This window comes from Curvibacter delicatus NBRC 14919, from assembly GCF_001592265.1.
Taxonomy (GTDB): domain Bacteria; phylum Pseudomonadota; class Gammaproteobacteria; order Burkholderiales; family Burkholderiaceae_C; genus Hylemonella; species Hylemonella delicata.
The window spans coordinates 168,234-225,025 of record NZ_BCWP01000001.1 but is presented as its reverse complement, the minus strand read 5'-3'; the positions used below and the strand labels follow the sequence as shown (position 1 = coordinate 225,025).

53 protein-coding genes (1 of these 53 only partly in view) are annotated in these 56,792 nt (G+C 64.5%); 23 read left to right on the top strand and 30 right to left on the bottom strand.

Annotated elements, in window-relative coordinates; translation table 11 throughout:
- On the bottom strand, positions 1-152 hold the start of the coding sequence (gene apbC, locus CDE01S_RS01105; protein ID WP_066702384.1) for an iron-sulfur cluster carrier protein ApbC. It extends 940 nt beyond the left edge of the window; only the first 152 of its 1,092 coding nucleotides appear in the window; it begins with the start codon at positions 150-152; its stop codon lies off the left edge, out of view.
- 157 nt (positions 153-309) lie between these two features.
- On the opposite strand from apbC, the gene CDE01S_RS01100 reads away from it, so the two are divergent.
- Positions 310-1,575 (top strand): patatin-like phospholipase family protein, encoded by a 1,266-nt coding sequence (locus CDE01S_RS01100; protein ID WP_066702382.1) that lies wholly within the window; start codon positions 310-312, stop codon positions 1,573-1,575.
- A 57-nt stretch (positions 1,576-1,632) separates the two neighbouring features.
- Positions 1,633-3,711, top strand: coding sequence for a methionine--tRNA ligase (gene metG / locus CDE01S_RS01095; RefSeq protein WP_066702380.1), 2,079 nt, complete (start codon positions 1,633-1,635; stop codon positions 3,709-3,711).
- Between the two features lie 45 nt (positions 3,712-3,756).
- Here metG and CDE01S_RS01090 read toward each other — a convergent pair whose 3' ends face one another.
- Positions 3,757-5,295 (bottom strand): GGDEF domain-containing protein, encoded by a 1,539-nt coding sequence (locus CDE01S_RS01090; RefSeq protein WP_169802224.1) that lies wholly within the window; start codon positions 5,293-5,295, stop codon positions 3,757-3,759.
- Positions 5,296-5,538: 243 nt separating this feature from the next.
- Here CDE01S_RS01090 and CDE01S_RS01085 point away from each other — a divergent pair, with 243 nt between their 5' ends.
- Positions 5,539-6,330: a YoaK family protein gene (locus CDE01S_RS01085; protein ID WP_066702374.1), complete on the top strand. Its 792-nt coding sequence runs from the start codon at positions 5,539-5,541 to the stop codon at positions 6,328-6,330.
- Here the strand turns inward: CDE01S_RS01085 and CDE01S_RS01080 are convergent.
- Positions 6,321-8,009 carry a SulP family inorganic anion transporter gene (locus CDE01S_RS01080; protein WP_066702372.1) on the bottom strand — a complete coding sequence of 563 codons (1,689 nt, stop codon included), beginning with the start codon at positions 8,007-8,009 and terminating at the stop codon, positions 6,321-6,323. The genes CDE01S_RS01085 and CDE01S_RS01080 overlap by 10 nt on opposite strands.
- A gap of 134 nt (positions 8,010-8,143) precedes the next feature.
- On the opposite strand from CDE01S_RS01080, the gene CDE01S_RS01075 reads away from it, so the two are divergent.
- The 8 genes from CDE01S_RS01075 (at position 8,144) to ald (ending at position 15,446) form a co-directional block, all read left to right on the top strand.
- Positions 8,144-8,350 (top strand): DUF3460 family protein, encoded by a 207-nt coding sequence (locus CDE01S_RS01075; RefSeq protein WP_066702369.1) that lies wholly within the window; start codon positions 8,144-8,146, stop codon positions 8,348-8,350.
- A gap of 66 nt (positions 8,351-8,416) precedes the next feature.
- Positions 8,417-9,274: a segregation and condensation protein A gene (locus CDE01S_RS01070; RefSeq protein ID WP_066702367.1), complete on the top strand. Its 858-nt coding sequence runs from the start codon at positions 8,417-8,419 to the stop codon at positions 9,272-9,274.
- 36 nt (positions 9,275-9,310) lie between these two features.
- Positions 9,311-10,900, top strand: coding sequence for an L-aspartate oxidase (nadB, locus tag CDE01S_RS01065; protein ID WP_439648657.1), 1,590 nt, complete (start codon positions 9,311-9,313; stop codon positions 10,898-10,900).
- A gap of 21 nt (positions 10,901-10,921) precedes the next feature.
- Positions 10,922-11,347: an aspartate 1-decarboxylase gene (gene panD / locus CDE01S_RS01060; protein WP_066702362.1), complete on the top strand. Its 426-nt coding sequence runs from the start codon at positions 10,922-10,924 to the stop codon at positions 11,345-11,347.
- A 34-nt stretch (positions 11,348-11,381) separates the two neighbouring features.
- On the top strand, positions 11,382-12,392 hold the full coding sequence (bioB, locus tag CDE01S_RS01055) for a biotin synthase BioB (RefSeq protein WP_066702359.1): 1,011 nt from the start codon (positions 11,382-11,384) through the stop codon (positions 12,390-12,392).
- A 42-nt stretch (positions 12,393-12,434) separates the two neighbouring features.
- Positions 12,435-13,322: a 3-methyl-2-oxobutanoate hydroxymethyltransferase gene (panB, locus tag CDE01S_RS01050; protein WP_066702357.1), complete on the top strand. Its 888-nt coding sequence runs from the start codon at positions 12,435-12,437 to the stop codon at positions 13,320-13,322.
- Between the two features lie 114 nt (positions 13,323-13,436).
- Entirely contained in the window at positions 13,437-14,273 is an 837-nt protein-coding gene (gene panC, locus CDE01S_RS01045) for a pantoate--beta-alanine ligase (protein ID WP_066702354.1), read from the top strand.
- 57 nt (positions 14,274-14,330) lie between these two features.
- Complete coding sequence (ald, locus tag CDE01S_RS01040; protein WP_066702352.1) at positions 14,331-15,446, top strand: alanine dehydrogenase; 1,116 nt, start codon at positions 14,331-14,333, stop codon at positions 15,444-15,446.
- A 136-nt stretch (positions 15,447-15,582) separates the two neighbouring features.
- On the opposite strand, the gene nadA is transcribed toward ald, so the two are convergent.
- The 4 genes from nadA to CDE01S_RS01020 are packed head-to-tail and all read right to left on the bottom strand — an operon-like array spanning position 15,583 to position 20,393.
- Complete coding sequence (nadA, locus tag CDE01S_RS01035; protein ID WP_066702345.1) at positions 15,583-16,689, bottom strand: quinolinate synthase NadA; 1,107 nt, start codon at positions 16,687-16,689, stop codon at positions 15,583-15,585.
- On the bottom strand, positions 16,689-17,561 hold the full coding sequence (gene nadC / locus CDE01S_RS01030) for a carboxylating nicotinate-nucleotide diphosphorylase (RefSeq protein ID WP_066702341.1): 873 nt from the start codon (positions 17,559-17,561) through the stop codon (positions 16,689-16,691). Before nadC ends, nadA begins: the two co-directional genes overlap by 1 nt.
- A 37-nt stretch (positions 17,562-17,598) precedes the next feature.
- A complete protein-coding gene (locus tag CDE01S_RS01025) occupies positions 17,599-18,093 on the bottom strand; it encodes a cyanophycin metabolism-associated DUF1854 family protein (protein ID WP_066702338.1) in 495 nt (164 codons plus the stop codon).
- Positions 18,090-20,393 carry a cyanophycin metabolism-associated ABC transporter gene (locus CDE01S_RS01020; RefSeq protein ID WP_084382617.1) on the bottom strand — a complete coding sequence of 768 codons (2,304 nt, stop codon included), beginning with the start codon at positions 20,391-20,393 and terminating at the stop codon, positions 18,090-18,092. Before CDE01S_RS01020 ends, CDE01S_RS01025 begins: the two co-directional genes overlap by 4 nt.
- 198 nt (positions 20,394-20,591) lie before the next feature.
- Between CDE01S_RS01020 and CDE01S_RS01015 the strand changes: the two genes are divergently transcribed.
- Complete coding sequence (locus CDE01S_RS01015; RefSeq protein WP_066702335.1) at positions 20,592-22,757, top strand: cyanophycin synthetase; 2,166 nt, start codon at positions 20,592-20,594, stop codon at positions 22,755-22,757.
- A 4-nt stretch (positions 22,758-22,761) separates the two neighbouring features.
- The gene (gene cphA / locus CDE01S_RS01010; RefSeq protein WP_066702333.1) at positions 22,762-25,338 is read left to right on the top strand and encodes a cyanophycin synthetase; all 2,577 of its coding nucleotides are present in this window, start codon (positions 22,762-22,764) and stop codon (positions 25,336-25,338) included.
- A gap of 46 nt (positions 25,339-25,384) precedes the next feature.
- Here the strand turns inward: cphA and CDE01S_RS01005 are convergent, their stop codons facing one another.
- The 4 genes from CDE01S_RS01005 to CDE01S_RS00990 form a co-directional block, all read right to left on the bottom strand.
- Positions 25,385-26,401 (bottom strand): NAD(P)H-dependent glycerol-3-phosphate dehydrogenase, encoded by a 1,017-nt coding sequence (locus CDE01S_RS01005; protein ID WP_066702331.1) that lies wholly within the window; start codon positions 26,399-26,401, stop codon positions 25,385-25,387.
- 41 nt (positions 26,402-26,442) lie between these two features.
- Positions 26,443-26,892 carry a protein-export chaperone SecB gene (gene secB / locus CDE01S_RS01000; RefSeq protein ID WP_066702330.1) on the bottom strand — a complete coding sequence of 150 codons (450 nt, stop codon included), beginning with the start codon at positions 26,890-26,892 and terminating at the stop codon, positions 26,443-26,445.
- Positions 26,893-27,067: 175 nt separating this feature from the next.
- The gene (gene grxC / locus CDE01S_RS00995) at positions 27,068-27,328 is read right to left on the bottom strand and encodes a glutaredoxin 3 (RefSeq protein WP_066702329.1); all 261 of its coding nucleotides are present in this window, start codon (positions 27,326-27,328) and stop codon (positions 27,068-27,070) included.
- A gap of 51 nt (positions 27,329-27,379) precedes the next feature.
- Positions 27,380-27,787 (bottom strand): rhodanese-like domain-containing protein, encoded by a 408-nt coding sequence (locus CDE01S_RS00990; RefSeq protein ID WP_066702521.1) that lies wholly within the window; start codon positions 27,785-27,787, stop codon positions 27,380-27,382.
- A gap of 123 nt (positions 27,788-27,910) precedes the next feature.
- Here CDE01S_RS00990 and gpmA point away from each other — a divergent pair, with 123 nt between their 5' ends.
- From gpmA to CDE01S_RS00975, 3 genes are all read left to right on the top strand, one after another.
- Positions 27,911-28,654: a 2,3-diphosphoglycerate-dependent phosphoglycerate mutase gene (gene gpmA / locus CDE01S_RS00985; protein WP_066702324.1), complete on the top strand. Its 744-nt coding sequence runs from the start codon at positions 27,911-27,913 to the stop codon at positions 28,652-28,654.
- 150 nt (positions 28,655-28,804) lie between these two features.
- Positions 28,805-30,241: a S41 family peptidase gene (locus tag CDE01S_RS00980; RefSeq protein ID WP_066702322.1), complete on the top strand. Its 1,437-nt coding sequence runs from the start codon at positions 28,805-28,807 to the stop codon at positions 30,239-30,241.
- A 127-nt stretch (positions 30,242-30,368) separates the two neighbouring features.
- A complete protein-coding gene (locus CDE01S_RS00975) occupies positions 30,369-31,124 on the top strand; it encodes a HesA/MoeB/ThiF family protein (protein WP_066702320.1) in 756 nt (251 codons plus the stop codon).
- Between the two features lie 14 nt (positions 31,125-31,138).
- Here CDE01S_RS00975 and CDE01S_RS00970 read toward each other — a convergent pair whose 3' ends face one another.
- Positions 31,139-31,642 carry a thermonuclease family protein gene (locus CDE01S_RS00970; protein WP_066702318.1) on the bottom strand — a complete coding sequence of 168 codons (504 nt, stop codon included), beginning with the start codon at positions 31,640-31,642 and terminating at the stop codon, positions 31,139-31,141.
- Positions 31,643-31,805: 163 nt separating this feature from the next.
- Here CDE01S_RS00970 and CDE01S_RS00965 point away from each other — a divergent pair, with 163 nt between their 5' ends.
- Together CDE01S_RS00965 and CDE01S_RS00960 are read left to right on the top strand one after the other, a co-directional pair.
- Positions 31,806-32,564, top strand: a complete 759-nt coding sequence (locus CDE01S_RS00965) for a GGDEF domain-containing protein (protein ID WP_439648658.1) — start codon at positions 31,806-31,808, stop codon at positions 32,562-32,564.
- Positions 32,561-33,397: a MinD/ParA family protein gene (locus CDE01S_RS00960; protein ID WP_084382616.1), complete on the top strand. Its 837-nt coding sequence runs from the start codon at positions 32,561-32,563 to the stop codon at positions 33,395-33,397. Before CDE01S_RS00965 ends, CDE01S_RS00960 begins: the two co-directional genes overlap by 4 nt.
- Before the next feature lie 16 nt (positions 33,398-33,413).
- On the opposite strand, the gene CDE01S_RS00955 is transcribed toward CDE01S_RS00960, so the two are convergent.
- From CDE01S_RS00955 to CDE01S_RS00875, 17 genes are all read right to left on the bottom strand, one after another.
- Positions 33,414-34,187 carry a DUF429 domain-containing protein gene (locus CDE01S_RS00955; RefSeq protein WP_066702516.1) on the bottom strand — a complete coding sequence of 258 codons (774 nt, stop codon included), beginning with the start codon at positions 34,185-34,187 and terminating at the stop codon, positions 33,414-33,416.
- Between the two features lie 79 nt (positions 34,188-34,266).
- Positions 34,267-34,689: a BLUF domain-containing protein gene (locus CDE01S_RS00950; protein WP_066702310.1), complete on the bottom strand. Its 423-nt coding sequence runs from the start codon at positions 34,687-34,689 to the stop codon at positions 34,267-34,269.
- A gap of 2 nt (positions 34,690-34,691) precedes the next feature.
- Positions 34,692-35,417 carry a GTP cyclohydrolase I gene (folE, locus tag CDE01S_RS00945; protein ID WP_066702307.1) on the bottom strand — a complete coding sequence of 242 codons (726 nt, stop codon included), beginning with the start codon at positions 35,415-35,417 and terminating at the stop codon, positions 34,692-34,694.
- Positions 35,418-35,495: 78 nt separating this feature from the next.
- Entirely contained in the window at positions 35,496-36,737 is a 1,242-nt protein-coding gene (gene clsB, locus CDE01S_RS00940; protein ID WP_066702304.1) for a cardiolipin synthase ClsB, read from the bottom strand.
- A complete protein-coding gene (locus CDE01S_RS00935) occupies positions 36,734-37,468 on the bottom strand; it encodes an endonuclease/exonuclease/phosphatase family protein (RefSeq protein WP_066702301.1) in 735 nt (244 codons plus the stop codon). Before CDE01S_RS00935 ends, clsB begins: the two co-directional genes overlap by 4 nt.
- Positions 37,465-37,920 carry a dihydroneopterin triphosphate diphosphatase gene (gene nudB, locus CDE01S_RS00930; RefSeq protein ID WP_066702298.1) on the bottom strand — a complete coding sequence of 152 codons (456 nt, stop codon included), beginning with the start codon at positions 37,918-37,920 and terminating at the stop codon, positions 37,465-37,467. The genes CDE01S_RS00935 and nudB overlap by 4 nt, the downstream gene beginning before the upstream one ends.
- A 52-nt stretch (positions 37,921-37,972) precedes the next feature.
- Entirely contained in the window at positions 37,973-39,787 is a 1,815-nt protein-coding gene (gene aspS, locus CDE01S_RS00925) for an aspartate--tRNA ligase (RefSeq protein ID WP_066702296.1), read from the bottom strand.
- Positions 39,788-39,800: 13 nt separating this feature from the next.
- Positions 39,801-40,451, bottom strand: coding sequence for a DUF502 domain-containing protein (locus tag CDE01S_RS00920; protein WP_066702293.1), 651 nt, complete (start codon positions 40,449-40,451; stop codon positions 39,801-39,803).
- Between the two features lie 11 nt (positions 40,452-40,462).
- Positions 40,463-40,732 carry an FmdB family zinc ribbon protein gene (locus CDE01S_RS00915; RefSeq protein WP_066702291.1) on the bottom strand — a complete coding sequence of 90 codons (270 nt, stop codon included), beginning with the start codon at positions 40,730-40,732 and terminating at the stop codon, positions 40,463-40,465.
- A 93-nt stretch (positions 40,733-40,825) separates the two neighbouring features.
- Complete coding sequence (locus CDE01S_RS00910; RefSeq protein ID WP_066702289.1) at positions 40,826-42,271, bottom strand: high affinity choline transporter 1; 1,446 nt, start codon at positions 42,269-42,271, stop codon at positions 40,826-40,828.
- Positions 42,272-42,307: 36 nt separating this feature from the next.
- Positions 42,308-43,873, bottom strand: coding sequence for a ubiquinone biosynthesis regulatory protein kinase UbiB (gene ubiB, locus CDE01S_RS00905; protein ID WP_066702287.1), 1,566 nt, complete (start codon positions 43,871-43,873; stop codon positions 42,308-42,310).
- Positions 43,870-44,412 (bottom strand): ubiquinone biosynthesis accessory factor UbiJ, encoded by a 543-nt coding sequence (locus CDE01S_RS00900; RefSeq protein ID WP_066702284.1) that lies wholly within the window; start codon positions 44,410-44,412, stop codon positions 43,870-43,872. Before CDE01S_RS00900 ends, ubiB begins: the two co-directional genes overlap by 4 nt.
- Before the next feature lie 126 nt (positions 44,413-44,538).
- A complete protein-coding gene (locus tag CDE01S_RS00895) occupies positions 44,539-45,510 on the bottom strand; it encodes a Tim44 domain-containing protein (RefSeq protein WP_066702281.1) in 972 nt (323 codons plus the stop codon).
- Positions 45,511-45,575: 65 nt separating this feature from the next.
- On the bottom strand, positions 45,576-46,307 hold the full coding sequence (ubiE, locus tag CDE01S_RS00890; RefSeq protein WP_066702279.1) for a bifunctional demethylmenaquinone methyltransferase/2-methoxy-6-polyprenyl-1,4-benzoquinol methylase UbiE: 732 nt from the start codon (positions 46,305-46,307) through the stop codon (positions 45,576-45,578).
- An 11-nt stretch (positions 46,308-46,318) separates the two neighbouring features.
- The gene (locus CDE01S_RS00885; protein WP_066702277.1) at positions 46,319-46,732 is read right to left on the bottom strand and encodes a gamma-butyrobetaine hydroxylase family protein; all 414 of its coding nucleotides are present in this window, start codon (positions 46,730-46,732) and stop codon (positions 46,319-46,321) included.
- A gap of 31 nt (positions 46,733-46,763) precedes the next feature.
- Entirely contained in the window at positions 46,764-47,207 is a 444-nt protein-coding gene (locus tag CDE01S_RS00880) for an HIT family protein (protein ID WP_066702276.1), read from the bottom strand.
- A gap of 4 nt (positions 47,208-47,211) precedes the next feature.
- Positions 47,212-51,207, bottom strand: a complete 3,996-nt coding sequence (locus CDE01S_RS00875) for a DUF3683 domain-containing protein (RefSeq protein WP_066702271.1) — start codon at positions 51,205-51,207, stop codon at positions 47,212-47,214.
- Between the two features lie 192 nt (positions 51,208-51,399).
- Between CDE01S_RS00875 and ugpB the strand changes: the two genes are divergently transcribed.
- From ugpB to ugpQ, 5 genes are all read left to right on the top strand, one after another.
- Positions 51,400-52,710, top strand: a complete 1,311-nt coding sequence (ugpB, locus tag CDE01S_RS00870) for a sn-glycerol-3-phosphate ABC transporter substrate-binding protein UgpB (RefSeq protein WP_066702268.1) — start codon at positions 51,400-51,402, stop codon at positions 52,708-52,710.
- A 90-nt stretch (positions 52,711-52,800) separates the two neighbouring features.
- On the top strand, positions 52,801-53,682 hold the full coding sequence (ugpA, locus tag CDE01S_RS00865) for a sn-glycerol-3-phosphate ABC transporter permease UgpA (protein WP_066702265.1): 882 nt from the start codon (positions 52,801-52,803) through the stop codon (positions 53,680-53,682).
- Positions 53,683-53,905: 223 nt separating this feature from the next.
- Positions 53,906-54,760 (top strand): sn-glycerol-3-phosphate ABC transporter permease UgpE, encoded by an 855-nt coding sequence (gene ugpE / locus CDE01S_RS00860; RefSeq protein WP_066702263.1) that lies wholly within the window; start codon positions 53,906-53,908, stop codon positions 54,758-54,760.
- Positions 54,760-55,779 (top strand): sn-glycerol-3-phosphate import ATP-binding protein UgpC, encoded by a 1,020-nt coding sequence (locus tag CDE01S_RS00855; protein ID WP_066702261.1) that lies wholly within the window; start codon positions 54,760-54,762, stop codon positions 55,777-55,779. The genes ugpE and CDE01S_RS00855 overlap by 1 nt, the downstream gene beginning before the upstream one ends.
- Entirely contained in the window at positions 55,776-56,531 is a 756-nt protein-coding gene (ugpQ, locus tag CDE01S_RS00850) for a glycerophosphodiester phosphodiesterase (RefSeq protein ID WP_245636067.1), read from the top strand. Before CDE01S_RS00855 ends, ugpQ begins: the two co-directional genes overlap by 4 nt.
- On the opposite strand, the gene CDE01S_RS00845 is transcribed toward ugpQ, so the two are convergent.
- Entirely contained in the window at positions 56,511-56,789 is a 279-nt protein-coding gene (locus CDE01S_RS00845; protein ID WP_066702259.1) for a hypothetical protein, read from the bottom strand. The genes ugpQ and CDE01S_RS00845 overlap by 21 nt on opposite strands.
- Between the last annotated feature and the right edge of the window lie 3 nt (positions 56,790-56,792).

The window sequence follows — 56,792 nt, the reverse complement described above, 5'->3', positions numbered from 1 at the left end:
TTGGCCGGATAACCCAGTTCGACATCGAACGAGACATCACCGTCCTGGATGCTGAGGTTCTTGATCGCTTTCGAAGAAACGAAGTCCCGCCCGGTATTGGGGTCGACCACCGCCTTGAGGGCGTCCATCAGCGCTTGTTCTGTCACCGTCATCAAATACTCCTGAAGAGTTGCGTAGTCTAGCGAAGCCCGTCTTAACCTTGCCGAACCGGGCAAATTGGTAGAAACCAGCACCCAACCCGGCAGAACAGGGTAAACACGGTGCTTTTCGGCGCATGGGCGCCCTGTGCAACCCACCCATAATCGACGCATGGATGTCTCGACCCGACCACCCACCACCGGCCTGCTGCTGACCGGCGGCGGTGCGCGCGCCGCCTACCAGGTCGGTGTGCTGGAAGCACTGGCCGACCTGCGGCTGGCCAGCGGCGTCCACCAGGAGCACAACCCCTTTGCCATCATCACCGGCACCTCGGCCGGCGCCATCAATGCCGCCGCCCTGGCCTGCGGTGCCGATGACTTCGACCTGGCAGTGCGGCGCATCGTGGGCGTCTGGCAGGACTTCGAGGCGCATCAGGTTTACCAGTCCGACGTGCTGAGCGTGATGCGCAGCGGCGCCAAATGGCTGAGCCTGCTGTCACTCGGCTGGCTGGTGGCCAAATGGCGCCGCCTCAAGCCGCGTTCGCTGCTGGACAACTCGCCGCTGGAAACCCTGCTGCGTACCATGGTGCCGCTGGAACGCCTGCCCGGCTTGGTGGCGCAAGGCCACCTGCACGCGCTGGCCGTCACCGCCTCCAGCTACAGCTCGGGCCACCATGTCACGTTCTTCGAAGGCGCCGAGCAGTTGCAACCCTGGGTGCGTTCCCAGCGTCTGTCGGTACGCCACCGCATCACCCACGAGCACCTGCTGGCCTCGTCGGCGATTCCCTTCATGTTCCCGGCCATGCCGCTGGACATCCACGGCCGCACCGAATTCTTTGGCGACGGCTCGATGCGCCAGACCGCACCGGTGGCACCGGCCATTCACCTCGGTGCCGAGCGCATCCTGGTGGTCGGTGCCGGCCGCATGCACGAGCCGCGCAACGCGCCGGAGCCCGGCACCCAGCACAGCTACCCCTCGCTGGCGCAGATCGCCGGCCATGCCATGTCCAGCATCTTCCTCGACGCCCTGTCGGTGGACATCGAGCGCATGCGGCGTATCAACCAGACCATTTCGCTGGTGCCGCCCGAAGCGCGGCAGGCCAGTGCGTTGCGTCCGATCGAGCTGCTGGTGATCTCGCCCTCCGAGCGGCTGGACCAACTGGCGGCCCGGCACATCGATGCCCTGCCCGCGGCGGTGCGCACCCTGCTCGGCGGCATCGGCGTGTCGTCGAGTGCCGCCGACGTCAAGGGCGGCGCGCTGGCCAGCTACCTGCTGTTCGAATCGGTCTACACGCGCGAGCTCATGAAGCTGGGTTATGCCGATGCGCTGCAGCAGCAGGAGGCCATCCGGCAGTTTTTCGGCTGGCCCGCCCCGGCCACCGGGCCTGAGGCCGCACCGGGCCGGATCGAACGCCGCCGCGACCCCTTGCGCCTGTGAACCGCGCCTTTCGGCCGGGGCCGACTAAAATCATGGGTTCCCTTTCGGAAGAACCCCATGTCACGCAAGCTCTTCGTCACCACCGCCCTGCCCTACGCCAACGGCAACTTCCATATCGGCCACATCATGGAGTACATCCAGGCCGATATCTGGGTGCGCTTGCAACGCATGCTCGGTCATGAGGTGAACTTCGTCGGCGCCGACGACACCCACGGCGCGCCCATCATGATTGCAGCCGAGAAAGCCGGCAAGACGCCGCAGCAGTTCGTGGCCGACATTGCCGCTGGCCGCAAGCCCTACCTGGACGGTTTCCACATCGCGTTCGACAACTGGAGTTCGACCGACAGCCCGGAAAACCACCAGCTCGCCAAGGCGATCTACCTCGACCTGAAGGCCGCCGGCCTGATCTCCAGCAAGGTGATCGAGCAGTTCTTCGATCCCGAGAAGGCCATGTTCCTGCCGGACCGCTTCATCAAGGGCGAGTGCCCGAAGTGCGGCACGAAAGACCAGTACGGCGACAACTGCGAGTCGTGCGGCGCCGTCTACGCGCCCACCGACCTGCGCAACCCCTACTCCACCCTGTCGGGCGCCAAGCCGGTGCTCAAGAGCTCCGAGCACTTCTTCTTCAAGCTGTCCGACCCGCGTTGCGTGGCCTTCCTCGAGGAATGGACGCAGGACGGCCGCCTGCAGCCCGAAGTGGCCAACAAGGTGAAGGAATGGTTCACCGTGCGCACCAACCCGGACGGCAGCACCAGCGAAGGCCTGGGCGACTGGGACATCTCGCGCGATGCGCCCTACTTCGGCATCGAGATTCCCGATGCACCCGGCAAGTACTTCTATGTCTGGCTGGACGCCCCGGTCGGCTACCTCGCCTCGCTGAAGAACCTGCTGGACCAACGCGGCCAGGACTTTGACGCCTACATGACCGACCCGCAGCTGGAGCAGTACCACTTCATCGGCAAGGACATCGTGACCTTCCACACGCTGTTCTGGCCCGCCATGCTGAAGTTCAGCGGCCGCAAGACACCGGACAAGATCTTCGTGCACGGCTTCCTGACCGTGAACAACGGCGAGAAGATGAGCAAGAGCCGCGGCACCGGCCTGGACCCGCTGAAGTACCTGGGCCTGGGCATGAATCCCGAGTGGCTGCGCTACTACCTGGCGGCCAAACTCAGCGGCCGCAACGAGGACATCGACTTCAACGCCGACGACTTCATGGCCCGCGTCAACAGCGACCTGGTCGGCAAGTACGTCAACATCGCCTCGCGCGCCGCCGGTTTCTTGGCCAAGCGCTTCGGCGGCAAGCTGGGCGACATCTCGGGTGACGGCGATGCCCTGCTGGAACACCTGCGCGACGCCTCCGTCAACTTGGCCGAACTGCTGGCCGAACGCGAGTACGGCAAGGCCCTGCGCGAGATCATGCTGCTGGCCGACCGTGTCAACGAGTACGTAGACCAGAACAAACCCTGGGAGCTGGCCAAGCAGGAAGGCATGGACAGCCACCTGCACGATGTCTGCACCGTCTGCATCGAAGCCTTCCGCCTGCTGACCATCTATCTGAAGCCGGTGCTGCCGGCGCTGGCAGCGCAGGTCGAAGCCTTCCTGCAAGTCGGCCCGCTGCAATGGTCTGACGCGGCCAAGGCCCTGGGCGCCGGCCACACCATCGGTGCCTACCAGCACCTGATGCAGCGCGTTGATGTCAAGCAGCTTGAGGCATTGTTTGAGCCTCCAGCCCCCGTGGGATCTGCGCCAACCGCTACAGAATCAGTAGCACCCGGCGGCGAGGAACTGGCCCCGACCATCGGCATCGACGACTTCGCCAAGATCGACCTGCGCATCGCCCAGATCGTCAACTGCGAAGCGGTCGAAGGCTCGACCAAGCTGTTGCGCCTGACACTGGACGTGGGTGAAGGCAAGACGCGCAATGTTTTCAGCGGCATTGCCAGCGCCTACCAGCCGGAAGATCTGGTGGGCAAGCTCACCGTGATGGTGGCCAACCTGGCACCGCGCAAGATGAAATTCGGCGTTTCGGAAGGCATGGTGCTGGCGGCCAGCCACGGTGACGAAAAGGTTCAGCCCGGTATCTATGTGCTCAACCCTTGGCCCGGCGCCCAGCCGGGCATGCGGGTGCGTTAAACCAGCGCCTTCAAGCCGATCCAGGCCGGTGCGCCGGCCTGGACATCAGGTCGAAACCACCTCAAAGCGGGCCCGGCCCGAGCCCTTGGTGCGGTACAGCGCTGCATCGGCGCATGCCACCAGACTCTCCGGCAACAGGTTCTGATCGGCCACCGCAGTGGCCACCCCGATGCTGATGGTGAGCCAGGGCGCCACCGGCGAGTTGGCGTGCGGGATGGCGGCCTTGCTCAATTCGTCCATGCAACGCTGGGCCACCACCCTCGCCGCTTCAACGTCGGCACCCGGCAAGAGCATGGCGAACTCCTCGCCGCCGTAGCGGGCCACCACCTCGCCCGAGCGCTGGGCGCAGTCGAACAGGATGCCGGCGATCTGGCGCAGGCAGGCATCTCCGGTCAGGTGGCCGTAGTGGTCGTTGTAGCGCTTGAAGAAGTCGACGTCGATCATCAGCAGCGAGATCGGCTGCTGGTTGCGCGCGCTGCGTAGCCATTCGGTCTGCAGGCTCTGGTCGAACTGGCGCCGGTTAGCCAGTCCGGTCAGGCTGTCGGTGGTGGACAGGCGCGACAGCAGCTCGTTGGCACGCTCCAGCTCCAGGCTCTTCTCCACCAGGTCCGTCACATCCAGCCGCACCATGATCAGGTTGCCCGAGGGCGCGCGGGTCTCGTAGTAGTGCATCCAGCGGCCATCTTTGGAGCGGCGCAGCACCGGCACCTTGAGCAGGCCGCGCGCGGCCAGCCGCTGGCGCAGCCACTCGTCCTCGCGCCCCAACGCCTCGGCGATGTCGCCTTGGGCCAGGCTGCGGCGCAGCAAGGCTTCGTAGGTTTGGCCGATCAACTCCCCGCCCACGCCATAGGGCGGCATGTCCACTGCCTCGCGGTTGTACATCACCAGCCGGTCGGCTTCGTCATAGATCGCCACGCCGGCCGGCATGGCATCAATGGCTTCCCGCAAACGCACATGCGCCGAATGCGCTTCGGCCCGCGCGGCACTCAGCACCTGGCGCTGGTGTACCGATTCGGTCACGTCCACCCGCACGGCCACAATGCAGCCGGATGTCGTGCGCGCCTCATAAAGATGGGCCCAGCCGCCACCAGGCAGACGGCGCAACTGGGGTGCGTTGCTGCGGCCCCGGCCCGCCAGGCGCAGTGCGATCCATTCTTCTTCCTGGCCCACCGGCGCATCAATCAGCATGCCTTGCTGCTGGGCCCGGCGCAGCAGTTCTTCATAGCGCAAACCGACGCCTGCGGTACGGGCACTGTCCGGGTACAACTGCTCCATGCGCTGGTTGCAGATGACCAGCCGGTCCTGCGCGTCGTACAGCTCGATCGCTGCCGGCATTTCATCAATGGCTTCGCGCAGGCAGGCATAGGCAGCCTGCGCCCGTTGGTGCTCAGCTTCCAGCCTCGATGTCCGACGCCAGAGGACGAAACCCAGCGCCAACACCAGAACAAGCCCGACTAGCCCGAGAGCAAGCGACGCCATGGCAGGTCGATCGGCTTGCAGGGCAAAGACGACCTGAGCCAGCTGGGCCAGCAGCACCAGCCCAAAAACAAGAAGCCACCCAGAGGCAGCGCGGAGGTATTTCACGGACGATTTCCCGATGACGGCGACATTCGCGGAATCCCAACACCCTGCAAGGCGCCTCAGCCTGTGGCCGGCTGATGGTGCCTTTTGTCTCCGATGGCATGTGACAGCATGTGAACACATTAATGTAAGCTTGGCACCCGTTCTGGGGATATCCCCCATTTGGGGGATGCGGCCCTGCGGAGTAAACTTTCCGTTTTTCGCCCTCACCGGCGGCTTCTGCACTGCAGGCCCACACCCCAACCCATGTCCGGATCCAAACCGCCGACGCATCCGCTTTCGCACCTGCATTGGTGGACCGACATCCACCGCTCGACGGCGGCCAACCTCCGGCTGGGTATTTCTCTGTGCTTCATCGCCGGGGCCACCAATGCCGGCGGCTTCCTGGCCGTGGGCCAATACACGTCGCACATGACCGGGCTGCTGTCCTCGATCGCCGACAACCTCGTGCTGGGTCAATTCGGACTGATCATGGCCAGCCTGTCCGCCATTGCAGCTTTTCTGGGCGGCGCCATGACAACGGCCTGGATGGTGAACTGGAGCATGCGCCGGCGTTTGCGCAGTGCCTTTGCCCGCCCGCTGGTGGTCGAGGCCGGGCTGCTGCTGGTGTTCGGCATGTTCGGTGCCGCCATCAACCTGTTCGCTGATTTTTTTGCGCCGCTGACCGTGCTGATCCTGTGCTTCATCATGGGTCTGCAGAACGCCGTCATCACCAAGATCTCGAATGCCGAGATCCGCACCACCCACGTCACCGGCCTGATCACCGATATCGGCATTGAGCTTGGCAAGCTGCTGTATTTCCACCGCTCCGAGTCGCCGATCAAGGTCGTGGCCAACCGCCGCAAGCTGAGAATCCACCTGTCGCTGACAGCGGCTTTCCTGCTGGGCGGCCTGGCAGGCGCCTTCGGCTTCAAGTTCTGGGGCTACATCACCAGCGTGCCGCTGGCCTTGCTGCTGGTCCTGCTGGTCTGGGGCCCGATCTCGCACGACCTTCGCAGCGGCATGATCGCGCCTGAGCCGCCCAAGACTCAGGGCTGAGCGGGCTGCTCTGCACCGCCGGCCATGGTTTGCGTGGCCGCTGGCTTGACGGCCTTGGCCAGTGGCTCCGACAGCCGCTCGGCGTAGTCTCCCGCCAACAAACGGTCCAGCACACCGTATTTCCAGAGTTTGGCCCGCACCCGTTCGTTGGCCTCGCACAGCATGACGCGAACACCGCGTTTTTGCAGCGTCTGGACCACGACGTCCATCGCCTGCAGGCCGGTCGAATCAATGAAGGGGACACGGTGCAAACGCACGATCAGGACCCGCGGGTCTGAATGCGTCTGTTTGAGGGCGCTCTCGAAATTCTCGACCGCCCCGAAAAAGAAAGGGCCATCGATTTCATAGACCAGCACATCGCGCGGCAAGCGGGTCAGCCCCAGATCCTTCAGGTCATGCTTCAAATCCTCGGCATCCAGGGCTTGCACGTCCACCGTATCCGCCATGCGGCGCAAGAACTGCATGAAAGCCAGGATCACACCGATGCTGACCGCCGCGACCAGGTCCACCAGCACCGTGAGGGCAAAGGTCACCAGCAGGATGGCCACATCCGCCCGCGGCGCACGCGCCACGATGTGGAAGAAATGCTTGAGTTCACTCATGTTGTAGGCCACCACGAACAGGATGGCCGCCAGGCTGGCCAGCGGGATGTTGGAGGCCAGCGGCGCAAGAAACAGCAATACCGCCACCAGGGTCAACGTGTGCGTGACACCCGCCAGCGGGCTGGTGCCGCCATTGCGGATGTTGGTGGCCGTGCGTGCAATGGCCCCGGTGGCGGCAAACCCGCCGAACAAGGGCGTGGCGATATTGGCCAAACCCTGGCCCACCAGCTCCTGGTTGGGGTCGTGTTTGGTGCCGGCCATGCCGTCGGCCACCGTCGCCGACAGCAAGGACTCGATCGCCCCCAGCATGGCAATCGTGAACGCCGGGCCCATGAGCTGCACGATCTGCGTCAGGGTGAAGGTCGGCATGGTGAACGCCGGCAGGCCTTGCGGAATGCCGCCAAACGCGCTGCCAATGGTCGCCACGCCTTCGAACTGGAAGCTGGCCTGCAAAGCGGTCACGACCACCATCGCCGTCAGCGGCCCCGGCACACGGCCCAGGCCCCGGATCCGGGAGGAGAACAGCACCAGCAGCAGGCTCAACACCGCCAGCGCCGTGGTGGTCGGATGGAGTTGCGGCAAGGCCTCGATCAGCTGCAGCAGCTTCTCGTGGAAATGCTCACCACCAACGGCCGGCAGACCGAGGAAGTCCTTCCATTGGCCGACAAAGATGATGACGGCAATGCCGGTCGTGAACCCCACCACCACCGGGGCCGGAATGAACTTGATCACCGCCCCCATCTTGGCCAGCCCCATGGCGGCCAGCATCAGGCCGGCCATCAGGGTGGCCAGCTGCAGACCCGCAATGCCGTACTTGGCCGTCACCCCGGAGAGGATGGCGATGAAGGCGCCCGTCGGTCCGGCAATCTGCACCCGGCTGCCACCCAGCACCGACACCATGAAGCCGCCGATGATGGCCGTGTACAGCCCCTGCTCCGGCTTGGCCCCGGAGGCAATGGCAAAGGCCATCGCCAGCGGCAGGGCAACGACGCCGACGATCACGCCGGCGATGATGTTGGGAATCAGCTTGCCTTTGCCGAACAGGCCGGCCCGCTTGGCTTCCAGAATCGTGATCATCGAAACGCCCTCCCCTCCTGCGCAGATGCCAGGCACCCAGTATCCACCCATTCCGCACGGACCGGACCCGGGGTGGCCGGCACCGGTAAAATGGCTGATGCCTGTCCCGTACAGGCCCCTCAAGAGGTCTGCCCATGCATATTTTCCGCCGCCCCGATTACCAATCCGACGCCACCCAGTTCATTGAGCAACTCAAGGCCCGTCAGCCGCAGCTCGAAGCCCAGCAACGCCAGGGCCGTGATCTGCTGTGGGACAAGTCGGTCGACCGCGACGCCTGGGCCGGCTATGCGCAAGCCCGTGTGGCGCAAAAGCCCTACGTCTACCAGACCGAAGGCAAATAAACACTCAAATCATGCCTCCGACCTTGATAAAAGGGCGCCGGAAGCTATAGATTTGATAGCAAATCCATGAACACCCCACACGACACCAGCGGCCTGGAAACCGCCGAGGCAACGCTCAGCCCGGACATGCCGGAAGTCGTCGACCACGTGGCCGTGGCGCGGCTCTATGGCGAGCCGCTGTTTGCGATGCCGCAGGATCTGTACATCCCGCCGGAAGCGCTGGAGGTGTTCCTGGAGGCCTTCGAAGGTCCCCTTGACCTGCTGCTCTACCTGATCCGCAAGCAGAACTTCAACATCCTCGACATCCCGATGGCAGCGGTCACGCGCCAGTACCTGGTCTATGTCGACGACATCCGCAACCGCAATCTGGAGCTGGCCGCCGAGTACCTGCTGATGGCGGCCATGCTGATCGAGATCAAGTCGCGCATGCTGCTGCCGCCCAAGAAGACGGCCGAGGGCGAAGAAGCCGAGGATCCGCGCGCCGAGCTGGTACGCCGCCTGCTGGAATACGAGCAGATCAAACTGGCTGCCGTGCAACTGGGCAATCTGCCGCAATATGGACGCGACTTCCTCAAGGCGCAGGTCTACATCGAACAGGCCCTGCAGCCGCGTTTTCCAGACGTGCACGTCGTCGAGCTGCAGGAAGCCTGGGCCGACATCCTCAAGCGTGCCAAGCTGGTGCAGCACCACAAGATCACGCGTGAGGAACTCTCGGTGCGCGAACACATGAGCATCGTGCTGCGCCAGCTGCAAGGCCAGAAATTCGTCGAGTTCGAGCACCTGTTCGCCCCCGAACAGGGCACACCGGTGCTGGTGGTGACCTTCATCGCCCTGCTGGAGCTGGCCAAGGAATGCCTGATTGAAATCACCCAGGCCGAGGCCTTTGCCCCGATCTATGTCCGGCTGGCGTACTCTCCCGTCTGAGCCGGCCTGCCTGACCCCTGTTCTGAGACCCTGTCCGTGACCACTTCCCATCATTTCGACGTCCTCATCGTCGGCAGCGGCCTGGCAGGCCTGAGCGCAGCACTGCATCTGGCCCCCACCCATCGCGTGGCGATCCTGACCAAGCGCGAGCTCAACGACGGCTCCAGCCGCTGGGCCCAGGGCGGCATTGCCGCCGTCATGGGCGAAGGCGACACGCTCGAAGCCCATGTGCAGGACACCCTGGTGGCGGGCGCCGGTCTGTGTGACCTGGCCGCAACGCGCTTCGTGGTCGAGCATGCGCCGGAAAACATCCGCTGGCTGCAGCAGCTCGGCGTACCGTTCTCGCAGGAAGAGGGGCATCTGCACCTGACACGCGAAGGCGGCCACAGCGAACGGCGCGTGGTGCACGTGACCGATGCCACCGGCGCAGCGGTGCAGGACACGCTGATGGCGCGCGTGCGCGCCACGCCCAACATCACGCTGTTCGAGCACCACATGCTGGTGGACCTGATCACCGGCCACAAGCTCGGCCTGCCCGACCAGCGTTGCTACGGCCTGTATGCGCTGGACGAGATCTCCGACCAGGTGCTCACCTTCCACGCACCGCACACCATCCTGGCCACCGGCGGCGCCGGCAAGGTCTACCTCTACACCACCAACCCCGACACCGCCACCGGCGACGGCATTGCCGCGGCCTGGCGCGCCGGTTGCCGGGTCGGCAACATGGAGTTCATCCAGTTCCACCCGACCTGCCTGTACCACCCGCACGCCAAGTCCTTCCTCATCAGCGAAGCGGTGCGCGGCGAAGGCGGGCGGCTGATCCTGCCTGAATCGGCGGGGGGCACGCGCTTCATGCTGCAGCACGACCCGCGCGCCGAACTGGCGCCGCGTGACGTGGTGGCGCGTGCCATCGACTTCGAAATGAAGAAGCATGGCCTGGACTGCGTCTACCTGGACATCTCGCACCAGCCCAAGGCCTTCCTGCTGGAGCACTTCCCCAACATCTATGCGCGCTGCCTGGAGCTCGGCATCGACATCGCCAAGCAGCCCATCCCCGTGGTGCCGGCCGCGCATTACACCTGCGGCGGCGTCGTTACCGACCTGACTGGCCGCAGCGACCTGCCCGGCCTCTATGCGATTGGCGAAACCTCCTGCACCGGCCTGCATGGTGCCAACCGGCTGGCCAGCAACTCACTGGTGGAATGCATGGTGTTCGCGCGTGCCGCCACCCAGGCCATTGCACAGGAAAGCGCGCCGCCTTGCCCGCCACTGCCGGCCTGGGACGACAGCCGTGTGACCGACGCCGACGAGGAGGTCGTCATTTCGCACAACTGGGACGAACTGCGCCGTTTCATGTGGGATTACGTCGGCATTGTGCGCACCAACAAGCGCCTGGAACGCGCGGCCCACCGCATTGCACTGCTGCAGGATGAAATCCAGGAGTTCTACGCCCAGTTCCACGTGACGCGCGACCTGCTGGAGCTGCGCAACCTGGTGCAGGTGGCCGACCTCATCGTGCGCAGCGCGCAGGGCCGGCATGAAAGCCGTGGCCTGCATTTCAGCCGCGATTACCCTCAAACCGATGCGGTGGCCAAGCCCACCCTGCTGACCCCGACAACCCACTGAAACTCCCGCAAGGAGCCGACCATGCAACGTACCCTGCTCAAGTCCAAGATCCACCGCGCCACCGTCACCGACTGCGAACTGCACTACGAAGGTTCGTGCGCCATCGACGAAGATCTGCTCGATGCCGCCAACATGATGGAGAACGAACAGGTTCACATCTGGAACATCAACAACGGCGAGCGCTTTGTCACCTACGCCATCCGCGGCGAGCGCGGCACCGGCATCATCTCGGTCAACGGCTCGGCCGCGCGCCGTGCCGCTGTGGGCGACCTGATCATCATTGCCGCCTTCGCCCAGGTGCCGGAAGCCCAATGCAAGGGTTTTGAGCCCAAGCTGGTCTTTGTCGACGACAACAACCGCATCAAGGAACAGCGCAGCCATATCCCGGTGCAGGAAGCCTCCCATGTGCCGGCACATGGGGAACACCACGGCGGCGACAGCGCCTGAATCCCCTGACCCAATTGACCACAGGACATTTCATATGAGTACCGTCCAGGAAAAAACCGTCACCTTGCACCGCCCGCACGCCCATGCGGCCACGCCGAAGGCCGAGCGCTGGAGCGTCGAAGCCATCGAGGCACTGTTCAAGCTGCCGTTCCCCGAACTGCTGTTCCGTGCGCAGACAGTGCACCGCGAACACTTCGACCCGACGCAGGTCGAGTTCGCCACCCTGCTGTCGGTCAAGACCGGCGGCTGCTCGGAGGATTGCGGCTATTGCCCGCAATCGGCCTCGTTCGACACCGGCGTGAAGGCCTCCAAGCTGATGGAGCTGGAAGAAGTGCTGTTCGCTGCCAACCGCGCCAAGGACGCCGGCGCCACACGCTTTTGCATGGGCGCCGCCTGGCGCGAACCGAAAGACCGTGACATCGAGAAGGTGGCCGAACTGGTCAGCGCCGTCAAGGGATTGGGGCTGGAGACCTGTGCCACCCTCGGCATGCTCAAGGAAGGCCATGCCGAACAGCTGCGCGACGCCGGCCTGGACTACTACAACCACAACCTCGACACCTCGCCCGACTTTTATGGCGACATCATCAGCACCCGTGTCTACCAGGACCGCCTGGACACGCTGGCGCGCGTGCGCGGCGCCGGCGTCAAGGTGTGCAGCGGCGGCATCGTCGGCATGGGCGAAAGCCACCGCCAGCGTGCCGGCCTGATCGCCGAACTGGCCAACCTCGACCCCTATCCGGAGTCGGTGCCAATCAACAACCTGGTGCGCGTCGAAGGCACGCCATTGGCCGACCAGGCGCCGCTCGATCCCTTCGAGTTCGTGCGCACCATCGCCGTGGCCCGCATCACCATGCCGAAGGCGCGCGTTCGCCTGTCGGCCGGCCGCCAGCAGATGGGCGATGCAGTGCAGGCCCTGTGTTTCCTGGCGGGCGCGAACTCCATCTTCTATGGCGACAAGCTGCTGACCACTGGCAACCCCGACACGGATGCCGACATCGACCTGCTCAACCGGCTGGGCATGCAACGCGGCACGCCTGAAGCCTGAGCAGCCAGCCGAATACACTCGCGCAAACTTCTGGAGCTCGCCGTGACCTCGACCTCAGCCCCGCAAAACAGCGCTTCTCCTTATGGCACGTTGCCGCCGGCCTCCGCGCCGGCCACGCGCAAACCGATCAGCCTGCCGCGTCTGCTGGAAATGCATGCGCGCGGCGAGAAGATCACCATGCTCACTGCCTACGACGCCACCTTCGCCGCCGTGGCCGATGCCGCCGGGGTGGAGACCATCCTGGTCGGCGACTCACTGGGCATGGTGTGCCAAGGCCTCTCCAGCACCGTTGGCGTGACACTGGAGACCATGCGCTACCACGTGGAAAGCGTGACACGCGGCGTGCGCCGCGTGCAGGGCACGGCCTGGATCATCGGTGACCTGCCTTACGGCAGCTACCATGAGTCGAAGGAACAGGCCCTGCGCAGCGCCGCCGTGCTGATGCAGGCCGGCGCCCACATGGTCAAGCTCGAAGGCGGCGGCTGGACCGCCGACACGGTGCGCTTCCTGGTCGAACGCGGCATTCCGGTCTGCGCCCACCTCGGCCTGACGCCACAGACCGTGCATGCCCTGGGCGGCTACCGCGTGCAGGGCAAGACCGAGGAATCCGCCGCCACGCTCAAACGCCATGCGCTCGAATTGCAGGATGCCGGTGCCACCCTGCTGGTGCTGGAAATGGTGCCAGCGGCCTTGTCGGCCGAGCTCACCCGAGCGCTGCCGCACTGCGCCACCATCGGCATCGGCGCCGGCGTGGACTGCGCCGGCCAGGTGTTGGTGCTGCACGACATGCTGGGCATGAACCTGGGCAAAATGCCGAAGTTCGTGCACAACTTCATGGCCGACGCCGGCAGCGTGCGCGGCGCCATGGAGGCCTATGTCAAGGCCGTCAAGGAAAGCCGCTTTCCGGTGAATGCCCAACACGCTTGGTAGATAAGATTCCCCCCTGAGCCGCCTGCGGCGTCATCCCCCACAGGGGGATGACGCCAGTGGCCCGGCGGAGCCGGTTCCGCGGCGCCCCGCGATCTGATACTTTCACTCTCTCTCATGAAGCTGATCCACACCATTGCTGAACTCCGCGCGGAACTGGCGAAATACGAACGTCCGGCGCTCGTGCCCACCATGGGTAATCTGCACGAGGGCCACTTGGCGCTGGTGAAGCAGGCCAAGCCGCTGGGCGATGTGACGGTGGCGAGTATCTTCGTCAACCGGCTGCAGTTCCTGCCGCACGAGGACTTCGGCACCTACCCGCGCACGCTGGAGGCGGACTGCGCCAAGCTGCAGGCTGCCGGCTGCGACGTCGTCTTCGCGCCGAGCGAACAGGAGCTCTACCCCGAGCCGCAGGGCTACAAGTTGCAACCGCCGACCGAGTTGGCCGACATTCTGGAAGGCCACTTCCGCCCTGGTTTTTTCACTGGTGTCTGTACGGTGGTGCTCAAGCTCTTCAACATCGTACAGCCCGCTGCTGCCGTCTTCGGCGCCAAGGACTACCAGCAACAGATGGTGATCCGCCGCATGGTGGCACAGCTGGCGCTGCCGATTGACATCCACACCGGCGCCACCTTGCGCGCCGCGGACGGTCTGGCCCTGTCGTCGCGCAATGGCTACCTGAGCGCTGCCGAGCGTGCCGAGGCGGTGCAGCTCTCGCTGACGCTCAAGGGCATGATCGCCGCGCTGCAGCAGGGTGAGCGCGACATTGGCAGGATCGAGGCACAAGCCGTGCAGGCCCTGACTGCCCGCGGCTGGCAGCCTGACTACCTGACCGTGCGCCGTCGCCACGACCTGCAGCCACCGCAAGCAGACGACTTCGGTCCGGACTCGCTGGTGGTGCTGGGTGCAGCCCGCCTGGGAACGACGCGGCTGATCGACAATCTCGAGGCCTGAATCTCTGTCGCCATTTGGGGTAACCTTGACGCCGATTCCCGCGCAAGGAGCACCCCTATGCAGATCGGCGTCCCCCAGGAAATCAAGAACCACGAGTACCGCGTTGGCCTGACACCGGCCAGCGTACGTGAGCTGTGCGCGCACGGCCACTCGGTACGGGTGCAAAGCGGTGCCGGCGCCGCCATCGGGCTGAGCGACGAGGACTACCGCGCTGCCGGTGCCACGCTGGTCCCGGATGCCGCCAGCGTGTTTGCACAGGCCGAGATGATCATCAAGGTCAAGGAACCGCAAGCGCAGGAATTGACCATGCTGCGCCCGGGCCAGATCCTCTACACCTACTTGCACCTGGCACCTGATGCCGCACTCACGGCAGCGCTGGTGAAGTCCGGCGCGGTGTGCATTGCCTACGAAACCATTACCGGCCCCAACCGCACGCTGCCGCTGCTGGCGCCCATGAGCGAAGTGGCCGGGCGCATGGCGGTGCAGGCAGGCGCCACGCATCTGGAGAAGTCACGTGGCGGCATGGGCGTGCTGCTGGGCGGCGTGCCCGGTGTGCCGGCCGCGCACGTGGTGATCCTGGGTGCCGGCACGGTCGGCGCCAACGCGGTCCAGATGGCCGTGGGCATGGGGGCTCGCGTCACCGTACTCAACCGCAGCATGGAGAAGCTGCGCACGCTCGACGCGCTCTACGGCAACCGCATCCACACCCTGCTGGCCAGCGCACACAACATCGAGCAGTCCGTGCTGGACGCCGAGCTCGTCATCGGCAGCGCACTGGTCACTGGCGCCACAGCGCCGAAGCTGGTCTCGCGCGCACTGGTTTCGCGCATGAAGCAGGGCGCCGTCATGGTGGACGTGGCCATTGACCAAGGCGGCTGCTTCGAGACCTCGCATCCCACCACACATGCCGATCCGACCTTTGTGGTGGATGGCGTGGTGCACTACTGCGTGGCCAACATGCCGGGCAATGTGGCCCGCACCTCCACCTTCGCCCTCAACAACGCCACCCTGCCGCACGCACTGGCGCTGGCCGGCAAAGGCTGGCAACAGGCCATGCGTGAGGACCCGCACCTGCGCCACGGCCTGAACATCGCCCAGGGTCATGTCACGCACGAAGCGGTGGCGCAGCAACTCGGTTACGCGTACGTACCGGCAGAGCAGTTGCTCGATTAAAACGAAGCCCGCATCGCGGGCAGTGGCTTCAACCGGGAGATGCCGTGGACCGGCTCCGCCGGGCCACTGGCATCGCCCCCTGCAAGGGGGGTGGCGAAGCGACACGCAGTGCGCGCAGCCTGGGGGTGTGCCAGCGCTACGCCGCCCCGATGTTCGGCACCAGCCCACCGGTCGGCTGGCCGGCCTTGAGGGCGGCGGTGAACGCCAGCATGCGGTCGATCGGCACACGGGCACGTGGGATCAGCGCCGGATCGACATGAATTTCATTGCCGCCGCTCTCCAGTACCTGCGCCACGCCGGCCAGACTGTTCATGGCCATCCAGGGGCAGTGCGCACAGCTCTTGCAGGTGGCGCTGTTGCCGGCAGTGGGTGCTTCGATGAAGGTCTTGCCCGGGTTGAGCGTGCGCAGCTTGTGCATCATGCCCTTGTCGGTGGCGACGATGAACTCGGGCGCATCCATGTCGTGCGCCGCCTTGAGGATGCCGGAGGTGGAACCCACGGCATCGGCCAACGCGATGACTTCGGCCGGCGACTCCGGATGCACCAGCACCTTGGCCTTCGGATGCTCCTTCATCAGCTCTTCCAGCTCGAAGGCCTTGAATTCGTCATGCACGATGCACGAGCCGTTCCACATCACCATGTCGGCGCCGGTCTCACGCTGGATGTAACCGCCCAGGTGCTTGTCGGGCGCCCACAGGATTTTCTGCCCCTTCTCCTTGAGTGCGCGCACGATGTCGAGCGCGCAGCTGGAAGTCACCAGCCAGTCGGAACGCGCCTTCACGGCGGCGCTGGTGTTGGCATAGACCACCACGGTACGGTCAGGGTGCGCGTCGCAGAAGGCCGAGAACTCGTCGATCGGACAGCCGAGATCGAGCGAGCAGGTGGCATCCAGATCGGGCATGAGGATACGTTTTTCCGGCGACAGGATCTTGGCCGTCTCGCCCATGAAGCGCACGCCCGACACCACCAGCGTCTGCGCGGCATGGTCGCGGCCGAAACGTGCCATCTCGAGGGAGTCGCTGACGATGCCGCCGGTTTCCTCGGCCAGGTCCTGCAGGTCGGGGTGCACATAGTAGTGCGACACCATGACAGCGTTTTTCTCTTTCAGCAGGCGACGGATCTTGTCTTTCAGCGCGGCGCGCTCGGCCGGCGCCGGCTCCACCGGCACACGCGCCCAGGCGTGGCGCGTGGCACAGGCCGGTTGCTCGTATTCGACATCGATCACCTTGGCAGGGGCAGTCATCACAATTCCTCGAAGCGCATGGAAAAATCAATCGCCTTGACGTCCTTGGTCAGGGCGCCAATGGAGATGCGGTCCACTCCGGTGGCGGCAATGTCGCGCACCGTGCTCAAATTCACGCCCCCCGACACCTCCAGAATCGCGCGACCGGCGTTGAGACGCACAGCCTCGCGCAACGTATCCAGGCTCATGTTGTCGAGCAACACCATGGTGGCGCCGGCAACCAGGGCTTCCTCCAGCTGCGCCAAAGTCTCGACCTCGATCTCGACGAACTTGGCACTGGGCGCCACCGCTGCGGCACGCTGCAATACGGCGGTCACGCCGCCGGCCGCGGCAATGTGGTTTTCCTTGATCAGCACCGCGTCATACAGACCGATGCGGTGGTTGGTGCCGCCACCGGTGCACACGGCGTACTTCTGCGCCAGGCGCAGCCCTGGCAGTGTCTTGCGCGTGTCAACAATCTGCGCCCGGTTGCCAGGCACGCTTTGCACGGCCTGCACATAGGTGGCCGTGTAGGTAGCAACGGCGCTGAGCAGTTGCAAAAAGTTGAGCAAGGTGCGTTCGGCCGTGAGCAGACCACGGGCCGGGCCAGCGATTTCCAGCACTACCTGATCCGGTGCGCAGCGCTGGCCGTCGCGCACATGCCAGGTGAGTTTGGCCTCGGGAACCATCTCCCGCAGTGTGGCCTCGACCCAGGGTACGCCGCAGATCACGGCGGATTCACGTGCCAGCACGCGGGCACGCGCCTGGCGCGTGGGATCAATCAGGCCGGCGGTCAGGTCGCCCTGGCCCACATCTTCCTGCAAGGCGCGGGTCACATCAGCCTGCGCCAACTCACGCAGCATGGACTCGGAATAGTCAAGAACGGGATTCATACAACAGGATCCAAAGGCAGGACAGGGGAAAGGCGGCTTACATGAAGCGGTCGAGAATCCGGCGGCTGTCACGGCTCAAGGCCGTCAGGTCACGAATCAGGAAATAGATGCCATGCGAGTCGGTCACCAGCAAGGTGTTGCCGGCCAGTCGGCGGATGTCCTCGTCACCGCGCAGCACGAAATTCGTTTCACCGCGGTCGGTCAGCACCTGCCAGGTGCAGGGGGTCGCAAAGCTGGTCACGCTCAGAATGGCCTGAATTTCAGGCATGAACTCGCGCCCGCCGAGGGCTTCGCGAATCAGCCCCTGCGCCGGCTGCGGCACATCGGCCAGGGCATCCACCCAGGCCACTTCATGCCCTTCGCTGTTGAGCAGGGAAATGCCACGGTCAGGCGACTGGATCGGAAAGGCGCGCACCGGCACCACGTCTTCATGTGTCTGGCCGTCGGGGGTGGTCAGCACCAGCTTGCCGAAGCTGTTGCGGCTGAGTTCGAAAGCGTTGGGCACCAGTTGAGGGTTAGAGCTGGTGTTCATTTGGCATCGTCCTTCTTGTCGCCGACGGCTGATTCCACCGCATCGTCTATGTCCACGTCCATGTTGCGTGCCTGCGCCTGGTACAGGCCGTAGTAGGCCCCCTCTTGCGCCATCAGTTCGTCGTGCGTGCCCTCTTCCACCACTTGGCCGCGGTCCAGCACCACCAGCCGGTCGGCACGCTGCAGGGTGGAGAGGCGGTGCGCAATGGCAATGGTGGTGCGGCCCTGCACCAGGTTTTCCAGCGCCTTCTGGATTTCTTTTTCGGTCTCGGAGTCGACCGAGGCGGTGGCCTCGTCCAGGATCAGGATGCGCGGGTCGATCAGCAGGGCGCGCGCGATCGAGATGCGCTGGCGCTCGCCGCCGGACAAGCCTTGGCCGCGCTCACCCACCATGGAGTCGTAGCCCTGCGCCAAACGCAGGATGAACTCGTGCGCGTGGGCGGCACGCGCGGCAGCAATGATTTCCTCGCGTGTGGCGTCAGGACGGCCGTAGGCAATGTTGTCGGCAATGGTGCCGAAGAAGAGGAAGGGCTCCTGCAGCACCAGGCCGATGTTGCGCCGGTATTCGGCCACCGGCAACGCACGAATATCGACGCCGTCGACGCGGATGCTGCCCTCGGACACATCGTAGAAGCGGCAGATCAGGTTGACCAGCGTGCTCTTGCCGGAGCCGCTGTGGCCGACCAGGCCGACCATCTGGCCAGGTTCGATGGTCAGGTTGATGCCCCGGTTGACCTCGCGGTTGCCGTAGCGGAAGCCGACGTCGCGCACCTCGATGCGACCCTTCACGTGGTCCAGATGCACCGGCTGCGTCGGCTCCGGCACGCTGGAGACGTGGTCGAGGATGTCGAAGATGCGCTTGGCCGCCGAGGCGGATTTCTCGGTCCACGACACGATGCGGCTCATGGAGTCGAGCCGGCCGTAGAAGCGGCTGATGTAGGCGATGAAGGCGGTCAGCACACCCACGGTGATCTGCTCGTGTGCCACCAGCCAGACGCCGAAGGCCCAGACCACCAGCAGGCCGACCTCGGTCAGGAAGGACACGCTGGGCGTGAACAGCGACCAGGTGCGGTTGAGCTTGTCGTTGACCGCCAGGTTGTGGCGGTTGGCATCATGGAAGCGCTTGGACTCGCGCTTTTCCTGGGCGAAGGCCTTGACCACGCGGATGCCGGGAATGGTGTCGGCCAACACGCTGGTGACCTCGGACCAGACGCGGTCGATCTTCTCGAACCCGGTCTTGAGGCGATCACGCACGGCATGGATCATCCAGATGATGATGGGCAAGGGCAGCAGCGTCACCAGGGCCAGCCAGGGGTTGATGGAAAACAGGATGGCGGCCGTCATGGCCAGCATCAGCACGTCGGTGGCGAAGTCCAGCAGGTGCAGCGAGAGGAAGACGCAAATGCGGTCGGTCTCGCTGCCGATGCGGGCCATCAGGTCGCCGGTGCGTTTGCCACCGAAATATTCAAGCGAAAGGTTCAGCAGGTGATCGTAGGTGGTGGTGCGCAGGTCGGCACCGATGCGCTCCGACACCAGCGCCAGGATGTAGGTACGCGCCCAGGTCAGCACCCAGGCCAGCAAGGCCGAGCCGAGCAGGCCGCCCAGGTAGAGCGCCACCAGCATCGGGTCGATCTTCTGCCCGTTCTGGAACGGAATCAGCACCTCGTCCATCAACGGCATGGTGAGGTAAGGCGGCACCAGGCTGGCCGCCGTTCCCAAGAGGGTCAACACAAAACCCCAGAACAGCTGGACCCGGTAGGGCCGGGCAAAGCGCCAGAGCCGGAACAGGGTCCAGGTGGACGGCGGGGTATGGATGACCTTGGTGCAGATCGGGCATTCGTCCTGATCCGGCGCCAACGGGGCCTTGCAACTGGGGCAGACATGTGCGGGAGGCTGCACCACAGGCCTGCCACTGAGATGGCCTTCCAGCTGCAGGCGGAACTGGTCATACAGCCGGATGGCCTGCAGGTTCTGGCCCAGGGTGAAGCGCCAACTGGCCAACAGGCCGGAGGCATCCGTCAGGTCCAGGTGCCCCACACCCGCATGGTCGTGGTGATTCAGGGCCAAACCGGGCCGATAATCCCATGTCTGCCAGCCGGCGTCCCCCGGGGAGCGGCTGAACAGGCGCCGGTCGGTCACCGCCACCAGTCCGCGGACGAAACGAAGTTGGGTGTCGAGGTCAACCTCCAGCACGGCCAGAACGTTTTCTCCAGGTTGGAGAAGTGACCGCGCCTCCTGACGCCAATCAGCCGGGATCTCGTTGATTGATAATTCGATGGCGGCTGAATTGGGGTGTGTCATGGAGTCCAGAGTGGTTTGTGCAGGTGGGTGGTTTGCTGCCGTGCCTGTGTCTTTTGCGATGTGCAACTGACTTGACGATATACGATGGGCGCCGTTTTTTGAAGTGATTGTTGGAATACGACTGTGCCAAGACCAGGGTCAGCTCATGCAAACCAGAATGCCGCGCGTGGCGCTTGATTGCCAGACCTGCTTAGATTCATGACAACGAAAAATATTCAATTCCTGCGAATCACCCATTTGCGTGGCCCCAACATCTGGACCTACCGTCCGGTGATCGAGGCCTGGGTCGACATCGGCGAGCTGGAACACTACCCATCCAACACCATCCCTGGATTCTACGAGCGTTTGACGGCCATGCTGCCCACCCTGGCGGAACACCGCTGTGGCGTGGGGGAACCCGGCGGCTTCCTGATGCGCCTGCGTGAAGGCACCTGGGCCGCGCACATCCTCGAACACGTGGTACTGGAATTGCAGAACCTGGCCGGCATGCAGACCGGCTTCGGCAAGGCCCGCATGACCTCGGCCCACGGCATCTACAAGCTGGCTTTCCGTACCCGACAGGAAGACGTGGGGCGGGCCGCACTGGAGGCCGGCCGCGATCTGGTGATGGCGGCAATCGAAGACCGGCCTTATGACGTGGCAGGCGCCGTGAACCAGTTGCGCGAACTGTGCGACAAGGTCTGCCTGGGGCCGAGCACGGCCCATATCGTCGATGCGGCCAGCGAGCGCCGCATTCCGCACATCCGGCTGACTGGCGGCAACCTGGTCCAGTTGGGCTACGGCACACGCCAGCACCGCATCTGGACCGCCGAGACCGACCAGACCAGCGCCATTGCCGAGAGCATCGCCAGCGACAAGCACATGACCAAAGGCCTGCTGCAGTCCTGCGGCGTGCCGGTGCCCGAGGGCCAGGAGGTCGACAGCGCCGAGGCCGCCTGGGAGGCTGCACAGGACATCGGCTTGCCGGTGGTCGTCAAACCGACCGACGCCAACCATGGCCGCGGCGTGTTCACCGACCTCAATACCCGTGCCGAAATTGAAAAGGCCTACGTGGCCGCCGACGCCGAAGGCAGCGGCGTGCTGGTGGAAAAATTCATCCGGGGTGATGCCCACCGCCTGCTGGTGGTCGGCAAGCGTGTCGTCGCCGCCACCCGCGGCAAGATGCAGACCGTCACCGGCGACGGCCGCTCCACGGTGCGCCAGTTGATCGAGAGCCAGATCAACAGCGACCCGCGCTGCGGTGTCGAGGAAGAGTTTCCGCTGGAGCCGCTGGTTCTGGACAAGGAGCCGATTGCGCAGCTCGAACTGGAGCGCCAGGGTCTGACCGGCGAATCGGTACCCGAAGCCGGCCGAACCATCCTGGTCAAACGCCAGGGCGATCTGGCCTACGACGTCACAGACCAGGTGCACCCCCAGGTGGCGTCGGCTGCCGCACTGGCCGCCCGCGTGGTCGGGCTGGACATCGCGGGCATCGACTTGGTGGCTGAAGATATCGGCCGCCCGCTCAAGGAACAGGGCGGCGCCATCATTGAAGTCAATGCCGGCCCGGGCCTGCTGATGCACATCAAGCCGGCTGAAGGCCAGCCGCGTCCGGTGGGCCAGGCCATCGTCGACCACCTGTTCCCCGGTGACGATCAGGGCCGCATCCCGGTCGTCGGCATCACCGGCAGCCAGCACACCACGCGCATCGCGCGCCTGGTCGCCTGGCTGCTGCACATCAACGGCACCCAGGTAGGCCTGGCCTGCCAGGACGGTTTCTTCCTCGGCGCGCGCCAGGTCGACAGTGCCGACAGCATCCACTGGGAAGCCGGCCAGCGTCTGTTGATCAACCGCTCCGTGGAAGCCGCCGTGCTGGAGCACAGCAACCGCGCCATCCTGTCCGAAGGACTGGCCTATGACCGCTGCACGGTTGGTGTCGTCACCGACCTCGGCAATCTGGACGAGCTGTCTGACTTCTACATCGACGACGCCGACCGTCTTTACAACGTGGTGCGTACGCAAGTCGATGTCGTGCTGCCCAGCGGCACGGCCGTACTCAATGCCGCCAACCCGCAGGTGGTGGAAATGGCGGAACTGTGCGACGGCAAGGTCATCTTCTATGGCCTCGATTCGGAACTCGCAGCCATCGCCACACACCGCGCCAGCGGTGAACGTGCCGTCTTCCTGCGCGAACGGCAGATCATCTTGGCCCAGGGCATGGACGAGGTGAGCCATGTCCCGCTGGACTCGCTGGCCCCGGCCAAAGCCGAGAAACCCGAAATGGTGATGGCCGCCGTGGCCGCCGCCTGGGCCCTGGGCATCACGCCCGAACTGATCGGCGCCGGCCTGCGCACCTTCAACCCGACTCCCAAGAAAAACTTCTGAGCATATGGACGTCACACGCATCCGCGCCCTGCGCGGGCCCAATCTGTGGAGTCATCACACGGCTATTGAAGCGGTCGTGACCTGCACACCCGCCGAATGTGCCGTCAGCACACGCAACGGCTTCGAGGCCCGGCTGCGTGCCCGCTTCCCCCAGATCCGCGCCTTGCGCCCCAGTGGCCACGACGAAACCGTGCCCATGGCCCATGTGCTGGAGCTGGTGGCACTTGACCTGCAGGCCCAGGCCGGCTGTCCGGTCACCTTCAGCCGCACCACCCCGACCCCCGAGGCCGGCGTCTATCAGGTGGTAGTCGAGTACTCCGAAGAGGAGGTCGGCCGCTTGGCGCTGGAGCTGGCCCAAGCCCTTTGCCAGTCGGCCCAGCAGGACACCCCCTTCGACCTGGAACAGGCCCTCGACCAGCTGCGCGAACTCGATGAAGACGTGCGTCTGGGGCCGAGTACCGGCTCCATCGCCGTCGCTGCCGCCGCACGCCAGATCCCCTACCGCCGCATGACGCAAGGCAGCATGATCCAGTTCGGCTGGGGCAGCAAGCAGCGCCGTATCCAGGCGGCCGAAATGGATGTCACCAGCGCGATTGCCGAAGCCATCGCGCAGGACAAGCAGCTCACCAAAAAGCTGCTGGCCACCGCCGGTGTGCCCGTGCCGTTGGGTTTCGAGGTTGCCTCCCCCGAAGAAGCCTGGAAAGCCGCACGCAAGATTGGTCTGCCAGTGGTGATCAAGCCCAAGAACGGCAACCAGGGCAAAGGCGTGACGGTCAACATCACGACGCATGAACAGCTGATGGCGGCCTATGCTGCTGCTGCCGAGTTCGATGATGAAATCCTGGTCGAGCGTTTCATGCCCGGCAACGACTTCCGTCTGCTGGTGGTGGGCAACAAGCTGGTGGCCGCAGCACGACGTGACCCGCCCAGCGTGGTGGGCGACGGCCTGCACAGCGTGCGCGAGCTGGTGGAAGAGGTCAACAAGGACCCGCGTCGCGGCACCGGCCATGCCACCTCCCTGACCAAGATCCGCTTTGACGACATTGCCCTCTCCTGCCTGACGACCCAGGGGCTGAACGCCGATTCCGTGCCGCCCAAAGGCAAGCGCGTCTCGCTGCGTCACAACGCCAACCTCTCCACCGGCGGCTCCGCCACCGACGTCACCGACGACGTGCATCCCGAAGTGGCGCAACGCGCCGTGGCGGCGGCCCAGATGGTGGGGCTGGAGATCTGCGGCGTGGACGTGGTGTGCGACAGCGTCCATCTGCCGCTCGAAGAACAGGGCGGCGGCGTGGTCGAGGTCAATGCGGCGCCCGGCCTGCGCATGCACTTGTCGCCCTCCTTCGGCAAGGGCCGTCCGGTGGGCGAGGCCATCATCTCGACCATGTTCCCCGAAGGCGAAAACGGCCGCATCCCGCTGGTGGCAGTGACCGGCACCAATGGCAAGACCACCACCGTGCGCCTGATCGCCCACCTGCTGGCCCAGAAGGGTCTGTGCGTCGGCATGACCAGCACCGACGGTGTCTACATTGATGGCGAGCGGATCGACACCGGCGATTGCAGCGGTCCCAGGAGCGCACGCAACGTGCTGCAGCACCCCGACGTCGATGCCGCCGTGCTGGAGACGGCGCGTGGCGGCATGCTGCGCGAAGGCCTGGCCTTCGACCGCTGCGATGTGGCCGTCGTCACCAATGTCGGCAGCGGCGACCACCTCGGCCTGAACTACATCACCACGGTCGAAGACCTGGCGGTTCTCAAGCGCGTGATCGTGCAGAACATCGCCGACAAGGGCATGGCCGTGCTCAACGCCACCGACCCGATTGTTGCTGGCATGGCGGCCCATTGCCGCGGTGCCGTCACCTTCTTCGGCATGGACCGTAACCATGCCGTGATGGCCACGCACCTGGCCCAGGGACGCCGTGCCATCTATGTCGACAACGGCCAACTGGTCGCCGCCGAAGGCACGACACAGCACAGGATCGCGCTGGCCGATGTGCCGCTCACGCTGCAAGGCACCATCGGCTTCCAGGTCGAGAACGTGATGGCTGCCGTCGGCGCGGCCTGGGGGCTGGGCCTGGATTGGGCTTTGGTGCGCCAGGGCTTGGCCAGCTTCGTCAACGACAGTGACAACGCGCAGGGACGCTTCAACCTGTTCCACTACCGCGGCGCCACGGTGATTGCCGATTACGGCCACAACCCGGACGCCATGCTGGCCCTGGTACGCGCGGTGGAGGCCATGCCGGCCAAGCGCCGCTCCGTTGTCATCAGCGGTGCCGGCGACCGGCGCGACGAAGACATCCGCGAACAGACCCGCATCCTGGGTGATGCCTTTGACGAAGTGGTGCTGTACCAGGACGCCTGCCAGCGTGGTCGCGCCGACGGCGAAGTGCTGGCCCTGCTGCGTGAGGGCCTGGAAGGCGCCAAACGTACGCGCGAGATGCAGGAGATCCATGGCGAGTTTCTGGCCATCGACCTGGCCATGGACAAGCTGTGTGAGGGGGATCTGTGTCTGATCCTGGTCGATCAGGTGGAAGAGGCGCTGGCCCACATTGCCGCGCGCATTGAGCGCGACAAGGCCTGATCATCCAATCCCTCCTGGCTGTTGCGACGGCCAGGATTTCAATGGCTCAGGCCAGTTCGTTGGTAGGGTCTCGCCCCATCAAAGCAGCTACCGCCTGCGCCGGCTGCATCTGGCCGTCCAGCAAAGCCACCACGGCTTGCGCAATCGGCATGTTCACGCCCAGGCTCTGCGCCCGCTGCACCACGGTACGGGCGCAGTAGACGCCTTCGGCCACATGGCCAAGCGAGGCCACCGCCTCCTGCAATGTCTGGCCCTGTGCCAGCAGCAAGCCGACTTTGCGGTTGCGACTGAGGTCACCGGTGGCGGTCAGCACCAGATCGCCCAGACCGGACAGGCCCATGAAGGTTTCGGCGCGCGCCCCCAGCGCCAGCCCCAGACGCGTCATTTCAGCCAGACCGCGCGTGATGAGCGCGGCGCGGGCATTGAGCCCCAGGTCCAAGCCATCGCACAGCCCCGTGGCGATCGCCAGCACGTTCTTGACCGCACCACCGACCTCGACACCGACGATGTCCTCGTTGGCATAGACCCGCAGCGTCGGGCTGTGAAAGGCCTGCACCAGCAGCTCACGCACACCGGCATGGCGGCTGGCCGCCACCAGGGCCGTCGGCTGGCCGCGGGCCACCTCCTGCGCAAAACTCGGGCCACTGAGCACCCCGGCCATCAAACCGGGGGCCACCTGCGCTTGGACTTCATGCGCCAGCAACCCCGATGGGCCCGCCGCGACGGACTCGAAACCCTTGCACAGCCAGGCCACCGGCTGCCTGCAGCCCTGGATGTGCTGCAGCACCCCGCGCAGGCCGGCCATGGGCGTTGCCACGATGACGAGGTCCTGCCCTGCCACCACCGCCGCCAGATCATGGGCCGGACCGTTGATCACACGCAAGAGTTCGGGCAAGGGCAGCCCCGGCAGGTAGCGCGCATTGACCCGCTCGGCCTGCATGGCGGCCGCCTGCACCGGATCGCGCGCCCACAGCGTCACCGCATGTTGCGCCAACGGGTTCTGGCTGGCGCTCATGGCCAGTGCGGAGCCCCAGGCGCCGGCACCGATTACTACGATTTTCATAGCGCCTTGCGCTTATTCAACAAGGGTTCAAGCCCTGTTTCTTATTGAACCTGGATTTCGCTGGCTTGCGCCTGCTGTTGCTGCTCGTACATCGACTGGAAGTTGATTTCCGCCAGATGCACCGGCGGGAAGCCGGCACGCTGCACCAGGTCGGCCACATTGCCGCGCAGGTAGGGGTAGACGATCTGCGGGCAAGCTATGCCCATGATCGGGCCCATCTGGTCGTCCGGCAGGTTGCGGATCTCGAAAATGCCGGCCTGCTTGGCTTCGACCAGGAACACCGTCTTGTCCAGCACCTTGGTGTGCACGGTCGCCGTCACCACCACCTCGTATACGCCATCGGCCACGAGGGCGGTTTCGACGCCGAGCTGGATGTCGACGGCCGGCTGTTCCTGCTGCAACAGGATGGCGGGGGAATTGGGCTGCTCCAGCGATGCTTCCTTGAGGTAAACGCGCTGGATCTGGAAAACGGGTTCTTGCATGTCAGCCATGGCTTGCTTTCAGAGGTCGAAAATCGGATCAAAACGACAAAGCCCGCCCGGTATCACACCGAAACGGGCTCACGGGCGGGATGGCAGGATTATGTCAGGCGCCGGGCATGCAGCCGCGCTGCCCCGGGAGCCCCCGGTCGCCTGGAGATGGGGCCCGACGGCCACTCATCCCGCATCAAGCGGCGTTGAGCAGCGGCACCAGACCACCCTGGGCATCGAGCGCCACCAGATCGTCACAGCCGCCCACGTGCGTGCTGCCTATGAAAATCTGCGGCACAGTGCGCCGACCGGTGATTTCCATCATGCTGTTGCGGGCATCCGGATCGGTATCGATGCGGACTTCCTCAATCTGCTCGACGCCTTTGGACTTGAGGATCTGCTTGGCGCGGATGCAATAGGGGCAGACCGCGGTGGTGTACATCTTCACTGCTTGCATGACTTGTTCCCATCAACCATTTGAATTACCTGGGGGCAGAGATGCCCCAAATCAAGCCTTTTCCACCGGCAGGTTGGCAGCGCGCCAGCTGGACAGACCGCCGGCCAGCGACTGCGCCTTCTGGTAACCCAGGCCCTTGGCAATGCGCGCCGCACTGTTGGAGCGCATCCCGCTCTGGCAGACGAAAATCACCGGCAGTTCCTTGTTTTTCACCACACCGGGCAACTGGTTCGCCAACTGGCCCAGCGGAATGTGCTTGGCACCGGTGACGTGGCCGGCGGCGAACTCAGCTGCCTCACAAACATCGATTACCACTGCCTTTTCCTGGTTGATGAGTTGCACGGCACCCGTGGCGGTCAGAGAGCCGCCGGCGGCACCGCGCACGGCCGGCCACAGCAGCAGGGCACCCGAGCTCAGCGCCACGGCAATCAGCATCCAGTTGTCGAGAATGAATTTCACGTTGTTCCTTGTTTTGGCATCGTCTGAAGCCATGATTTTAGAATGGAGGGTTATTTGCTGCAGGACAGGGCGTTTTAACCCCGGCCTGCGCCCTGCCAACCGCCCCTGGAATCTGCCCACACCATGTACAAACTCGTGCTCATCCGCCACGGCGAATCGACCTGGAACCTGGAAAACCGCTTCACCGGCTGGACCGATGTCGACCTCACGCCCACCGGCGTCACCCAGGCCATGTCGGCCGGCAAGCTGCTCAAGGCCGAAGGCTATGAATTCGACCTGGCCTACACCAGCGTGCTCAAGCGCGCCATCCATACCCTCTGGTACTGCCTGGACGAGATGGACCGCACCTGGCTGCCGGTGGTCAAGAGCTGGCGTCTCAACGAGCGCCACTACGGCGCCCTGCAGGGTCTGAACAAGGCCGACATGGCCAAGCAGTATGGCGACGAGCAGGTGCTGGTCTGGCGCCGCAGCTACGACACCCCGCCGCCGGCGCTGGAGCCGACCGACCCGCGCAGCGAGCGCAGCGACCCGCGCTACGCCGGCCTGCCGGCGTCGGACGTGCCACTGACCGAGTGCCTGAAGGACACGGTGGCGCGCGTGCTGCCATTCTGGAACGAGACCATGGCACCGGCCATCAAGTCGGGCAAGCGCATCGTGGTGGCTGCGCACGGCAACTCGATCCGCGCCCTGGTCAAGTACCTCGACGGCATCTCCGACCAGGACATCGTCGGCCTGAACATTCCCAACGGCATTCCGCTGGTCTACGAGCTCGACGCCAACCTCAAGCCGATCCGCCACTACTACCTGGGTGACGCCGAAGCCGCCGCCCGGGCCGCCGCCGCTGTGGCGTCCCAAGGCAAGGCCTGACCAGCTCCACCTTTTTGCCGGCGCTTGATCCGGGACAAAGCGGTCCCAAATAAAGCGCTGGTAAAAGCAAGGTTTTTGCGCCCTGGCCGCCGGGAACCCCGGCGGCCAAGTCGCGTCCAACCGTGTATATTGGCCGGTGAAGGAATATTTATGGGTCAGAAACTCAAAATCGCAGGTTGGATTTCGCTCGGCGTGGTCGCCGGCGCCTTGACCACCGTCTCACTGCAGACCGTGGCACGCAGTGCCTTGACGCCGCTGCCGCTGGAAGAGTTGCAGCAACTGGCCGCCGTCTTCGGCATGGTCAAGACCGACTACGTCGAGCCGGTGGACGAAAAGAAGCTCATCACCGATGCCATTTCCGGCATGGTGTCCAGCTTGGACCCGCATTCCCAGTATTTCGACAAGAAGTCCTTCAAGGAATTCCGCGAAGGCACCACCGGCCGTTTCGTCGGTGTCGGCATCGAGATCACGCAGGAAGACGGCCTGGTCAAGGTGGTATCGCCGATCGAAGGCTCGCCCGCCTACCGTGCTGGCCTCAAGACCAATGACCTGATCACCAAGGTCGACGACACTGCCGTCAAGGGCCTGTCGCTGAACGAAGCCGTCAAGCGCATGCGCGGCGAACCCAATACCAAGGTCATCCTCACCGTCTTCCGCAAAGACGAGAACCGCACTTTTGCCGTCACCATCGTCCGCGAAGAAATCAAGACGCAATCGGTCAAGGCCAAGCTGATCGAGCCAGGTTATGCCTGGATCCGCCTGAGCCAGTTCCAGGAGCGCACGGTGGACGACTTCGTGCGCAAGGTTGACGAGTTGTACAAGCAGGACCCCGGCCTCAAAGGCCTGGTGCTCGACCTTCGCAACGACCCCGGCGGCCTGCTGGATGCCGCGGTGGCCATCTCCGCTGCCTTCCTGCCGGAAAACGTGACCGTGGTCTCGACCAATGGCCAGCTGGCCGAAAGCAAGTTCACCTACCGGGCCGCACCCGAGTTCTACCAGCGCCGCAGCAACAACGACCCACTCAAGCGTCTGCCCGCCGCACTCAAGAACGTGCCCCTGGTGGTGCTGGTCAACGAGGGCTCGGCTTCGGCCAGCGAGATCGTGGCCGGTGCGCTGCAGGACCACAAGCGCGCCGTTGTCATGGGCAGCCAGACCTTTGGCAAGGGCTCGGTGCAGACCGTACGCCCGCTCGGCCCCGACACCGCACTCAAGATCACCACTGCGCGCTACTACACCCCCAGCGGCAAGTCGATCCAGGCACGCGGCATCGTGCCCGACGTCATGATTGATGAAACCGCAGAGGGCAATGTGTTTTCCGCCCTGCGCACACGGGAAGCCGATCTGGAAAAACACCTGTCGAACGGCCAGAGCGCGGAGCAGAAAGATCCGGCGCGCGAGAAAGCACGCGATGAGGCCATGAAGAAACTGGAAGAGGAAGCGAAAAAGCCGCCGCAGGACCGCAAGCTGCCCGAATTCGGCAGCGACAAGGACTTCCAGCTGACCCAGGCCCTGAACAAGCTCAAGGGCTTGCCGGTGCTCGTCAGCAAGACCCAGACCGAGCGCAAGGAAGAGAGCAAGGAGAACTGAGCGCGAGCCAGCGACCCATGACTCCACCAAGGTCCCGGGCGCGGGCTCCCGTGGAACCGGCTTGGCCGGGCCACTGGGGGCGCCCCCTCAAGGGGAAGGCGTGCAGCGCCTCAGGGGTGCACCCTCTATGACGGACGATCAACTCTTACGCTATTCGCGCCACATCCTGCTCGAAGAAATCGGCATCGAAGGCCAGCAGCGCATTCTGGATGGCCATGCCTTGGTCATCGGGGCCGGCGGCCTCGGTTCGCCGGTGGCGCTCTACCTCGGCTCAGCCGGTGTCGGCCGCCTCACCGTGGTCGACCACGACACGGTTGACGTCACCAACCTGCAGCGCCAGGTCGCGCACACCCTGGACCGTGTCGGCCTGCCCAAGGTCGACTCCATCGTGCAGGCGGTGGCCGCCATCAACCCCGAAGTGCAGGTCACACCAGTGATGGCGCGCGCCGATGCTGCGCTGCTCGACACGCTGGTGGCACAGGCCGATGTGGTGCTGGACTGTTGTGACAACTTCGCCACCCGCCACCTCATCAACGCGGCGTGCGTCAAGCATCGCAAGCCGCTGGTGTCGGGCGCTGCCATTCGTTTTGATGGCCAGATCACGGTTTATGACCCGCGCGCGGCCACCTCACCCTGTTATGCCTGCGTCTTTCCGCCGGACGACACTTTCGAGGAAACCCGCTGCGCCACCATGGGCGTGTTCGCCCCCCTGGTGGGCATCGTCGGCGCCGTGCAGGCGGCTGAAGCGCTCAAACTGCTCAGCCAGACCGGCAGTTCGCTGGCGGGCCGCCTGTTGATGCTGGACGGCCGCCACATGGAGTGGACCGAGATGCAACTGCCACGTGCCCCGGCATGCCCGGTGTGCGGCAACGCACCAGCCTGAGCATCCGGTCGCACTCAATGACAGCGGCCATGCCGCTGACGAAACTGGCGCGGCATCTCGGCCGCCGATTGCCACAACCCCAGGTGCTGTGCCCTTGCCCGGGCTTCCAACGAAGCATAGGGTCCCGGCTGGCCGCGGTAGCGATGCGACCAGGCATGTCCATGCCGCACCATCCAGCGGCCCATATCCTGCCCCTGTACTGAAACGCGCGCCAGAAGGCGACCGTAGTCATCATGTCGACGCGGCAAGACCTGCACCATCCGTCCCGACACCTGCTGTGCCAGCCGGTCACGCGCCATCACCCCGTAAGGCTGGCAGATTTCAGGCGCATCCACACCGTCGAGGCGGATCTTGCGCGGCCTGCCACCACGCGAAGGTTGCACCCAAAGGGTATCGCCATCCGACACATGGGTCACCCGGGCAGCCCATGGCTGCGGCCGCTCAGCGGCTTGGCCGGGACCACCCATGCAGCAGCAGGCCAGCGCCATCCAGACCAGCCATGTTTTCCATCCGCGCATCCACCCTCCTCCGGCACAATCCCGCGCTTCGATCACTCTGTTAAAACCACGCAAAGACGGGCGATTCGGCTGATTTTCCTGCTTTTTCCCAAGGTAAACCTGTTAGACTTTTCAGAGTTCATTACCGTCGCCGCTCTTCGTGACATCACCCAGCCTCAACCCGATTGACCTGCGCGACCTGCGCTTGGACGACGCACGCGCGTTGCTGGAACATGGGGGTGGCATGGTTCTGCCCGCGCCGGAAGCGGCACCCGCGGCTTTTCTCCAGGGCGTCATTGACGGACTGTGCGAGCTGTCGCTGCGCGATCCGTTGACCGGCTTGGCCAACCGCCGGCATTTCCGGGCGGTCCTGGCGCGCGAAATCGATGTGGTCGTGCGCTCGGGCAATCCGGCATTGCTGCTGATGCTCGACATCGACCACTTCAAATCGATCAACGATGCCCATGGTCATCTCGCAGGTGATCGGGTGCTGCAGGCCGTGGCGCGCTGTCTTGCAGGCTGCGTCCGTCCGCAGGACACGGTGGCCCGTTACGGCGGCGAGGAATTTGCCATCGTGCTGCCGGACTGCCAGCTCAACTACGGCGAGGCCGTCGCCGAGCGCATCCGCCAGACCGTGGCCAACCTCTCGATTGCCGTGTCCCCCGAGCTCACCCTGCAAGTCACCCTCAGCGTCGGTGGCGCCTTCGCGCCGACGCAGGCCCGCTGCACGCCGGACTTGTGGGTCGAACGGGCCGACAACCAGCTCTATCAAGCCAAGGCGCAGGGGCGCAACCGCGTGTACATCGATCACCAACAAGTCATCTCCGTCAGTCCAGAAGAAAAAAGTCTCCTGTTCGGCGCGCTTTCCACAGGCGAGCCAGCATGGAGTGAGAATATTCCCGGCACAGAGGAAAACAGTGCCATGCAGAAGGTCAACCCATGAGTGACGTGCTGAATCCACCGCAGGACAAACCCACCTCCCCGCAGCAGCCCACCAAGCCGCAGGGCAAGGTGCTGGCCGTGACCAGCGGCAAGGGTGGCGTCGGCAAGACCTTTGTCTCGGCCAACCTGGCAGCCGCACTGGCCAAGCGTGGCCACCGCGTGCTGGTGATCGACGCCGACCTCGGCCTGGCCAATCTCGACGTCGTGCTGAACCTCTATTCCAAGGTCACACTGCACGATGTGTTCACCGGCAAGGCCAAACTGGAAGAGGCAATCATCAAGGCGCCGGGTGGTTTTTCCGTGCTGCTGGCCGGCTCCGGCATGGTCGAGTACTCGCGCCTGACCGCCGAAGTGCGTGACGATTTCCTGCATGTGATCGAGACGCTGGCCTCCAAATTCGACGTGCTGCTGCTCGACACCGGCGCCGGCATTTCCGATGTGGTGCTGTTCGCCGTCTCCCAGGCCACTGAAGTGCTGCTGGTGGCCACCCCTGAGCCGACCTCGCTGACCGATGCCTACGCCACCATCAAGGTGCTGGTGGGCCAGCAAAAGCGCCAGAACATCCGCATGATCATCAACCAGACGGCCCGTCTGGGCGATGGCCGCGCCATCACGGTGCAGCTGCAGCAGGTGCTGGACCGTTTTGTCACCGCCGAGCCAGGTCGTCCGGTGCGCCTGATCCACATGGGCGACATCCCGGAAGATCCCACGGTGCGCCAGGCCATCATGCGGCGCCAGTTGCTGATGCAGAACACCCCCGGCTGTCCGGCAGGCATGGCGATCTCCCAGCTGGCCCTGAAGATCGAAGAAACGATCCTGAACAAAGACGCCTGAACGGCGCCGTCGCGGCTCAGGCCGTGACGATCCAGCCTTCGAGCGGATCCACCGTCGCCGGCAACCCGTAATGCGGCGCGCCCCGCTGCCAGGCCCAGGCCGCCTGCATCAAGCACAACACGGCATCGAGCGCATCCCCCCGGCCATCATCCACCAGCGCGTCGCGTTGCGCATGCGTGAGCTTCAGGCGCAGGCCCAGACGGGTCTGGCCATGCTCCAGCGCAGTGAGCAGGTCCTTGCGGGCAATCAGGCGCTCCGGCGTCTGGCGTGCCCGTTCATCGCTCTTGTAGCTGCGCACGCCCAGCACTTCACGCGCCAGCAGGCCGGGGTAGCCTTCCAGCGCCACGCGCTTGAGGTCACCCGCATGCAGGCCCGGCATATGCACACCTGCCGCCAGCAGGCGGGGGACGCCAGCATGCAGCATGAACGCTACCGGCGGATTCACCCACTTCATGGAGGGGCTGGAGCCGGCCGGAACATCGGTGGCACGGTGGGCGAACTTGCTGCCCACCGGCCGGGCGGCACAGAAGGCGGCAAAACGAGCCCGGATGTCATCCCGGCTCAAGCTGGCGTAGTGGCGCATGCACGCCTCCCAGTCCAAGGGCCAGCTCAAGGCGTGCACCAGTTCGCGCGGCAGCCCCAAAGGGAAATCGAAAGCGCCCAGCCACTCGCCCGGCTGCTTGAGCCAGTCGGCAAAAGCATCGAGAGAAGTCAGACGCTCCAGTTTTGATAGCTGGACACGCCCGTTCTGCAAGGACCCAAGGGCTAAAACAATCGGTTTTTGCCGCATCGGGCTGCTTGAGAAGTCGCAGCCCAGCAGCAGAGGCAAACCACCAGCTGCCGGTGCAGTCACGGCGCAGGCAGCCGTTTCAGGCGCGGCCGATGATGGAGGCGGTGGCCATCAGCTCCTCCAGCAGCGCCAGCGAGACACGACCCGAGACCGCATAGGGGTCGAGTTCGGGTTTCTCGGAGTACTTGAGCAGGATGGAAGTGTTGATGCGCGAGAGGTTGACCTGCCCCATGGTCCAGCCGCCGAAACGGCGCTCGCTGATTTCCTCGTAGTGCAGCAGCACCACGTCCTTGTGGCGGGCATCGCGCTGGATGTGGCCGTAGAGTTCGCTCACGGCGTTGCGCCCGCCCTCGATGGCCTGCAGGAAGATGCCGCCGCCGTAGCACAGGATGCCGGTGATGCCGCAGGTCGGGTTGAACTGGCGCGACTGGGCTAGGATGTTGTCGATGGCCTCAGCACCCGAATCGACGGCGCGGCTGGCATAGAGCAAACGGACTAGCATGATCAGTTCCTCTGGGGAATGAGCGACAGGAATTCGCGGCGCAGGGTCGGGTCTTTCAGGAACACACCGCGCATGACCGAGTTGATCATCTTGCTATCCATGTCCTTCACACCGCGCCAGGCCATGCAGTAGTGGCTGGCTTCCATGACGATGGCCAAGCCATCGGGCTGTGTCTTCTCCTGGATCAGGTCGGCCAGCTGCACCACCGCCTCTTCCTGGATCTGCGGCCGACCCATGATCCATTCCGCCAGTCGTGCGTACTTGGACAGGCCGATCACGTTGGTGTGCTCGTTGGGCATGACGCCGATCCAGATCTTGCCGATCACCGGGCAGAAGTGGTGCGAGCAGGCGCTGCGCACGGTGATGGGGCCGACGATCATCAGCTCATTCAGGTGCTCGGCATTGGGGAATTCGGTGATGGTGGGGCCCGGGACGTAGCGGCCACGAAACACCTCGTTGACATACATCTTGGCCACGCGGCGGGCCGTCTTGTCGGTGTTGTGGTCGCGGTCGGTGTCGATCACCAGGCTGTCAAGCACCGCCTGCATCTTGATCTCGACCTCGTCGAGCAGCTGCTCCAGCTCGCCGGGCTCGATGAACTCGGCAATGTTGTCGTTGGCGTTGAAGCGCTTGCGCGCAGCCTGCAGGCGCTCGCGGATCTTCACGGAGACGGGCGTTCCCTCTTCGGTGTCGCTGGGGTTCATGACGCTCTGGCTTTTCTTCAACATGCTGCAATGGTACCAGCGATTGATGTTTGTGGTTATTGGCCACCAGACCTTGCTAAATATGCGCCACCAGCTATCAATTCAATAGCGCTTGCCATTCAGGAAGATCATGGCACGCGCCAGGCCGAAGGCCACGCGATCGCGCAGACGCTGCCGCCACGGCCGGTGGGCATAGCTGGCCGGGTCCACACGCCGGCCATCATGCTCCATGGCCTGCACCAGCCGCGCACGCAACGCCTGGGCAAACCGCTCATCCACCACCACCACATTGGCCTCGCGCGCCAGCAGCAGGCTCAAGGGGTCGAGGTTGGAGGAACCGACCGTTGCCCAGCGCCGGTCGATCACCGCCACCTTGGCATGCAGGAAGCTCGGCTCGTACTCATGAATCTCCACCCCTGCCTTGAGCAACACGCCGTAGACCACCCGCACGGCGTGGTACTGCAGAAAATACTCGTAACGCCCCTGCAGCAGCAGGCGCACCCGCACCCCGCGCTGCGCGGCGTGGATGAGTGCCTGGCGCAGCTTGCGGCCAGGCAGGAAGTAGGCGTTGGCGATGATGATTTCCTCGTGCGCTTCGCCAATGGCCTTGCGGTAGGCGCGCTCGATGCGGCTGCGGTGCCGCAGGTTGTCGCGCAGCAGCAAGGTGGCACGGGAACCGCCATTGGCCGCCTGTGTATCGGTCGCACCGCCACTGCTGCCGTCCTCACGCGCCTGCAGCGCCAGTCGCACGGCCTGCTCAAGGTCGTGCCAGCTGGCGGCCAGATCGATGTGCTTCACATCCCGGACCGCCTGCAAACGCCACCAGAACTGCGCGGTGACCTCATGCACCGAACGCACCAGCGGGCCGGTCACACGCACCGCGAAATCAAATCGAGGTGCAGGCAGGCGGGCATCGTGATGGTCGAACTCGTCATCCAGCACATTGATGCCGCCACAGAACGCCACCTGGCCGTCGATCACGCACAGCTTGCGGTGCAGGCGGCGCCAGCGGCTCGGGATGAACAAACCCAAGCGTCCCAGGGGCTGAAAAATCTGCCACTGCACGCCGGCTTCGTCAAAGCGCGTCGCCCAAGCCGCCGGCACCGAGGGCGTGCCGACCCCATCCATCACCAGGTAGACGGCCACGCCGCGTTGCGCAGCCTGCACCAGCGCCTCGGCCACCCGCTCACCGGAGGGATCGAAATGGAAAATATAGGTTTCCAGCCGGACTTCGTGCACGCTGTGCCCGATGTCGTGGACCAGTTGGGGAAAGAAGGCCACCCCGCCCTGCAGCAATTGCACCTGGTGCGCAGCGCGAAGCGGTGGCAGTTGCTTGTCCTTCATGCCGGCATGCCGAATTCCGCGATCAGCGGCAGGTGATCGGACATGCGCCACCAGGCTTTTCCACGCGGTACGTGAACATGCAGCGGCTGCAGCCCCCGGGTGTAGACATAGTCAAGCTGCACCAGCGGCAGGCGTGCCGGGAAGGTCGGGTTCGCCCCGGGATCGAAGGTCTTCAGCCCCATGCTTGCGAAATGGCGATGCACGCGCTCCCCCCAGTCATTGAAATCCCCCGCCACGATCAGGGGCACTCCGGCCGGTACCTCGCGTTCGATGAAGCGCTCCAACTGCGCGGCCTGGCGCACGCGACTGGCGCGGATCAGGCCCAGATGCACCACCAGCACATGGATGGACTGCCCATTGACCATGACCTCGCTGTGCAGCAGGCCACGCTGCTCAAAACGATGGTCCGACATGTCTTCATGCTGATGCCCCAGCACCGGCCAGCGCGTCAGCATGGCATTGCCATGTTCGCCATGGCGTGTGTAGGCGTTGGTCCGGTAAACCGCCTCGTAACCTTCGGGCGCCAGGAAATCAGCCTGCGGCTGTTCGGGCCAGCGCGCGAAATACTGCGCCTCGCGCCGGTTCATCTTGCGCACTTCCTGCAGGCAGACGATGTCGGCATCGAGCTGCTCCACCGCCAAGCCCAGGTTGTGGATCTCCAGCCGGCGCTGCGGCCCCAGGCCCTGCACGCCCTTGTGGATGTTGTAGGTGGCAACGCGCAAGGTCTTCATGGGGTGAATTTTGGCAGCATCAGGCAGGCTTCGGCATTGCTGGGCGAGTAGCAGGCTTCGGCCGCCTCGCGCCAGGGCAGCCAGCGCCAGTCCGTGTGCTCACGCGGATCGAGCCGAACCACTGTGCCAGCGGGCACCTGCAGGCCGAACAGATGCTCGGTGTTGCGCGTCACGCCCGGCGCATAACGATGGCGCCAGCGTGGGTAGATGTCGTAGACGTTTTCCAGTCCCCAGTCGCGCAGCTGGTGACCGGGAGCCAGGGCGTTGATGCCGGTCTCCTCGGCCACCTCGCGCACGACGGTGTCGGCGTAACTCTCGTCCACATGGTCCTTGGAACCCGTGACCGACTGCCAGAACTCCTCGGCATCGGCGCGCTTGATCAGCAACACCTCCAGTGCTGGGGTGTGGATCACCACCAGCACGGATTGGGGAATCTTGTACGGCTTGCTCATGAAAAAGGGCGCTGTAACAGCGCCCTTTGATTCTGCCTCAAGCCTCGGGAGCTCAGGCCGCCTTCACGGCGTCCGGGTTGCGCAGGCGGATGTGCAGCTCGCGCAGCTGCTTCTCGTCCACCGGGCTCGGGGCCTGCGTCAACAGACACTGGGCACGCTGGGTCTTGGGGAAGGCGATCACGTCGCGGATCGACTCGGCGCCGGTCATGAGCGTGACGATACGGTCCAGGCCAAAGGCCAGGCCGCCGTGCGGCGGGGCACCGTACTGCAGCGCGTCGAGCAGGAAGCCGAACTTGAGTTGGGCTTCTTCCGGCGTAATCTTGAGGGCGTCGAACACCTTCTGCTGCACGTCGGCGCGGTGGATACGGACCGAGCCGCCACCCATTTCCCAGCCGTTGAGCACCATGTCGTAGCCCTGCGAGATGCACTTCTCGGGCGCGGTCACCATCCAGTCCTCATGGCCTTCCTTGGGCGCAGTGAAGGGGTGGTGCACGGCGGTGTAGCGCTGGCTTTCCTCGTCGAACTCGAACATCGGGAAGTCCACCACCCACATCGGGGCCCAGCGGTCTTCAAACAGGCCGTTCTTCTTGCCGAACTCGCTGTGGCCGATCTTGATGCGCAATGCACCAATGGCATCGTTGACAACCTTGGCCTTGTCGGCCCCGAAGAAGATCAGGTCGCCGTCCTGCGCGCCGGTGCGCTTCAGGACTTCGTTCAGGGCGGCATCGTGGATGTTCTTCACGATCGGGCTTTGCAGGCCGTCGCGGCCCTTGGCCAGCTCATTGACCTTGATGTAGGCCAAGCCCTTGGCGCCGTAGATCTTGACGAACTCGGTGTAGCCGTCGATCTCGCCGCGGCTCAGGCCGCCCTCTTCACGCGCGCCGCCGGGCACGCGCAGGGCCACCACACGGCCGCCAGTCATGTTGGCGGCGCCGGAGAAGACCTTGAAGTCCACGTCCTTCATCAGCTCGGTGACTTCGGTGAACTGCAGCTTCACGCGCAGGTCCGGCTTGTCGGAGCCGTAGAGGAACATGGCGTCCTGGTAGGTCATGACCGGGAACTCACCCAGATCCACGCCGATGGTGTTCTTGAACACCGTGGTGATCATGCCCTGGAACATGTCGCGGATGTCCTGCTCGGAGAGGAAGGATGTCTCGATATCGATCTGGGTGAACTCGGGCTGACGGTCGGCGCGCAGATCCTCGTCGCGGAAGCACTTGGTGATCTGGTAATAACGGTCGTAGCCGGCCACCATCAGCAGCTGCTTGAACAACTGGGGCGACTGCGGCAGCGCGAAGAACTGGCCGTCATGCACACGGCTGGGCACCAGGTAGTCACGCGCGCCTTCGGGCGTGCTCTTGGTCAGCATGGGGGTTTCAATGTCCACGAAGCCGTTGGCATCCAGGAACTTGCGCACCTCCATCGCCACCTTGTAGCGCAGCATGAGGTTGCGCTGCATGTAGGGGCGGCGCAGGTCCAGCACACGGTGCGTCAGACGCGTGGTTTCCGACAGGTTGTCGTCGTCAAGCTGGAACGGGGGCGTGACCGAGGGGTTGAGCACGGTCAGCTCGTGGCACAGCACCTCGATCTTGCCGCTCTTGAGGCTGTCGTTGGTCGTGCCCTCCGGACGGGCGCGCACCAAGCCCTTGACCTGGATGCAGAACTCGTTGCGCAGGTCTTCGGCGGCCTTGAACATCTCGGCACGATCGGGATCGCACACCACCTGCACATAGCCTTCGCGGTCACGCAGGTCGACAAAGATCACGCCGCCATGGTCGCGGCGACGGTTGACCCAGCCGCACAGGGTGACGGTTTGGCCCATCAGGGCTTCGGTCACAAGACCGCAATAGTGGGAACGCATGGCCATAACAAGTTCTCTTTCAGCTGTGGGTGAGCGGGCCGTTCACGGCCTGCTTCAGATGCGGGTTTTTCGGTCCACCGGGCACGATCACGCCCATGGAAATGACATAGGTCAGCGCCTCGTCGACGCTCATCTCGAGTTCGATGCAGTCGCTCTTCTTGAGCATGACGAAGTAGCCGCCGGTGGGGTTGGGGGTGGTGGGCACGTACACGCTCAGGTACTCGCCGTCGAGGTGGTTGAGCAGGTCACCGCCCGGCGTACCGGTGAGGAAGCCGATGGTCCACATGCCCTCGCGCGGCCACTGCACCAGCAGGGCTTGGCGAAAGGCATTGCCTTTCTCGGAGAACAGGGTGTCGGACACCTGCTTGACGCCCGAATAGATCGAGCGCACCACAGGAATGCGGTGCAGCAGCGCATGCCACCAGGTCACCAGCTTGTTGCCGACGAAATTGGACGCCATGGCGCCGATGGCCAGCACCACGGCCAAGGCAAAGATCACGCCCAGCCCGGGGATGTGCAATCCCAGCAACTGGTCCGGCTGCCAGGCATTCGGCAGGATCTGCAAGGTCTTGTCCAGCGTGGACACGACCCACTCCAGCACCCAGACGGTGATGCCGAGCGGCGCTAGCACCAGCAGGCCCGAGAACAGCCATTTGCGGAATTTGCCCATGGGATATCGGCTCAGCTGGCGTCAGCGGCACTGGCGGCGGCCGGGCAAGCCGCACAGGCAGCGCCCTCGGACGCGCCGGACGGTGCAGCGCAGCTGTTGCCGCCCTTGAAATCGGTTTCGTACCAACCCGAGCCCTTGAGCTGGAAACCTGCCGCGGTCAGCTGTTTCTTGAACGTGGCTTTGCCGCAGGCCGGGCAGTCGGTCAGGACCGGGTCGGAAATTTTTTGCAGGACATCCTTGGCGAGGCCGCAGGATTCACACTTGTAGGCGTAGATTGGCATGGCTCGAAGGGTTACAGGTGAGAGGTTGGTGCAAAACCCTCAATTATAGGCAGCCAGCCGGAAAACAAGGCGCAAGCGCCCGAGACGGCAGCTTCAGTCCGCGCCCACCAGCTTGTGGTGCGAGGCATGCCGGTTGGCAATCGCCTGCGGATCGAGCGAGCCCACCAGCATGCCCGTCAGCGAGGCCAGCACACCCGCCAGTTGTGCCGGAAACTCTTCGCCCGCCGGTGTGGCCAGGAACAGCCCCCAGGTCAGCAGGCCCAGCACGATGGCGAAGATCGCCCCCTGGGTGCTGGCCTTTTTCCAGTACAGACCGAACACCAGCGGCACAAAAGCCCCCACCAGCGTCACCTGGTAGGCACCGGAGACCATCTCGTAGATCGACGTGCCTTGCATCTTGATGGCGTAAAGCAGCACCAGCGCGCTGAACACCAGCACCGTGATGCGCATGGTCTTGAGCTCCTGCTGGTCACCCAGGTGCGGACGGAACTGGCGCCAGATGTTTTCCACAAAGGTCACGCTCGGCGCCAGCAGGGTGGCCGAGGCGCAGGACTTGATGGCTGACAGCAAGGCGCCGAAAAACAGCACCTGCATGATGAAAGGCATCTTCTCCAGCACCAGGGTGGGCAGCACCTTCTGCGGGTCATCCTGCAGCAGCGCCTCGGCCTGCTCCGGCATGATGACCAGCGCGCTGGTCACCAGGAACATGGGAACGAAAGCGAACAGGATGTAGAAGATGCCGCCGATCACCGGGCCACGCGTGGCCGACTTCGTGCTGTCGGCCGACATCACGCGCTGGAACACGTCCTGCTGCGGAATAGAGCCCAGCATCATGGTGATGGCGGCCGCGATGAAGAACACGATGTCCTTGAAATTCGGCTCGGGCAGGAAACGGAACATGTCGCGGCTCAGCGCCAGATTGACCACCTTGTCGGCGCCGCCGGCCATGTGGCTGGCAAACACCGCCAGGATGGCCAGGCCGCCGACCAGGATGATCATCTGGATGAAATCAGTGATCGCCACCGACCACATGCCGCCAAACAGGGTGTAGGCCAGGATCGAGACCACGCCGATCACCATGCCCATCGGGATGCTGATCGCCTGCCCCGACAGCACGTGAAACACCAGGCCCAGCGCCGTCACCTGCGCCGAGACCCAGCCCAGGTAGCTGACCATGATGATGAGCGAGCACACCACTTCGACACTGCGGCCATAACGCTCGCGGAAATAGTCGCTGATGGTCAGCAGCGTCATGCGGTACAGCCGGGCGGCAAAGAAGAGGCCGACCAGGATCAGGCAGAAGCCGGCACCGAAGGGGTCTTCCACCACCGTGTGCAGGCCGCCGTTGACGAACTTGGCCGGAATGCCCAGCACGGTCTCCGAACCGAACCAGGTGGCAAAGGTGGTGGTGACGATCATCATCAGCGGCAACTTGCGCCCGGCAATGGCGAAGTCCGCCGAATTCTTGACGCGCTTGGCTGCCACCAGGCCGATGGCGATGGTAACCAGCAGATAGACGATAACCAGGGTCAGCAGCACCTCATGCTCCTTGGAAATTTGGCCCGGATTATCGCGTCAGAAAAGCTGGACCCGGACCACGAGCTGCATGACCACCAGCCCCAGGGCAAAACCGATGCCGGCATAGATCAGGCCTTGCAGCAGCCGGTTGGTGCGGCGCTGCTCGGCCAGCAGTTCCTCGAACTCGCGGCGCTGCAAACCCGGGCGCTGCGCCAGGTAGTCATGCAGCAGGCGCGGCAGTTCGGGCAGCAGCTTGGCATAACGCGGCGCCTGGTTCTTGAGTTCTTCCCACAAACGGCGTGGGCCGATCTGGTCGGCCATCCACTTTTCCAGGAAGGGCTTGGCCGTGCTCCACAGGTCCAGCTCCGGGTCGAGTTCGCGCCCCAGGCCCTCGATGTTGAGCAAGGTCTTCTGCAACAGCACCAGTTGCGGCTGGATTTCGACCTGGAAACGGCGCGAGGTCTGGAACAGGCGCAGCAGCACCATGCCGAGCGAAATTTCCTTCAGCGGCCGGTCAAAGTACGGCTCACACACGGCTCGGATGGCCGACTCCAGTTCGTCCACGCGCGTTTGCGGTGGCACCCAGCCCGATTCGATGTGCAGCTCGGCCACACGTTTGTAGTCGCGTCGGAAGAAGGCGGTGAAGTTCTGCGCCAGGTATTCCTTGTCGTACTCGGTGAGCGTACCGACGATGCCGAAATCGAGCGAGATGTAGCGCCCGAAGGTGGCCGGATCGGTGCTGATGAAGATGTTGCCCGGGTGCATGTCGGCATGGAAGAAACCGTCACGAAACACCTGGGTGAAGAAGATGGTGACGCCGTCGCGCGCCAGTTTTTTCATGTCGATGCCGGCGTCGCGCAAGCGCGCCGTCTGGCTGATCGGGATGCCCTTCATGCGCTCCATCACGATCACTTCGCTCTGGCAATAGTCCCAGAACATCTCGGGGATCAGCACCAGGTTGAGGCCTTCCATGTTGCGGCGCAACTGGGCGGCGCTGGCGGCCTCGCGCACCAGATCGAGCTCGTCGTGCAGGTACTTGTCGAACTCGGCCACCACCTCGCGCGGCTTGAGGCGCTTGCCGTCAGCCGAGAGGCTTTCGACCCAGCCCGCCATCATGCGCATCAGGCTCAGGTCTTTTTCAATCGCCGGCCGCATGCCCGGGCGTAGCACCTTGACCGCCACCTCGCGTTCGCGGCCGTCACGGTCGCGCAGCTTGGCGAAATGCACCTGGGCAATGGAAGCACTGGCCACCGGCTCGCGCTCGAACTCGCTGAAGATCTCCGCCAACGGCTTGCGGAAAGCCCGTTCGATGGTCGCCACAGCCACGTCGGAGCTGAACGGCGGCACCCGGTCCTGCAGCTTGGCCAGTTCATCGGCCACATCGGGCGGCATCAGGTCGCGCCGGGTCGACAGCACCTGACCGAACTTGACGAAGATCGGCCCCAGACGCTCCAGCGCCTCACGCAGACGCTGGCCGCGCGGCGCATCCAGGTTGCGACCAATCGACACGATACGGGCGATCACCCGCAACCAGGGTTTCTGGAAACTGGTCAGAACCAGTTCATCCAGACCATAACGCAAGGCAGTCCAGACGATGAAGGCCCCTCGGAACAGGCGCCTCATGCTGGGCCACCTGTCCCGCCTGCGCGGGTGGTCAAGAACTGACGCACCGCCTCGGCTACGCGCCGTGCCACTTGCCCCAGGGCATGCGCCGGCGCATCACCGATGATGCGCGCCAAGTCCTCTTCGATATCCCAGCGCACATGGTCCACCAGCCAGTTGACCTCGGCCGCCAGCTGCACATCGCCTTCGATGCGCACCGATGGCTTGGCCCCGCTCAAGGCCGACTGCACCAGGGCCACGGGTGACTCCTCCGTCACCGACAGCGTCAGGTCGGACGGGGCATCCGCCGCGGCCAGATCAAGCAGGCCGGCCGGCGTCAGCAAGAGCTTGAAATGGACATTGCGCCAGTGAAACAGCACCACCCGGCCCTTCTGCCGCACCAGCCGTGCGGTCGCCTCCGGTTCCTGCATCAGCACATGGTTGAGCAGCAGTACGATGCGACGCTGTGCCTCCTGCACCGCCCAGGCGGGTGGCTGCAAGGTGGTGGTGAGCTGCTGGAAGACATCTTCCAGAAAAGAAAACGGGGACTGTGTTGCCATAGCCCCCGATTATTCCCCAAGTCATCAGGCCCCCACGCTTGCCACTGCGTGTGCTGCGCTGCCCCCCGAGGGGGCCCTTCGCGCCTTGGGACGGCCCGGCGGCGCTCGCCGGGGTTCGCCAATGAATTACTGAAGCGCCTGGACCCCCGCCACCAGCCAGCCGCTGGCACCGGCCTTGGACTTGGTCATGTTCCAGACCTCGCGGAAGGGGCTCGGGCCAGCCGAAGGCTCTTCGCGGATCATGCCGGAGAACTCGACGCTGGCCATGTAGGCGTCACCCAAGTCCTCGATGCCGAGCAGTTGGGCTTCGAGCATCACCACATCGGTCTGGTTGGCCGGGCCACCGGTATGGGCCTCGCGCTCGGTCAGTTGCTGGCGGATTTCGGCCAGCATCTCGTCGGTCATCATGGAACGCAGCGTGGTCAGGTCGGAACGGTCCCAAGCTGCCTGCAGGGTGGCGAAATTGGTCTTGGCGGCCTTGAGGAAACCCTCCGCATCAAAACCGGCCGGCACCCCCCAGGACTGCGAGCCGGCCAGAGCCGAGCCGATCACGATGCCGGAGCTGGCTGGCGCAGAAGCGTCGAACGACGCGGTGTTACGTTCCCACGGACGGGCCGAGGCATCGTTGCCGACGTTTTCCGGGCGATAGGCCGGGCGCGGGGCCACTGCGTCACCAGCAGTCGCTCCCTGGAAGGCATATGGCCCCGCGGATGAGACCGCCGGGCGACGGTTGCGCATGAACCAGCCAAACGCCATCATGGCCAGCAACACCACCAAGCCGATCAGCATGAACTGGCCGAACGCCTCACCCATGCCCAGCGAATGGGCCAGCCAAGCCAGCCCCAGGCCGGCGGCCAAGCCACCGAGCATGGCACCCCAGGGCCGTTTCGGAGCCGCAGCCGGTGCGGCAGCAGGTGCCGGTTTGGGTGCTGTGGCGGCATTTTGCGCCGGCGCGGCAGGGGCTGCGGGCGCGGCCTGGCGCTGCGTCACGTTGCTCGACTGCTTGCCGACCGATGTGCCGCCGCCCAAGCGTTTGGCCTCTGCATTCACGCCCCCAAGGGCCAGGGCCAACAACAAGGCTAACGTCCAGAATTTCATAGGTCAGGTCTCCGATTGATCCAGTGAGTGGGTCGACACCCCTAAATTACCGCAAAACAGGCGTGTCAGCACCTGATTCCAACATGCAAGGCCACAACACCGCCCGACATGTTGTGAAAATCCACATGACCGAATCCGGATTTGTGCATCAGGGCCTTGAGTTCCTCCTGCCCGGGGTGCATGCGGATCGACTCCGCCAGGTACTGGTAGCTGTGGGCATCGCCCGCCACCAGTTGCCCCAGCTTGGGCAGCACCTTGAAGGAATACCAGTCGTAGAGTTTTTCCAGTGGCGGTGCCACCTTGGAAAACTCCAGCACCAGCAATTTGCCGCCGGGCTTGAGGACCCGGCACATTTCGGCCAACGCCACATCCTTGTGTGTCATGTTGCGCAGGCCGAAGGCCACGCTCACCACGTCGAAATACTGGTCCGGGAAGGGCAGCTTCTCGGCATCACACACCAGGGTGGGCAACACCACGCCGGCGTCGAGCAGGCGGTCGCGTCCGACGCGCAGCATGGCCTCGTTGATGTCGGTATGCACCACCTGGCCGGTCTTGCCGACCTTTTTGGAGAAGGCCAGGGCCAGATCGCCGGTGCCGCCGGCAATGTCGAGCACGCGGTCACCCTCTTTGAGGTTGGCGACCGTGACGGTATAGGCCTTCCAGACGCGGTGCAACCCGACCGACATGAGGTCGTTCATCACGTCGTACTTGGAGGCGACCGAGTCGAACACGCCGCGCACGCGCTTGGCTTTCTCCGCCTCGTCAACGGTTTCGAATCCGAAATGAGTTTGAGTCATGGCAATGGGTCTCAGTGGCCACCACAGCTGTGGCCAGCTTTTTCAGGCATGGGCGCATCGCGGTCCACACCAGCGGCCTGCAGGCGCGCCTCGTAGTCGGCCCACAATTGGTCCTGCTGCGAACCGAGAAAATAAAGAAAATCCCAGGAGTAGATGCCACTGTCATGGCCGTCGGAGAAGGTGGGTTGCACCGCGTAGTTGCCCACCGGCTCCAGTCCCACCAGATCCACCTCGCGCTTGCCGGTCTGCAGCACTTCCTGCCCCGGGCCATGGCCCTGCACCTCGGCCGAGGGCGAGTACACGCGCATCAACTCGAACGGGATGCGGAAGGTCTGGCCATCGGAAAAACTCACCTCCAGCACACGGGACTGGCCGTGCACCGTCAGATCCTGGGGCGTCGGGGAACCGGATTGCAAACCTGCCATGGGAATCACCTGCTGCTTAAAAACTCGATTATCACAAGGCATCCGGCAAGGTTGCCAACGCAGCCCGGATGGCCCCATCCAATGTCGGCAACTCACTGCGCACACGCGCCAGCGCCGCGGCATTGTCGGGCCGCACGGCCGCGCCCCAGACCGGCGCCGGAAAGTGGCTGTCCCAGTCGAAGCGCGCAATCACATGCCAGTGCAGGTGCGGCACCACATTGCCCAGCGTGGCCAGATTGACCTTGGTCGGCTGCAGCTGACGGCGCAATACGGCCTCGATCAGCGTGACCGCCTCCATGCATAGGTGGCGGTCGGCCGCGGAAAGATCCGAAAACTCGGCCACATGGGCATTCCAGACCAGGCGGTAGAAGGCCGGGAAGCCGGCCTCCTCGGCCCGGATGGCACGGAACTTGTCAGCACGGAAAACGGCCACGCCGCCTTCCGTCTCGCACAGCGCACAGCCGGCCAGCGTCATGAGCTCAGACCAGCACGCGTTCGATGCCGCCGGCATTGGCCGACGCCACATACTGCGGCAACCAGTCTTCGCCGATGATCTGGCGTGCCATCTCGATCACGATGTAGTCGGCTTCCAGCAGACCGTTCTGCAGGTCGTTGCCGTACCGCGTCAAACCTTGCAGACAGCTCGGGCAGCTGGTCAGAATCTTGACGTTGTCCTTCTCGCCCACCTGGCCGGCGGCGCGCAGCGCCGCCTCGCCCTTGCGGATTTCCTCTTCCTTGCGGAAGCGCACCTGGGTCGAGATGTCGGGCCGTGTCACGCCCAGCGTGCCGGACTCGCCGCAGCAGCGCTCGCTCTTGAGCACATTGCCACCGGTATCGCCGGCCAGCAGTGCCTTGACGGTCTTCATCGAGTCGCCCAGCTTCATCGGGTTGTGGCAGGGCTCGTGGTACAGGTAACCGCCCTGCTCGCCACTGAGCTTGATGCCCTTCTCCAGCAAATACTCGTGGATGTCGATGATGCGGCAGCCCGGGAAGATGTCCTCGAACTTGTAGCCCTGCAGCTGGTCGTAGCAGGTACCGCAGCTCACCACCACGGTCTTGATGTCCAGGTAGTTCAGCGTGTTGGCCACGCGGTGGAACAGCACCCGGTTGTCGGTGATCATCTTCTCCGCTTTGTCGAACTGACCACTGCCTCGCTGCGGGTAACCGCAGCACAGGTATCCCGGCGGCAGCACGGTCTGCACGCCGGCATGCCAGAGCATGGCTTGCGTTGCCAGCCCGACCTGGCTGAACAGGCGTTCCGAACCGCAGCCCGGGAAATAGAACACCGCCTCGGTTTCCGAATTGGTGGCCTGCGGGTCGCGGATGATGGGGACGTAGTTCGGGTCCTCGATATCCAGCAGCGCGCGCGCCGTCTTCTTGGGCAGGCCGCCAGGCATCTTCTTGTTGATGAAGTGGATCACCTGCTCTTTCACCGGTGCCGCACCCACGGTGGCCGGCGGCTTGGCCGTCTGGCGGCGCGCCAGCGTGCGCAGCAGCTGGTTGGCCAGGCGCTGCGCCTTGAAGCCCACCCCCACCATGGCCGAGCGCATCAGCTTGATGGTCTCGGGGTTGGTGGCATTGAGGAAGAACATGGCCGCCGCATTGCCCGGGCGCCAGGTCTTCTGCCCCATCTTGCGCAGCAGATTGCGCATGTTCATCGACACGTCGCCGAAGTCGATCTTCACCGGGCAGGGCGACAGGCATTTGTGGCAGACCGTGCAGTGGTCGGCCACGTCCTCAAACTCCTGCCAGTGGCGGATCGAGATGCCGCGGCGGGTCTGCTCCTCGTACAGGAAAGCCTCCACCAGCAGCGAGGTCGCCAGGATCTTGTTGCGTGGGCTGTACAGCAGGTTGGCGCGCGGCACGTGCGTGGAGCACACCGGCTTGCACTTGCCGCAGCGCAGGCAGTCCTTGACGCTGTCGGCGATGGCGCCGATATCGGACTGCTGCATGATCAACGACTCATGCCCCATGAGGCCGAAGCTCGGTGTGTAGGCATTGGTCAAATCGGCATACAGGATGCCCCCACGCTCCGCCGCTTCGCGGGTCGCTGCCCCCCCGGGGGGCTGATTCGCCTCGGGGCGGCCCAGCGGCGAATCGGCCTCTGATGCCCGATCCTTCTGCGCCGACAGCTCCTGATTTCGTAGCAACTTGCCCTTGTTGAAACGCCCCTCGGGGTCAACACGGTGCTTGTAGTCGGCAAACGGGCGCAGCTCGTCGTCGCTCAGGAACTCCAGCTTGGTGATGCCGATGCCGTGCTCGCCCGAAATCACGCCGTCGAGCGAGCGCGCCAGCGCCATGATGCGCTTGACTGCCTCGTGGGCGGCCTGCAGCATCTCGTAGTCGTCGCTGTTGACCGGGATGTTGGTGTGCACATTGCCGTCGCCGGCGTGCATGTGCAGCGCCACCCAGACCCGGCCCTTGAGCACGCGCTGATGGATGGCATTGCACTCGGCCAGGATGGCGTCGAACGCGCTGCCGGCAAAGATGTTTTGCAGCTGGGCGCGGATCTGCGTCTTCCAGCTGGCGCGCAGGCTGTGGTCCTGCAACTGAGGGAACAGCGCATCCACATCGCGCAGCCAGCCCTGCCACTGCGTGCGCACCTCGCCGACCAGGGCCAGGCCCTGCGCCACACGGTCTTCCAGCAGTTCGGCCGAGGGAATCTCGTTGGCGTCGTCCTGCTTGCCCAGCGGCAGATCGCCCTGGCTGAAAAAGGCCTCAAGCTCATCGCACAGCTTGATCTTGTTGCGCAGCGAGAGTTCGATGTTGATGCGCTCGATGCCGTCGGTGTACTCGGCCATACGGGGCAGCGGAATCACCACGTCTTCGTTGATCTTGAAGGCGTTGGTGTGTTTGCTGATGGCCGCGGTGCGCTTGCGGTCAAGCCAGAATTTCTTGCGCGCTTCCGGGCTGATGGCAATGAAGCCCTCGCCGCTGCGCGAATTGGCGATGCGCACCACCTCGGACGTAACACGCGCCACAGCATCGGCATCGTCCCCGGAGATGTCGCCGAACAGCACCATCTTGGGCAGGCCGCCGCGCTTGCTCTTGGTGGCGTAGCCGACTGCCTTCAGGTAACGGTCGTCCAGGTGCTCCAGCCCCGCCAGCAACACACCGCTGCGCTTTTGCTCGGCGAACATGAAGTCCTTGATCTCGACGATGCTGGGCACGGCGTCGCGCGCATTGCCGAAGAACTCCAGGCAGACGGTGCGGGTGTGCGCCGGCATGCGGTGCACCACCCAGCGGCCGCTGGTGATCAGGCCGTCGCAACCTTCCTTCTGGATGCCGGGCAGGCCGCTCAAGAACTTGTCGGTCACGTCCTTGCCCAGGCCCTCCTTGCGGAAACTCGGGCCCGGGATGTCCAGGCGCTCGGTCTTCACCAGCGTCTTGCCGTCGGCCTCGAAGTATTTCAGCTCAAAACTGGCCAGCTCGGCGTCGTGGATCTTGCCCAGGTTGTGGTTGATGCGCGTGACTTCCAGCCAGCCGGCATCAGGCGTCACCATGCGCCACGAGGCCAGGTTGTCCAGCGCCGTGCCCCACAGCACGGCCTTCTTGCCGCCGGCGTTCATGGCGATGTTGCCGCCCACGCAGGAAGCCTCGGCCGAGGTCGGGTCGACCGCAAAGACAAAACCGGCGCGTTCGGCCGCATCGGCCACGCGCTGCGTCACCACACCGGCTTCGGTCCAGATGGTCGGCACCGGCCGGTCCAGGCCGGGCAGCTGCACCATCTCGACCTCGGTCATGGCCTCGAGCTTCTCGGTGTTGATGACCGCGCTCTTCCAGGTCAGCGGCACGGCGCCGCCGGTGTAGCCGGTGCCGCCGCCACGCGGGATGATGGTCAGACCGAGCTCAATACAGCCTTTGACCAGATGGGCCATTTCGGCTTCGGTGTCGGGCGTCAGCACGACAAAGGGGTACTCGACACGCCAGTCGGTGGCATCGGTCACATGGGACACGCGGCTCAGGCCGTCGAACTTGACATTGTCTTTCGCGGTCAGACGGCTCAGGCTGCGCTGGGCCTTGCGGCGCAGGGCGGCAATCTCCTGGAACGCGGCGTCGAAGGATGTGACCGCCTGGCTGGCCGCCACCAGCAACTCACCGACCAAGGCATCACGCTGCGGGTCGTCCTGCGGCGTGCGGCGTTTCTGAACTTCGCCCAGGCGATGGCGCAAGGCCTCCACCAACTGGGCGCGGCGCTTCGGGTTGTCCAACAGGTCATCCTGCAGGTAGGGGTTGCGCTGCACCACCCAGACATCGCCCAGCACCTCGTACAGCATGCGGGCCGAACGGCCGGTACGACGCTCCTCGCGCAGTTGGTTGAGCACCTCCCAGGCACGCATGCCGAGCAGGCGGATCACGATCTCGCGGTCGGAGAACGAGGTGTAGTTGTAGGGAATTTCGCGGATGCGTTCGTGGCCGTGCGGCGCAACGCCGGGCGCATTCACAAGCTGATCAAGCGGAGTCGGTGCGTTCATGGGAAATCTGGAATTTCAGCCAGAACGGTAGAACCCGGCTGAGGGGTGATGTTACCGCAGCGCAGCATTCACCTGTTCGCCTCATGGTAACCCCGGGTCCCCAGGGACTGCCGCCCGAGGTTTAATCAAACCGTAACAAGACTGACATATCACCCGACTAGGCTCGGCATCTTGTCTTCAAGGAGTTAACCCATGCGTTTGAAAACGAAACTGGCGCTTGCCGCCCTCTCCACCCTGTTGCTGGCCCCCGCCCAGGCCCAGACCGAGATCCAGTGGTGGCATTCCATGGGCGGCGCCCTGGGCGAATGGGTCAACGATCTGGCCCGCGACTTCAACGCCAGCCAGAAGGATTACAAGGTCACCCCGACCTTCAAGGGCAGCTATGACGAGTCGATGACAGCCGCCATTGCGGCCTTCCGTGCCGGCAATGCCCCGCACATTCTCCAGGTCTTCGAGGTCGGCACCGCCACCATGATGGCCTCCAAGGGCGCCATCAAGCCGGTGGCCGAGGTCATGAAGGAAGGCGGCCAGAAATTCGACCAGAACGCCTACGTGCCCGCCGTCGCCGGCTACTACACCGCCCCCAACGGCCAGATGCTGAGCTTCCCCTTCAACAGTTCGACACCGGTCTTCCACTACAACAAGGACGCCTTCAAGGCCGCCGGCCTCGACCCCGAGAAGCCGCCGACCACCTGGCCCGAGGTGGCCCTGGCAGCCGCCAAGCTCAAGGCCAGCGGCCACAAGTGCCCGTACACCACCAGCTGGATCAGCTGGACCCAGCTGGAGAGCTTCTCGGCCTGGCACAACGTGCTGTTCGCCAGCAAGAACAACGGCTTTGGTGGCCTGGACACGCGCCTGGAGTTCAACTCGCCGCTGCACGTGCGCCACATCGAAAACCTGGCCAACATGGCCAAGTCCGGCCTGTTTGTCTACAAGGGCCGCGGCAATGCCGCCGATGCCACCTTCGTCTCGGGCGAATGCGCCATGATGACCGGCTCCTCGGCGCTGTACGGCAACGTCGTGCGCAACGGCAAGTTCGGCTACGGCATCGGCACCCTGCCCTACTACCCCGACGTGCAGGGCGCACCGCAGAACACGGTGATCGGCGGTGCCAGCCTGTGGGTGATGAACGGCAAAAAAGCCGCCGACTACAAGGGTGTGGCCGCTTTCTTCAGCTACCTGTCGCAACCCGAAGTGGCCGCGAAAAGCCACCAGCGCACCGGCTACCTGCCCGTCACCAAGGCTTCCTTCGAGCTGACCGACAAATCGGGTTTCTACAAGAAGAACCCCGGCACCGATGTGTCGGTGACGCAGATGATCCGCAAGACCACCGACAAGTCGCGCGGCGTGCGCCTGGGCAACTTCGTGCAGATCCGCACCATCATCGACGAGGAACTCGAAGGCGTGTGGGCCGGCAAGAAGGCACCGAAAGAGGCGCTGGATGTGGCCGTCAAACGCGGCAACGAGCAGCTGGAGCGCTTCCAGAAAGCCAACAAGTCCTGACCGACTTTTCGCCCCGGCTGTACTGACGGCCCCTCCCCAACCCTCCCCGCCAAACGGGGAGGGTGATTTCTGGAGGCACACAATCACACCATGGAAAAGCGCGTCCTCTTCAAATCATCCTGGTTGCCCTGGGTTCTGCTGGCACCCCAGCTGATCATCGTCCTGGTGTTCTTCTTCTGGCCTGCCGGCCAGGCGCTGTACCAGAGCGTGCTGCAGGAGGACGCCTTCGGCACCAGCCGGGAGTTTGTGGGCTGGGAGAACTTCCAGCGCCTGTTCGACGACGCCAGCTACCTCGCCTCCTTCAAGACCACGGCCGTCTTTTCGCTGTGGGTTGCGGCCTCATCGATGTCGCTGGCACTGCTGCTGGCGGTCATGGCCAACCGCGTCAACCGGCTGGCCGGCTTCTACAAGACCCTGCTGATCTGGCCCTACGCGGTGGCCCCGGTGGTAGCCGGTGTCCTGTGGCTGATGCTGTTCGCCTCGCCCTACGGCGTGATTGCCTACGCCCTGCAGGCCCTGGGCCTGCCCTGGAACCATCTGCTCGACGCCGACCACGCCATGGCCCTGATCGTGATGGCCGCAGCCTGGAAACAGGTGTCCTACAACTTCCTGTTCTTCCTGGCGGGACTGCAGTCGATCCCCCACTCGCTGATCGAGGCCGCCGCCATCGATGGCGCCTCGCCCTGGCGGCGCTTCTGGACCATTGTCTTCCCGCTGCTGGCGCCTACCAGCTTTTTCCTGCTGGTCATGAACGTGATCTACGCCTTCTTCGATACCTTCGGCACGGTGGACGCGGCCACCCATGGTGGCCCGGGCAAGGAAACCGCCATCCTGGTCTACAAGGTCTATTACGACGGTTTCAAGGCGCTCGACATGGGCGGCTCGGCCGCGCAGTCGGTGGTGCTGATGCTCATCGTGATTGCGCTCACCGTGGTCCAGTTCCGCTTTGTCGAACGCAAGATTGAGTACTGATGGAACACCCCCGAAGCGCCTTTGGCGCCCGATGCCGACGACCAGAGGTCGTGGCCCTTCAGGCTGTCCCAGCCTGCGCAGGCAGGCTGGGAGCCGCAGCCCTCAACCCCTCAAGGGGGCGCACCCAGCGGCCCGGCACTGCCGGTTCCGCGGGTGCCTGCGCATCTGACTGGAGGGCTCACACCTTGTGGGTCACGCACTATGCAATAAGGCGGAAGCCACGATGATCGAACGTCGCCCTATTCTTGATTTCTTCACCCACGTCATCCTGCTGGCGGGCGTCATCGTCATCGCCTTTCCGGTCTACCTGGCTTTCATTGCGTCCACGCAGTCGGCCGAGCAGATCGCCTCCAGCCACCCGCTGTCCCTCTTGCCCGGCAGCCACTTGCTGGACACCTACCGGCTGGCCCTGTTCGGCGGCAAGACCTATGGCGGCGCCACCATCGCGGCGGGCTGGCCGATGATGTGGGTCAGCCTGGTGGTGGCCCTGGCCATCACGGTCGGCAAGATCGCCATCTCGCTCCTGTCGGCCTTCGCCATCGTCTACTTCCGTTTCCCCTTCAAGGGCGCCGTGTTCTGGATGATCTTCATCACGCTGATGCTGCCGGTGGAGGTGCGCATCGGCCCGACCTACGAGGTCATTGCCAATCTGGGCATGCTCAACAGCTACGCCGGCCTGACCGTGCCGCTGATCGCCTCGGCCACCGCCACCTTCCTGTTCCGCCAGTTCTTCCTGACCGTGCCCGACGAACTGGTGGAGGCGACGCGCATCGACGGTGCCGGCCCCATGCGCTTTTTCTTTGACGTGCTGCTGCCGCTGTCGAAAACGTCGATGGCCGCGCTGTTCGTGATCCAGTTCATCTACGGCTGGAACCAGTACCTGTGGCCGCTGATGGTCACCACCAGCGAAGACATGTACCCAATCGTGCTGGGCATCAAGCGCGCCATCTTCGGCGAGGTCTACATCGAATGGAACGTGGTCATGGCCACGGCGATCCTGGCCATGCTGCCGCCGGCACTGGTCGTGATCCTGATGCAGAAGTGGTTTGTCAAAGGTCTGGTTGACACGGAAAAATAATGGCTGCCATCACATTCAACAACGTCATCAAGCGCTACGGCAAGGGCCGGCACGAGCTGCAGGTCATCCATGGCGTGAACGCCGACATCGCCGACGGCGAGTTCATCGTCATCGTCGGCCCCTCGGGCTGCGGCAAGTCCACCCTGCTGCGCATGGTGGCCGGATTGGAGGCGATCTCCGGCGGCAGCATTGCCATCGGCAACCGGGTCGTCAACGACCTGGAGCCGGCCGAGCGCGACATCGCCATGGTGTTCCAGAACTACGCGCTCTACCCGCACATGAGCGTGTTCGACAACATGGCCTACGGCCTGAAGATCGCCAAGGTGCCGAAGGACGAGATCCGCGCCCGCGTGGCCAAGGCTGCCGCGATTCTGGAGCTCGGCCCCTTTCTGGAGCGCAAGCCGCGCCAGCTCTCCGGCGGGCAACGCCAGCGTGTCGCCATGGGCCGCGCCATCGTGCGCCAGCCGCAGGTTTTCCTGTTCGACGAACCGCTGTCCAACCTGGACGCCAAGCTGCGCGCACAGACCCGGCTCGAAATCCAGAAGCTACACCGAGAACTCGGCATCACCTCGTTGTTCGTCACGCACGACCAGGTCGAGGCCATGACACTGGCGCAGCGCATGATTGTCATGAACGCCGGCCGGATGGAACAGTTCGGCACGCCGGAGGAGGTCTACCACCGGCCTGCCTCCACCTTCGTCGCCAGCTTCATCGGCTCGCCACCCATGAACCTGCTCAGCAGCGCCCCGCATGTGAAACCCGGCACCATCCTGGGCATCCGCCCCGAGCACCTGCAGATCGTGCCGCAACCCGTTGACACGGGCTGGTCGGTGCAGGTGGAGGCGGTGGAAATGCTGGGCGCCGAACGACTGATCTACACGCGGCTGGACAGTGAGCAACTGATTATTCGCGTCAACGAAGAACAGGACTCGGCACCGGCCATCGGTACCCGCCTGTTTGTCTCGCCACAGCCCGAACGCCTGCACTGGTTCGACGAAGCCACCGGGAAACGCCTGTGAACCCGCCAGACTGCATCACGGCCTGGCCCTATCCACGTTGGATCGCCCACCGCGGCGCCGGCAAACTGGCGCCCGAAAACACCCTGGCGGCCTTTCGCACCGGCGCCACCCACGGCTACCGCATGTTCGAATGCGATGTGAAACTCTCCAGCGATGGTGTGCCCTTCCTGCTGCACGACAGCACACTCGAGCGCACCACCAACGGCCAGGGCATGGCCGGTGCACACAGCTGGCAGGCCCTGTCGCAGCTCGATGCCGGCAGCTGGCACTCGCGCGCCTTCGCGGGCGAACCACTGCCCACACTCGAAGCGGTAACGCGCTTCTGCCAGCACAACGGTTATCTGCTCAACATCGAAATCAAACCCACACCCGGCACCGAGCGCCCTACCGGTGAGGTGGTCGCGGCCACGGCAGCGCGCCTGTGGCAGGGCCAGGCCGTGCCGCCACTGCTGACCTCCTTCCAGCCCGAGGCACTGCAAGGCGCCCTGGCCGCCGCGCCGGAACTGCCACGCGGCCTGCTGCTCGACACACTGTGGACCGGCTGGCTGGAAACCGCCCGCGCGCTGGGCTGCGTGGCCGTGGTCTGCAACCAGACCCTGTGGGACGCCTCGAGCGTGATGCAGGCGAAAAGCGCGGGCCTGCGCTGCCTGAGCTACACGGTGAACGACGAATGGGCCGCCGAGCGCCTGATCGCCTTGGGCGTGGACGGCATCATCACCGACCGGGTCGACCTATTTGCGCCAGCCGCGTGACAACAGCCACTGGCTGCTGGCCAGCGCCAGCACCAGCAGGGCATAGGTGACCATCTTGCCGTCGCGGCTCCACAGCCACAGGCCGACGAGCAGCACGACCACACCCACTACAAAATTGATAGCTGCTTGCGCCCACCAGGCAAGCGCTGGCGCCTGTTTTTTGATGAAGAAGTGGGCAATCAGAGGCAGCAACAAGGCCAGCACCAGCGCCGGCGCAGCAAAGTTGGCCAAGTGCAGCAGCATATCCAGCGGGCTCATGGC

What these genes read in the sequence shown, in the direction of transcription:
- CDE01S_RS00980 (WP_066702322.1), top strand. Translation starts at nt 28,805, where the DNA reads ATGGGTCAGAAACTCAAAATCGCAGGTTGGATTTCGCTCGGCGTGGTC.
- CDE01S_RS01100 (WP_066702382.1), top strand. Translation starts at nt 310, where the DNA reads ATGGATGTCTCGACCCGACCACCCACCACCGGCCTGCTGCTGACCGGC.
- CDE01S_RS00885 (WP_066702277.1), bottom strand. Translation starts at nt 46,732, where the DNA reads ATGGCAGGTTTGCAATCCGGTTCCCCGACGCCCCAGGATCTGACGGTG.
- CDE01S_RS00960 (WP_084382616.1), top strand. Translation starts at nt 32,561, where the DNA reads ATGAGTGACGTGCTGAATCCACCGCAGGACAAACCCACCTCCCCGCAG.
- CDE01S_RS00955 (WP_066702516.1), bottom strand. Translation starts at nt 34,187, where the DNA reads ATGCGGCAAAAACCGATTGTTTTAGCCCTTGGGTCCTTGCAGAACGGG.
- ugpB (WP_066702268.1), top strand. Translation starts at nt 51,400, where the DNA reads ATGCGTTTGAAAACGAAACTGGCGCTTGCCGCCCTCTCCACCCTGTTG.
- nadC (WP_066702341.1), bottom strand. Translation starts at nt 17,561, where the DNA reads ATGAATCCCGTTCTTGACTATTCCGAGTCCATGCTGCGTGAGTTGGCG.
- CDE01S_RS00920 (WP_066702293.1), bottom strand. Translation starts at nt 40,451, where the DNA reads ATGGGCAAATTCCGCAAATGGCTGTTCTCGGGCCTGCTGGTGCTAGCG.
- CDE01S_RS00915 (WP_066702291.1), bottom strand. Translation starts at nt 40,732, where the DNA reads ATGCCAATCTACGCCTACAAGTGTGAATCCTGCGGCCTCGCCAAGGAT.
- ugpE (WP_066702263.1), top strand. Translation starts at nt 53,906, where the DNA reads ATGATCGAACGTCGCCCTATTCTTGATTTCTTCACCCACGTCATCCTG.
- CDE01S_RS00845 (WP_066702259.1), bottom strand. Translation starts at nt 56,789, where the DNA reads ATGAGCCCGCTGGATATGCTGCTGCACTTGGCCAACTTTGCTGCGCCG.
- CDE01S_RS00855 (WP_066702261.1), top strand. Translation starts at nt 54,760, where the DNA reads ATGGCTGCCATCACATTCAACAACGTCATCAAGCGCTACGGCAAGGGC.
- gpmA (WP_066702324.1), top strand. Translation starts at nt 27,911, where the DNA reads ATGTACAAACTCGTGCTCATCCGCCACGGCGAATCGACCTGGAACCTG.
- CDE01S_RS00895 (WP_066702281.1), bottom strand. Translation starts at nt 45,510, where the DNA reads ATGAAATTCTGGACGTTAGCCTTGTTGTTGGCCCTGGCCCTTGGGGGC.
- panD (WP_066702362.1), top strand. Translation starts at nt 10,922, where the DNA reads ATGCAACGTACCCTGCTCAAGTCCAAGATCCACCGCGCCACCGTCACC.
- ald (WP_066702352.1), top strand. Translation starts at nt 14,331, where the DNA reads ATGCAGATCGGCGTCCCCCAGGAAATCAAGAACCACGAGTACCGCGTT.
- folE (WP_066702307.1), bottom strand. Translation starts at nt 35,417, where the DNA reads ATGTTGAAGAAAAGCCAGAGCGTCATGAACCCCAGCGACACCGAAGAG.
- CDE01S_RS01070 (WP_066702367.1), top strand. Translation starts at nt 8,417, where the DNA reads ATGAACACCCCACACGACACCAGCGGCCTGGAAACCGCCGAGGCAACG.
- CDE01S_RS00935 (WP_066702301.1), bottom strand. Translation starts at nt 37,468, where the DNA reads ATGAAGACCTTGCGCGTTGCCACCTACAACATCCACAAGGGCGTGCAG.
- aspS (WP_066702296.1), bottom strand. Translation starts at nt 39,787, where the DNA reads ATGGCCATGCGTTCCCACTATTGCGGTCTTGTGACCGAAGCCCTGATG.
- CDE01S_RS01005 (WP_066702331.1), bottom strand. Translation starts at nt 26,401, where the DNA reads ATGAAAATCGTAGTAATCGGTGCCGGCGCCTGGGGCTCCGCACTGGCC.
- CDE01S_RS00975 (WP_066702320.1), top strand. Translation starts at nt 30,369, where the DNA reads ATGACGGACGATCAACTCTTACGCTATTCGCGCCACATCCTGCTCGAA.
- CDE01S_RS01025 (WP_066702338.1), bottom strand. Translation starts at nt 18,093, where the DNA reads ATGAACACCAGCTCTAACCCTCAACTGGTGCCCAACGCTTTCGAACTC.
- cphA (WP_066702333.1), top strand. Translation starts at nt 22,762, where the DNA reads ATGGACGTCACACGCATCCGCGCCCTGCGCGGGCCCAATCTGTGGAGT.
- ugpA (WP_066702265.1), top strand. Translation starts at nt 52,801, where the DNA reads ATGGAAAAGCGCGTCCTCTTCAAATCATCCTGGTTGCCCTGGGTTCTG.
- CDE01S_RS00880 (WP_066702276.1), bottom strand. Translation starts at nt 47,207, where the DNA reads ATGACGCTGGCCGGCTGTGCGCTGTGCGAGACGGAAGGCGGCGTGGCC.
- CDE01S_RS01085 (WP_066702374.1), top strand. Translation starts at nt 5,539, where the DNA reads ATGTCCGGATCCAAACCGCCGACGCATCCGCTTTCGCACCTGCATTGG.
- ubiE (WP_066702279.1), bottom strand. Translation starts at nt 46,307, where the DNA reads ATGACTCAAACTCATTTCGGATTCGAAACCGTTGACGAGGCGGAGAAA.
- CDE01S_RS01075 (WP_066702369.1), top strand. Translation starts at nt 8,144, where the DNA reads ATGCATATTTTCCGCCGCCCCGATTACCAATCCGACGCCACCCAGTTC.
- nadA (WP_066702345.1), bottom strand. Translation starts at nt 16,689, where the DNA reads ATGACTGCCCCTGCCAAGGTGATCGATGTCGAATACGAGCAACCGGCC.
- grxC (WP_066702329.1), bottom strand. Translation starts at nt 27,328, where the DNA reads ATGCAAGCAGTGAAGATGTACACCACCGCGGTCTGCCCCTATTGCATC.
- secB (WP_066702330.1), bottom strand. Translation starts at nt 26,892, where the DNA reads ATGGCTGACATGCAAGAACCCGTTTTCCAGATCCAGCGCGTTTACCTC.
- CDE01S_RS00970 (WP_066702318.1), bottom strand. Translation starts at nt 31,642, where the DNA reads ATGCGCGGATGGAAAACATGGCTGGTCTGGATGGCGCTGGCCTGCTGC.
- CDE01S_RS00875 (WP_066702271.1), bottom strand. Translation starts at nt 51,207, where the DNA reads ATGAACGCACCGACTCCGCTTGATCAGCTTGTGAATGCGCCCGGCGTT.
- CDE01S_RS01080 (WP_066702372.1), bottom strand. Translation starts at nt 8,009, where the DNA reads ATGATCACGATTCTGGAAGCCAAGCGGGCCGGCCTGTTCGGCAAAGGC.
- metG (WP_066702380.1), top strand. Translation starts at nt 1,633, where the DNA reads ATGTCACGCAAGCTCTTCGTCACCACCGCCCTGCCCTACGCCAACGGC.
- clsB (WP_066702304.1), bottom strand. Translation starts at nt 36,737, where the DNA reads ATGAAGGACAAGCAACTGCCACCGCTTCGCGCTGCGCACCAGGTGCAA.
- CDE01S_RS01020 (WP_084382617.1), bottom strand. Translation starts at nt 20,393, where the DNA reads ATGACACACCCCAATTCAGCCGCCATCGAATTATCAATCAACGAGATC.
- ubiB (WP_066702287.1), bottom strand. Translation starts at nt 43,873, where the DNA reads ATGAGGCGCCTGTTCCGAGGGGCCTTCATCGTCTGGACTGCCTTGCGT.
- CDE01S_RS00900 (WP_066702284.1), bottom strand. Translation starts at nt 44,412, where the DNA reads ATGGCAACACAGTCCCCGTTTTCTTTTCTGGAAGATGTCTTCCAGCAG.
- CDE01S_RS01015 (WP_066702335.1), top strand. Translation starts at nt 20,592, where the DNA reads ATGACAACGAAAAATATTCAATTCCTGCGAATCACCCATTTGCGTGGC.
- bioB (WP_066702359.1), top strand. Translation starts at nt 11,382, where the DNA reads ATGAGTACCGTCCAGGAAAAAACCGTCACCTTGCACCGCCCGCACGCC.
- nudB (WP_066702298.1), bottom strand. Translation starts at nt 37,920, where the DNA reads ATGAGCAAGCCGTACAAGATTCCCCAATCCGTGCTGGTGGTGATCCAC.
- CDE01S_RS00950 (WP_066702310.1), bottom strand. Translation starts at nt 34,689, where the DNA reads ATGCTAGTCCGTTTGCTCTATGCCAGCCGCGCCGTCGATTCGGGTGCT.
- panC (WP_066702354.1), top strand. Translation starts at nt 13,437, where the DNA reads ATGAAGCTGATCCACACCATTGCTGAACTCCGCGCGGAACTGGCGAAA.